Consider the following 57,671-nt stretch of genomic DNA (forward strand, 5'->3'; position numbering starts at 1 on the left):
CATGGCCAGTAGGAAAAAGTATAAAGCCTCCTCGAGCATAGGCCGGATATATGGAAGCTTATTTTAAGACCTACTGACTTAATTTATCTTGTTTCAAGGGACGGATTCATATATGGAACGATTATCTATATTTTAAATTCATTTAATGCGTACAATCCTAAGTGATTATTATTAAATTATAACCTAATAATGAATACGATCATTAAATTTTAAATGACTTAAAAAAGAGGATTATGGTTAGGTGGTATGCGATGGATTTGCCCTCTCCCATTCAAACAAGTCATAAAGAAAAATCTCTGGCGCGCATGGTGTCCGACTCGTCCCATCGTGGGACTCGCTGGATTGTTCGGCTTCATCTGCTCCTGCAGATGCCGCCTCCAAAACTCGGGAAGACATGTTTAAATTCGAGACTCGGACTCAGAAAATAAAAAAGCCTCCCATTGGGAGGCTTTTTTATTTTGGAGGACGAGACCGGATTTGAACCGGTGAAAAACAGTTTTGCAAACTGCCCTATTAGACCACTCTAGCACCCGTCCGCATGAATGATTTTAGATTTTCTATAATATGGATATTTTTTGATAAGTCAATCTAAATACTTAAGAATATTGACCTGCCACTAATGCAGCAGGCCTATATTAAGTATTGAAAATTAACTTGGAAGACGTAATTAAGCTTCGCGAATTACGTATTTGTCCTTACCTTCATCAACCATTTCACGTAGCTGCTTTCCAACTTTGAAGAAAGGTACTTTCTTAGGTGGAACCTTAACAACCTTACCAGTCTTAGGGTTACGCCCTTCATAAGCTTTGTAATTACGATTAGCAAATGAACCAAAACCTCTGATTTCGATTCTTTCGTCGTTAAATAAAGCATTGATCATGTCATCAAAACAAATATTTACAACTGTTTCGGCCTGCTTGTGAGTTACATTGGCCTGCTTTTCAATTGCTGCGATCAAATCTGCTTTTGTCATTTTTATCTCCTCTCTAACGTTACGAGAACTTATTTTACTTCTAAACTTAATTCCACGATATTTAGTTACCTACTTATCGTCCAAGTCTCTAAAAACATTAGATATATTTATAATGCCACAAAATATTTACTGCTACTTAGTGCCTGCTAAAACTTCCACATATTATAACACATTGAAATTACATAAAAACGGACAAAAACACGAGGAAATGTAAGAAATTAACCTAAAATTAAAGAAGTAATAGAAAAATGGCGATTAAGTACTTAGATATTTGAGGGATTTAAGCCAATGAAGGTAATTTATCTAATTCTATTCATGTTTATAACTAGTTCATGTGTTCCACAGGTTGCACGTCCAGACGGATTCTTTGACGATGTGGAATTCTCAGATACATGTGAAGGACTATACTTTCTCCTAAACGAAGGAAATGTCTGTGCTTCTTCATGTAATGACGGTGAAGTTGTTGCTGATGAAGAACAATTAGAAAAAATACTTGTCGATAATGATTTTGAAGAATTTATCCTAGATAATATCGAAATTTCTGAAGGTGTTTGTATTACTCCTCCTGAGGTTATTGAAAGACCAAGTGATTCAATTTTTATCGATGATGACTTTTGTATTTGTAAGAATCAAAAAGTGGCCTCAGTAACAAGTGGACCAGATTGTGCAGCGACATGTCTTGAAAAAGAAGTTACTGTTGCAACGATTTTTGGAAGTGTTACTCCAGGTGCAAAAGTAAAAGATGATGAACAGCTACAGAACCTATTTGGTTTTTGTAATAATGCTTTAGATAATACTCCAGATGGACAAGATGCGAACCCACCATCATGTGAGCTCATAGCTACAGATATTGATGGAAGACGATTTGCAACGAACCTTAAAACTTATCAAGGAACAAACCTCTTTGAAGCGAATTTAGAATCAACTGGTGCGCGTTTTGGGGAAGCTTATACTTTTCATATCGAAGAGACAGGCTCTGGAATTGAAAACGCACAAAGTGATTACGAACAATTTAAATTATTTGAACCAGGTGATGATGATGAGTACGAAGGAAATTTAAAGATTAAACTCGTTTCTCAATACACTTGTATGATCCGTGCAACGGCCACAAGCCCAAATTACGATGCATCACAATCAATTTATCTTGATACAATTAGAAAGCACTTCTATATGCCAATTGACTACCCTACACCTTACTTACCACCAGGTGTGAGTGATACAATCTTTTGTCATGACTATATTAAAGAAGGTCAAACTGATGATGCTCCACAGTTTTCAAGACTTGAGCTTACGCCAGGTCACTTCTCATTATGGGATGTAAATGATGTGCGTTTTATAAAAGATGGTGAGATTAGAACTGTTGATTACTTAATCAAACAGAGAATGATTGACATGGGTGCTAATGTTAGTGGAAATAAAGAATACTTTGCTCCGCTTGAAACATGTGTCGCTCCAAACGTAAGTGTTGAAGATGGTGGCATGCCAGAGGCCTGTACTTCAGCAGACTCAGGCTTAATTTCTTCAGGATTAGCAATGATTCCATTCTTTACTGACAATTCTGGAAATGCAATCTGTCCTGGTGAAGCTGAATATAATTCAAGCACAATTGAATTTAGAGCTATTGGAGAGATCGTTGGTGTCCCAACAGAGGGTCTCTACTTTGCCAAAGGTCCGAGAGAAGTTATCGATCTTGGTGACGGAAATAAACAAGAAGTAAAACCAGCAGACGTTATGTTCATTCGTGAGTCACAACTTAAAAAGATTTGGTTCCACCTAACAAGTAATGGTGTTCACTATAAACCAACAGCAGATACTGTATCGCAGCCAACGTATTTCTATTGGCCAGCAGATGAAGATGCACCATACGTTCAAAAACGTGGATATCAGAAGCTATATCAAGTTATGCACTCAAGTGAGTTAACAAGTAGTGGATACACAACATCTATTCCTACAACGATCAAACCACTTGATAGAAAAATGGCCTGTATACCAATTACCCAACAGTAATCTTAGAAAGCCTTAAAGAAATTTAGAGAACACGTTCGACAAAAATGTCCACCGTTGGACCTAAGTAGTCTTTATATAAGAAATAAAGAATCCCTACTTTTAGACCTGTTGAGATTACAAAGAATAAGAGTCCTTTAACAAAACGAGTGAGGATAAAGTCATCTTTTTTAATGATCTTACGTCTTAGAAAGAAGTTAATAATAATTAAGCCTATAATCGTAAAGAATGCCAGCTTCATAACCTTCTTATCTTGAGTTAATTCAAAAAGGTATAGTAAAGCCTTTTCATCCTTTACCATTCCAATGAGAAAGCTTGTAAGCCTCTCTGAATTGATAAGAAAGCCGGCCATAGGCTTACCTTCAAGAGATGAATGAATCATTTGAGCGATTTCATCACCAGGCATGTATTTGAATTGAGAATTAATCATTTTAATGGCCATACGCATTTGAGCAGGATTTGTTTTAGAAATACCTGTCGTGCCTAGGCCTTGGGGCAAAGCTTTAGAACCATTTGTCGATAGCTCACTGGCCTTTAATTTCTCACTCAAATCTTTTAGATTTGGTGTTTCACCACTTTCGTCTTGGTCACTGTTTTCGATTTGCTTTGAAAGAGTATTAATCGACTCTTGTAGCTCCTCTATTTTATTTTCATTTGATTGGTGATGCTCGCCACGATCGTAGTCCTCACCATAAGCGAAAACCCCATGCGTCCAAAAAAGAACGCATAGGGATAATATAAGAAAATTAAAATTAATTAATGTCTTAAGCTTGTGCATTTACTGTATTTGAACTCTTTCCATCTCTTAGACGATCAAATAATAAAACAACAGGTGCTGCAACGAAAACAGATGAGTAAGTACCAACAACAACACCAAGAGTGATTGCCATAAAGAAATCACGAATAGCGAGACCACCGATAAAGAACATTGTTGCTGATACAAATAGCGTTGTACCAGAAGTTAGAATTGTTCTTGAAAGTGTTTCGTTAATTGCATTGTTGATATGCTCTTTAATATCACGGCCGACAAACTTTGCCTCGTGCTCACGAACACGGTCATAAACAATAACCGTATCGTTTACTGAGTAACCAATAACCGCAAGAATGGCAGCAACAGTTTGAAGTGTGAATTCAGTTCCAGTAAGAGCAAAAACACCTAGGATGATTGAAACATCGTGGAATAGAGCAACAATTGCACCTGGTGAGTATTTAAAGTCAAAGCGAAGACCTACATAGACCATAATCGCTAGAAGTGCCCATAGCATCGCTAGGAAACCTGACTTTCTAAGCTCAGCACCGGCCTTTGGACCAACGATATCAACCTTTCTAATCTCAACACCGTCAGCTGCATACTTAGACGTTAAAGTCTTTGAAACTTTATCTGTTACTTCATTAAGGTTTTCTTCATTTGCCGAAACCTTAAGTAGGTATTCATTTTCAGATGCTTCACCAATTGTCTGCATTGTGATTCCAGAGAATCCTGCATCCTTCATGGACTTTCTTAATTCATTTAGATTTTCAGATTTTTGAAACTTAACTTGAATTTCAGCACCACCACGGAAATCTACCCCATACTTCATTTTAGTTGCAATAAGGAAGACAGATCCGATTACTAATATTGCTGAGATAATTGATGTTATCCCAAACTTTTTTACAAAATTGATATTTGTATTACTTCTAATTATTTCAAACATTAATTACTCCAACCTTAAATACTTAAATCCTGACCTTCAACTTTATTCATATAGAATTCGAAGAAGATTTTAGAAACAAAGTAAGATGTATAAACTGTTGCAAAGATACCGATAAGTAGTGTTACCGCAAAACCTCTAATTGGACCTGTACCAAAGTTTAGTAGACAGATACCTGCAAGTGCAGTTGTGATATTGGCATCAATAATTGTCCAGAATGCAGAGTTAAAACCATTTTCAACGGCTTTATAGAAGCCTACATTCTTACGTATCTCCTCTCGAATACGCTCGTAGATAATGATATTAGCATCAATTGCCATACCAACAGTAAGAGCGATCCCAGCAATACCAGGAAGAGTAAGAGTAGCACCTAGCCCAACTAACATCGCAAGGATAATTAGAACGTTTAGTGCAAGAGTTGTAATAGCAAACATCCCAGAAACTCTGTAGTAAACTAAGATAAATCCAAATACAAGAACACACCCGATGATGGCAGCAAATCTTGCCTTATCAATTGAGTCAGCTCCAAGAGATGGACCAACTGTTCTTTGCTCTAAGAAATCAAGTTGAACAGGAAGAGCACCAGCTCTAAGAACTAAAGCAAGGTCTCTTGCTTCTTTCAGTTGCTCGTTGTAGCTCTTTCCACCAAGTGAAATCGTTGCACGTCCACCAGCAATTTTACCGTTGATACGCGGAGCTGAGTAAACATTTCCATCAAGTGTAATTGCCATTAAACGGCCAACATTTTCTCCCGTAACTTCAGCAAAGATCTTTGCTCCACGAGACTTAAAGTTTAGACCAACTTCTGGTTGATTATTTTGTTGTGGATTAAATTGAACTCTTGCATCTTCAAGGTCTTCACCTGTAAGACGTGGAGTTGCTTCAATAAGATATGGTACAAGTTGTAAAATATCACCCTTAGCATTAGTTACACGCTCAAAAGCAAGAACATGGCCCTTAGGTAGGTCTTGTCTTACTAATTCATTAACCTTTGATACATAAGTTGAGAAACGCTCACCTTTTTTGTACTCAAGCCCTTCTTCTTTTGCCTTTGATACCCAACCCTGGATAGTTGCAGGAGCAATTTCAGAATTTACCATTTTGAACTCAAGCTTAGCTGTTTTACCAATAAGCTCTTTTGCTCTTTCAATATCCTTAACACCAGGAAGTTGAACAACGATACGATCTGTCCCTTGTGAAACGATTTCTGGCTCTGTTACACCAAATTCGTCAATACGGTTACGGATAACCTCAATCGATCTTTTCACTGACTGTTCTTCGATATCAGTTTTAACTTTCTTAGTTAGAGCGATTGAAATCGTACTTCCTGTATCACCTGTGATTCTGATTAAACCATTATAAGTGTCATGAATAACACTTTTTACAGCTTCATTATCAGCAGCTGAATTCAGAAGAATCTCAAGCTTTGGATCAAGAGGATCTGATGCATCGATATCACCTAGCTTGAATCCACTTCCCGTTTCATCTTTAAAGCTAAATTCTACACGACGTGCATAACCCTTTACTTCATCTTTATAAACTTTCTTAAAGTCGATCCCTAGGATCATATAAAGACCACCTTGAAGGTCTAGACCTAGGTTAATCTTGGACTTTACAGGAAAGTTATCTGTTTCTTTAAAATTAAATGCAGTAGGTACTATTGAAATACCTGAAATGATCGCTACGATAAGTAAAAATACGAAGCGATACCACCAGCCTCTTCTCATTAGATTCTCCTAATCCTTGGGTTTTCTTAGATTTTCTCAATATCTGAGTTAAATAAACTACAAAAATTATATGAGAATAACTACTTAAAAACAATATGAAGAATAGATTAATTTCAGAAACTTACGAGTCTTTTGATTTTGGGTTTTCTGCTTCGACTTTATCTTGTGATGCATCAACGACTTCATCCTGCCCAGACTCGAGCTGCGCATCGTTTTGTGTTGATTGATCGGCGACTTTTTCAGTTGCTGCTGAGTTTTGCTCAGCAGCATCATTTACGTGATCCATTAAGTCATCTTTGGCCTTTTGGAACTCTCTTAGTCCTTTTCCTAAACCTTTTGCAAGTTCAGGTAGTTTCTTAGGCCCGATAAAAATCAGGGCAAAAACTAAAACAATGAGTAACTCTCCAGCTCCAAAGCCACCAAACATACTTAACTCTCTTTAAGAATAAGACTATTTGTCTTGTTTATTAGAAAGGATTGCTTCTTCTAATCCACCAAGTTGTGAACGAAGAACCTTAATTTTAACACCTTCTGCAATTTCAAGGTCAACAATCTTTTCAGTCATCCCAACAATTGTACCAAAAATTCCAGACTTTGTGTAAACACGATTACCTTTTTCAAGAGTATCAAGCATTTTCTTTTCTGCTTCGATCTGTTTTTTCTGAGGTCTAAAAACTAGAAAATAAAAAATAGCGACAACAGCAATGATTGGAACAAAGTTCATAGCAGTACTTGGCTGTCCAGCAGCTGCACCTTGTGCATATGCGTTTGAGATAAATAAATCTAACATTAATTTCTCCTAATAGAGTTTTAAATTATTGGCCTGCGGCCCATTTTCGTGAAGTGTATCTGTTATAAAATTCTTTATAATAATCGTCAAACCTATCATCAAGAATCGCTTGTCGTGCATCTTGAGTCATCTTAATCATGAAATAGAGATTATGATAAGTAATAAGGTTCCCAGCTAGGAACTCTCCAGTTGTATAAAGATGACGAATATATGAGCGTGAATAAGTCTTACAAACCTTGCAATCACAACTAGGATCAGCTGGAAGTGTGTCCTCTCTAAAGCGAAGGTTTTTAATATTAAGTGGCCCATCATGTGTTAAGAACTGGCCGTTACGAGCGTTTCTTGTAGGAAGAACGCAATCAAACATATCAATACCAGCGCGAATCCCGTTTAGAATATCAAGAGGCTTACCAACTCCCATTAGGTATCTTGGTTTTTGATCAGGCATCGTGTGAACAAAGTCATTTAGGAAATCCACCATCTCTTCATTCTTTTCTCCAACAGAAAGTCCCCCAAGAGCAAGGCCTGGAAAGTCCATCTCTTCAAGTCGTTGCATACATTCCGTACGCAGGTCTTTATGGAGTCCTCCTTGAACAATTCCAAAAAGTTTTTGATAGTCGCGAAGCTTATAATCAATACAACGCTTGGCCCATCTTAAAGTTAGCTCCATACTTTCACGAAGAGTATCTTTTGTAGCAGGAAGTTTTGGGCATTCATCAAATGCCATAACAATATCTGAGCCTAGGCCCTTTTGAATCTCCATACTTTTTTCTGGAGAGATGAGATGCTTTGACCCATCGATATGTGAAGAGAAAGTCACCCCTTCTTCTGTAATTTTATTGATATCTGAAAGTGAGAATACTTGGAATCCACCTGAGTCAGTAAGGATTGGTTTATCCCAATTCATGAAGCCATGAAGGCCACCACCAACTTTTTCAATGAGCTCATGCCCTGGCCTTAAGTATAAGTGATAAGTATTTCCAAGAATAATTTGTGCATTCATTTCATACAAATCTTCTTGCCACATACACTTAACAGATGCACGAGTTCCAACAGGCATAAAGATAGGTGTTTTAATCTCACCGTGCTCAGTTGTAATTGTTGTTGCGCGGGCCTTACCGCTATATCCTTCAACTTTAATCATATTCAATTACCTCAATATCAACATCGCATCACCATAAGAGAAAAAGCGGTACTTCTCTTTCACAGCAATGTCATATAATTCAAGAGTCTTTTCACGACCGATTAACGCACTAACAAGCATAAGTAGTGTCGATTTTGGTAGATGAAAATTCGTTATTAAACCATCAATACTTTTCACATCCACACCTGGATGAAGAAAAATATCTGTGTCTTTAAGTTCACCAGGAGTATAGTTTTCAACTCCTGCCTGCCATATCGTCTCAAGTGTTCTTAAACTTGTTGTCCCAACAGCAAATCGTTTTTTTGCATTTTTAATCTTTTCAAAATCATTCTTATCAACGCAATAATTTTCACTATGCATTTTATGATCTTCTAGATTATCGACTTTAACAGGAGCAAATGTTCCAAGCCCAACATGTAATGTTACCTTGGCAATATCGTGACCTTCTTCTTTTATTTTTGATAGAAGTTCATCTGTGAAGTGTAGGCCAGCAGTTGGTGCAGCAACACTTCCCAACTCATTAGCAAAAACTGTTTGATAATCTTTCTTATCTTGCTCATCAGACTCTCCTCCTCGAATATAAGGAGGAATTGGAACAAGAGCATGTGCGTTTAAATAATTAATAAGATCATTACCAATGAGAGAAGGTCGAATCAAAAACTCCCCTTCTATATTTCCATTGATTTCAATCTTAAGACCGTCTTCAAAATGATAGATATCACCAGCTTTCTTTTTCCCATTGGCCTTAACAAGAGCGCGATATAGGCCATCTTTATTTGGCTCAACAGTTAGAAAAAAGACCTCAATACTTCCACCAGTTTCTTTCTTACCTTTTAGACGACATGGAAACACCTTACTCTGATTTAATACAAGAGTTGTCTCCTGCGGTAGAAAATTAACTAACTCATTAAAAGTGTGATGAGAAACTGTATCAGTCTGACAGTTATAGACGAGAAGACGCGAATGATGACGTCCCTCAACTGGCCTAGTCGCAATTAGCTCCTTAGGCAAATCGTAGTCATATGCAGACAGTTGCAAATCTTCTTTATTTATAGGCTTATCCATAGGGCGGATAGTAGCGTGAAATTAGGTAATCGTCATCATGTAAGTTTTTCAAATTACAACTTTCTTATGTTCAATATTAGAGAAAACTGCAAAAACTTACAAAAATTAAAAGAGAGGGAATCTTGAAGCACAAATTATTTAAAATCGCTGCACTTTCATTAGTTATTTCAACAAATGCTATGGCCATGAATAAAGTAATCTACGGCCAGGATAATCGCGTTAGTATTGAAGAATCTGACAAAGGATTTCTTGTTGATAGTGTTGCAGCAATGGTACCAAGTTATATTTTTGCGAGATCAGAATCAGGTGAAGTTCTGGACTCGATTTTTAAGAGTTTTCCTACTCTAAAATCTCATAGAGGTTACCCAACGTGTTCAGATATGAAATTCAGATCTGAACCAACAATATCTAGCTGTACTGGTTTTTTAATTGGTGAAAACCTTCTTATGACAGCAGGTCACTGCATGATTAAGGGCGGGACTCAAGTAGCAGACACAGTATCAGATAGCTGTAAGAAAAATAAATGGGTCTTTAACTACAAGGCAACTTCTGTAAACTCAGATGGGAAATTAGTCATTGAAAAGAATGAAGTATATGGATGTAAGAGAGTTGTTGCAGCATCTTACACTGGTCTTCTAGACTATGCAGTCGTTGAACTGGATCGTCGCGCAGCAGATAAGAAGCCACTAAAGCTAAATCTTAAATCAACTGCAGTAAAAGAAGGTACTGATATTTATGTTGCTGGCCACCCTACTGGACTACCACTTAAGGTATCTGGTGATGCAAAAATTGTAACAAATAAACCATATCGAAATGATGTCACAACAGATCTTGATACATTTGCAGGAAATTCAGGTTCTCCTGTTCTAAATTCGAAAGATGAAGTTGTAGGAATTCTTGTTGCAGGTGAAATCGACTATGTTTTTGACTACGATAAAATGTGTTACCGCGTAAATAAGTGTGAAGGACAAGGTAAGAAATGTGACCGTATGTCTTATCCATCAAAAGGCGCAATGGGTGAAACTGTAACGAAAATCGCAGCAGCAAACCACGACTATGTTTTAAAGAAAGTTTTAGGTCCACTTTTCATAAACCAAAATGGACTTATCAGTGAAGAAGAAGATGAAGAAGAAATCGTTGAAGAAGTTGAAGAGATCTTAAATGCAGGATTCTAAAACAAAGAAAGTCCAAAATGGACGTATCAGTAAAGAAGAAATTAATAAGCTTGAGCTTATTGATTTTGATGGAAAGATCCACTTAATTGATACGGAAGAGAAGTCGCAACAAGCGCAAGAGAGTTTTCAAAAACATTTAGAAGATAATTCAATTACAGGCCTTGATACAGAATCAAGGCCTTCTTTTAAAAAGAGCGATAATTTTCAAATCAGTCTTGTTCAGGTTTCTTTTGAAGATGAGTGCTATCTTTTTCGCCTTAATCTAATTCAATGCCCAGATTACTTAAGAGAGTATCTCGAAAATCCTGATATTATTAAGACAGGTGTTGCCATTAAAGATGACTGTCGTGATTTAAAGAAACACTTTCAGATAACGGCTAAAGGCGTGATTGATGTTCAGGATCTGGCCAAGAAAGCTGGGTATGTCACACTTGGGCTGAGGTCACTAACGGGACTTCTAATGAATCGCAAGATCTCCAAGGCAGCAAAGCTTACTAACTGGGAAAATCCAAAGTTGACGCCACCACAGATACGTTATGCGGCCACTGATGCTTGGATTTCACTAAAGCTTTATCAGGCCCTAAAGTTGAAAGAATCGTAAACTTTATTCATTAAATCCCAACATTCTTTATCAAAAATATGCTTATGGATATGAAGTATTTAAAGTATATTTTTGCAATTCTTCTCACATTGGCGGCCATTGACGTCTTAGGGGCCCCAAGCAATCAACCCGGTCCTTATCAATTTAATAGTTTTGAAATGGATAACCCTTACGAAGAGGCGGCCAAGGATGACGATAAGAAAATCAGAAGGCCATCATCTGAAGAAGAGTATAAATTTAAGTATGAATTAGAGCAGAGACCGAAGTGGCAGGACATAGAAGAGCACTGCGGGGACCGTTGTATCTATCCTGACTCAAGAGGAAACTAATTTCAACAACTTAGATTAGGAAAAAAATTTCCTAAATCATATTTTTGAACATTGTTCTATAATTTTTGTAGAACAAATTATGTTTAAATACGCCATTTTACCTATATTTATACTCTTTTTTACCTCTTGTTCAGGAGGGGTTGATGGAGCGTCTGGAATCTCAGTGACTCCAGTAACACAAGAAGCACCAACTGGTGCTGCAATTGTCAGCACAGTCATTACAGGGGGCCTTCCACAAGATGCCCCTCAAGTAACTTGGACTAACCCAGCATCTTTTAGTCATATCGAATACGCAATAGGAACAACAGCTGGTGGAGCTGAACTTGTGCCATGGAAAAATATCGCCACAGCAGCATCACATACAGAAGTCTCTCTAACTGGCCTAACTGAATGCACTCCTTATTATCCATCTGTTAAAGCAGTTGGCACTACAGCAGTTGAATCAGCAACAGTTACAACACCTAGCTTTTATTGGGATAATACTGCCCCCACTTCTCTTGGCGTTCCCGATGTTTCAGCAGATGATGCAACAGTTAGTTCATCAACGACAACTACCTGGAGCGCTGCAGTTGATAATTGCCAAATCGATCATTACGAAATTGCTATTGGAACAAACCCAGGTCTTACAAATGTCCAAGGCTGGATCGATATCGGAAATGTTACAAGTTATAAATTACGTGACGGTGTGGACGGAGCAAGCTTTACACTAACAGAGGGCTCTAATTACTATATTACATTAACTGCTTATGATGGTGCTGGTTTTAGCATAAGTCAGGACTCTGTAGCTTTTCAGGTTTTTAATCCAGCAACTTCTCTTCCAAATATGGTTGTTAGACTGGATGCTAATGACTTATCTTCTATGCTAGATAACACTGGAAAGAATGCGGCCAATGGAGCTTTTAACGGATTTGTTCAGGATTGGCTTGATACATCTGGCTCAGCTAATGTTCATGATTTCTATACAGGCAATGCATCCCCTTCATTTGATAATCTTGATAACCACGTTGTCTTTAATGGTAGTACTCAAAACCTATCTGTTGCAAACCATGCTGACCTAAATACGGCCACGACAAATCAACGAAATATCACCGCTTCTTTTGAGACTTCGGCCGATACAAATACGTTCCAAGTTATCTATGAAGAAGGTGGCTCATCACGAGGAATGAATATTTATATTAGTGGCAATAATCTCTATTGTGGGTTCTGGAATTTGACTGACGATGGCGATGGTATCCAACCATTTACCTTTGTCTCAGCGCCAATCTCAACAAATACCATCTACCACGTAACTTGGGTCTTTGATTACACAAATTACACTGGGCCAGCGGGGCCTGACGGCGACCTTACTTGCTATGTCAACGGAAGTTCAATAGGATCAACAACCTCAACGTCACTTCTCTACGCCCATTCAGGGACAATATCCCTTGGGTCTTACTCAGGTGATACATACGATCACAATGGCACTCTCAGTGGTGACGGAGGCTATTTAAACGCTGATATTATGGAGCTTATGCTCTTTAATGATCCACCTGATGCCACTACTGTGAACACTATTCATACATACCTTGAAGATAAGTGGAACTAATCTAGCGAGATTAGTAATCATCTGCTATAAATCCCTCATGAATTTAAGTGTTTTTGATATTTACTCAGTTGGAATTGGGCCAAGTAGCTCACATACAGTTGGACCAATGAAGGCCGCTAAGGACTTTATGGATCGTCTCATGGAACATGGACTCTATGAGCAAACTCAACTTGTATCAACAGCACTCTATGGCTCTTTAGCTCTTACAGGTAAAGGCCATGGAACAGATACGGCAATCATTCTAGGCTTAAGTGGACACACTCCAGAAGAAATTTGTCCAGATCGTGTCGATGGAATCCTTGAACGCGCTAATAAGGCACATAAACTAGAATTTTATGAAGATCATAAGCACGCCAAAATTGTCGACTTTAATCCTCGTGAGCATATCTTATTTCATCGCAGTCAAACACTAGATTTTCATTCGAACGGAATGTGCTTTCAAGCAATTGATGAAAATGGAAAAGAGCTTTTTAAGAAAATTTATTACTCAATCGGTGGTGGATTTATAATCGCTGAGGGTGAAAATAATAAAGGCGACATATTCTCACAACACGAAAGCAAAGTTAAATATCCATTCACTTATGGAGATGAATTACTATCTCAAGCAAAGAAGAATAATCTTACGATTTGCGAACTCATTAAGGCCAATGAAAAAAGCTGGCGCACTGAAGATGAAATCAATACAGGAATGCTTGCTATTTGGGATGCAATGAATAGTTGTATTAAAAGGGGCCTAAAAGCAGAAGGCCAACTTCCAGGCGGTCTAAAGGTAAACAAAAGAGCAAAGAAGCTCCATGCAGCTCTACTGAAGAAAGACTGCCAGAAAAACCTTGATCCTCTTACTATTATGGACTGGGTAAACCTATTTGCAATCTCAGTTAACGAAGAAAATGCATCAGGCGGAAAAGTTGTGACAGCTCCAACAAATGGTGCAGCAGGAATTATCCCGGCCGTTGTGAAGTATTATTTAAAGTTTGTTAAAGACGCTACAATTGATAAGGTTATCGACTTCTTACTCGTTGCAGGAGCAATCGGCGTTCTCTACAAGAAGAATGCATCTATTTCTGGTGCTGAAGTGGGTTGCCAAGGTGAAGTTGGCGTTGCTTGCTCAATGGCAGCAGCAGGTCTTGCCCAAGTTCTTGGTGGAACTAACGAACAGATAGAAAACGCAGCAGAGATAGCAATGGAGCATAACCTAGGGCTAACTTGTGATCCAATTGGTGGCCTTGTGCAAATCCCATGTATTGAAAGAAATGCAATGGGTGCAGTAAAAGCAATAAATGCTGCAAGAATGGCAATGCGCGGAGACGGAAGTCACTACGTTAGCCTCGATAAAGTTATCAAAACCATGAAAGATACAGGTGCTGATATGCAAACCAAGTATAAAGAAACTAGTCGTGGTGGTTTAGCTGTTAATGTCACTGAATGTTAAATCAGTTACTTAGACACGTTACTTATTTCATACGTTAATTCAAAGGCTTTCAATTTCCTTCTAGCTATCATAGAAAAACATATTTTATAGAACAATTGATTAGAGAAAGTTAGGGAGAGAATATGAAGAAGCTGCTACTTATGTGCGCGATGACGATGTGTTTTGTGTCATGTTCAAAAGTTAAAGATAAAATCAAACAAATTGAAAATAACCTTGAGACAACGGCCCAAGGAGCACGCTCTGGTATGGCATCTGGTGCTAGAGATAACCAGATGGAAAAAGTAAGAGACCCTAAAATTGATATTGCTGGAAAGATCACAGCAGCAGCAAAATTTTATAAAGCACTAGAATTCAACTCTTGGAACCCAGGAACATCATATGATGATAGCTTTTCAAGAAGAGAGATGCTTCTTGATGCTTCAAAAGAATTTATTAGAAATTTAACAGATATCTACTCACAAGTTGAAGATAAGATTGAAGATGGAAAGCTTACCCCTATACATCTAGATTGGAGCAAACCTAAGAAATTCGAAAAATACAATTATGACAAGGCCTTTTATGCAATGGCCGTAGCAATGCATGAGAAACACTTCTTACAAGAAAAGAATGCAAGTAAGAACAAATTCACTGCAGTTTCATTCTACGATATTTTAAAGTCAACTTTAAAAAGAGAATATGCGGGAGCAAACCTAACAGAAGCTGAAAGAGAGCTTATGACATACTCAAATCGTAAAATGATTATCGCACTTCTTAATGCAAGAATTGATATGATCTTAGCACTTGCAATTAAAGACTCAATGGATAGCTCTGATGTAAAGATAATGTCAGCAGGCCTATACCTAATGACAGGAAAGCTTGGAAAGCTTGCCTTCCCATCGATTCTTGAAAAATCGACACTGACAAACAAGCAGAAAACAAATGAAAAATACGAAGAGGCCCTGTCAACGTATGACTTCATGTTAGAGATCGGTGAGAGACCAGAAATTGACAAGCGTGTAAAAAATATTCTTGATAACGTTATTCTTCCAGAGCTTACTTATGAGCAAGAAAGTGATGGCGAGGTTCAAAAGTATCATGGATACCTAGAACAATTTCAAAAGATGTAATATAGCTATATATAAATATGAAAGAAGGCCTCATTTAAGAGGCCTTTTTTATTTCTTAAAATGATCTAAAAACTCTTGCGGCGCCTTACTTAATTTACGGGTTTCATAATCAAAGAATACAATTCCATTCTTAGCAAAGGCAATGGTTTTACTTCCACAGCTAAACTTATATAAGAGATCATATCCGTACTCATTGATATCTTCGACATACATTTCCACCTCGAGGAGATCACCGTAAAAAGCCTCACCACGATACATATAGGCAGCATCGGCCTGGATAAGAGACTTCCCAAAGCAATCAAGTTCTGTATGTCCAATAGACTTTAGGAAACGTAGACGACCTTCGTGACAAAGAGTTGCCACTGCATCATTTCCCATATGGTTACCATAGTTGATGAAATTAACAGTTAATTCAATTTGAGTTCTATAGTCTGGTTCCCTATTTGGAACACTTAATTTGATTCTTGTCATACAAGTATTAAATGACAGAAGTTCTAATTCTTCAAGTGTTGCTTTAAAAGATCTCGCATGGCAACCTTGCACTTTCCTGTAGAATTATAAGTAAGAATATCAACAACCTCTGTCTTAATCGCTTCTGTATCTTTTGATATTACATTAGAATCCATAATTGCAGCAATTGAACGTCCATTACATTCCTTGGCAGCTTTAACTACGGCGTCATTAAAATCAAAACCATCAATCTTATAATTTTTATTATTTAATAGATATCCTAATATCTTTTTCGAATTATTAGCAATTGCATGAATCAAGAGAGAATTATCAGGACATTCTTTATAATCAAATACCTGACAGACTTTTTTATCATACTTTGATTCACTAACGCTGATAATGTCTTTTAGTACTTCTAAACGGTCATATTTAATAATATTTTTATATATAAACTTATCATTTAACCATTCTAATTTTGAATCTTCTCTCATGCCAGTTTTATAATATGAAACAAACTCGGATTTATCCTTGTTTTTAATTAGAGTTAAGGCCTTTGGTGATTCCTGCAAGTGATAAAGTCTCATTATTCCATAAGCAGACTCATTTTCATGGGAGATTTGAAAAACAAAAAATAAAATAACAACATGTATTGTTGCTAAAGTTCCTATAAACTTTAAATTCTGAAACAATTGATCTCTGAAGTTAAGTTTAATTAATCTTGTAATTTCGTGTTCATTTTCAGTCTTATCCCCAATCAATATTCTTCTAACAAACATCAAGTCAAAAAAGAGAACAAAGAGAAAGATTGAAAAATCAGGGGCCTTACTATTATCAAAGATCGATTCAAGAATAGTTACAACTAGTAAAAGATTTGCACCAACAAGAGTTATTATCAAAAGAAATGAGGGGATATTAATTAACAATATTCTTATATCACCTTTTGTTTTAAAAATTGCGACCTTATCAATAAAGTTCACTGTAGGTAGTATTGAATACAGAAACGGAATTTGAGCCAAAGCTAAAGCATAAAACAGAATACGTTCTGTTAAAGAATAGCCGATAAAAATATCGTCAAAGATATAGCTCGCTAGATACAGAAGACTTATAGAAGTATAAGGATTTCCTAAAAGTTTTTGAGCAATATTAATTACAACTTTTTCTTTGTAACTCAGAGGAAGCGCAAAGCTATAGAAATCGACTCCCTGGGGGCCTTTCCAAAAAAAGAATCTCGACTTTGACTTATTTAAATAAAGGCAGAAACCTAAAAGACTTATGAAATATGTTGGTAATGCATAAATATCGAAGAATAGATTTACGCCATAGATGACAAATGCCAGTAAGACAGCACACAGTGTTTTAATGAGAAATAATTTCTTATTTTCAGCAAAGTGAGAAAGGATAATTCTTTTTACAATACTAGGCTGCTTCATCACAAAGCTCCATATCTTGAATCATCACAACACGATTACTATTAAAAGTAGTGTCTTCAGGAATATTTGTTGCCATCAAAACACTTCTACCGCGTTTACACTCTTTTGCTAGTTCTTCACCTAGTAACTTCCTAGCAGCTCTATCTAGGACAGCAGTAATTTCATCCATTAAAATAAACTCAACTTCAGAGCTTATCGCTGCAATAAATTGTATTCTGGCCTTCATACCAGTAGAAAGTTCATAAACATACTTATCTCGATCTAGGCCAAATTTAATCAATAACTCTTCTTCTCTTTGAGAGTTATAATTTGGATACAAGATCTTATAATTATCAAGAATGTATCCAACACGAGAATTCTCATCAAAAGTGAGATCATGTGAGTTTAAAAATAAAGACTTAAATAACTCATGCCTTTTATTATTATATGGTGACAGCCCTAAAACACTAACATATCCGTCTAGAGGATGGCGAAGACCAAGAAGTAAGTTAACAAGAGTACTCTTACCTGAACCGTTCTTTCCAAGAAGAATAACAAATTCTCCTTTATTGATTTGAAGATTTAGATTTTTGAAAATAACTTCACCACTGGGATAAGTATAAGCAAGGTTTCTGATATCGAGGATACAATTTGAACTCATAAGAACTGCCTTAATGAATATATGATTAACTTTAAACAGCAATCATAACAGCAGTATAAAAATATCCAAAAATCAGAGTCTTATGTGTCGACTAAATAAAGACTGGTGCAATTATTTGAGGCGGCCCTAACCTATCAATTCATCAATATAAGAAATGACATCATCAAGGTTCTTCTTAATTCCCTTGTAAGAGAGAGTATCGTCAGTCATTGAGACAATGGCCTCTTTTAAGAGTTTAAGTTCTCTTGCAGGAATCTGCGCAACATCAAGAAAGTATGTTCGAATTGTAAATAAGCAAATATTCTCTTCTGCTAGACCTACCATATGCTGGCGTTCAATTCTCATATAGAGCTTGTGATTGCCGTCATTTTTAAAGCTTCGGCCATACCATAACTCATCAGAAACACCCTTAGGAGATTCAGGATGATGGTTTAGTCTCGTATCAGTTGAGAGTCCCCATGCAAACCTCTTAAATGGCCCTCGCTCGATTAGCGAGCGGGAAAGCCTTGTTGCATTCTTAGCAATTTGGCCAAAGTCTGCAACAGGTATGTGGATATGATTGAAGTCTTGAGAGATCTTCTCTCTAGGGTCCCAGTGATTTGGAAAGCATAGAGAAATAGCAATGGCCTTCTCACCTTTCATAAGAGCGAAGTCTTCCTGTGTATTAAGTGTCATCTGCGCAATAGAAGAATAGTCTTTACTTGCGCATTGATTTAAAAAGTTTTGATAAACACTTTCGTTACTTAAAAATTCTTCATCTAAGCAAAGATACTTATCTTTATTCTCATTAAAACAAATACTTTTTTGCTCAATATAATCATTAAAGTTTTGGTCTTTTAAAAAGACATCGCTATCAAGTGGAGAAAGGCCAGGAGAGACTTCATACTTACCTTTTCTTAAAGGAAATAGCTCCTCTTTAAATTCGAGTGGTTTTACTGGCGCATACATTACTTTATAGCCCTAATACTTTTTGTAAACGATCACCAATTTGAGGATGAGTTAACTGGCCAGAAAACTCTTTGGCCCAATCAACATGCCCTTTTGTATAAACATGTACTGGTGCAGCAGTGTGCCCACTTGTTGCCCAAACAACATTCTGCTCACTTGCGATGGCCTTAGCAATTAGTGATGTTCTGATATTTTTAAGATCATAATAATAATGATCATGATATCCTCTAAACTTAGGCACCTCACCTTTGTATAATTTTAAATTCTTTCTCCTGCGTTTTTCTTCAATTGCCTTAGCTAAGATTTCGCTACACTTACTAACACTTAAACGAACTGAAGTTGTCTCTTCAATAAGATCACATAGCGTTGAAGAAGTTTGCTGTGACTTTTCTAAATCTAAGAAGTCATCCCAAAGCTTAATTAAATTTGTCTTTTGAGAATATAGAAGATCTAAGACTCGATATGGGCCATAGTTGATAGATGTTTTAAACTTACGGTCTTTAAAAACTGAACCAGACAATTCAATCTCATCCTCTATTTTTCCAATATTATAACCAAATCCAAATCCACCTGTTTCATGATCCGCTGTAATAACTAAAAGTGTATCAGGGTCCTTACTAACCCAATCACTGATCCAATTAACAGTTTCATTAAATGAAAGCATCTCATGGAGCATACTTCCAGCATCATTTTGGTGACCGGCCCAATCAATTTGGCCACCTTCAATCATAAGAAAGAAGCCATCATCATTTTTAGAAAGAGTTTCAACAGCACTCTTTGACATCTCAAGAAGAGTTGGAATCTCACGTGACTCATCTTCTTTTTTATCACGAAACCATAAAGCTTCTGGCATATTGTGATTCGTGAAAAGACCTAAGACTTTCTTAGTTGGATCGATATTAGTAAGCTCACTTCTTTTATGAATTACTTGAAAGCCTTTATCTTTTGCCTCTTGTAATAGATTGCGATCATCTTTTCGTTTAGACTTAAGTGTGAAATGACCTTCTATTGCACTCTTCGTTCCCTTAGGTACAAAGCGGTTGGCCCCACCAGAAAACATAAGATCAGGAGCAACTTCAATCATACTTTGAGCAATTCTATCTTCAGACCATCGATTTGCAACATGAGCAGCAAAAGAGGCCGGTGTCGCATGAGTAAGTCTTGTATCTGATACCAGTCCAGTTTTGAGTCCTTTCTTTTGTGCCTTTTCTAAAATAGTTTTTGCAATCTCTCCTTCTTTATCCAATCCAATCATTTCAGACCTTGAAGGTGTACCAGTTGCTAATTGTGTAGCAGAACAAGCAGAGTCTACAACAATGCTCCCATACGGCTGAGTTGCAGAAACACCTAATTGATTAGTGTTCATATTTGCAAAGGCATAACGAACATTCTTCATCTTCGGATTTGAATTATATTTTAAGTAGTAATTTAATAATGAGATCTGACCTGGCCCCATTCCATCACCTATCATTAAAATAAGATTTTTTGGCCCTTTATTTGATGAGCTATTCATACAACTAGAAAGCAATAAAAGTGCACTTAAAAAGAAAGTAGAAGATATAGACCTATTAATCATTTATTATCCTTTAATATTTCGTTGAATATATTATTTTTTGCGTAATTGAGTAGTTCATCACATTCTAACACGTAATTTGTCCAAGCATGGAAACCTGATGAAAATTCCTTAAAGCTTACTTGTACACCTTCACGCATAAGTTTCTCATAAAACATAATACTATCGTCATAGAGAACATCATACTTTGCGACATAGATATTTGTCCTTGGAAGTAGAGATAAATCATCTGAGTAGAGAGGGAAAATATCAGGATCTTGAAGATGAATATCGCGATCAGAAATTGCATAATCAAGTAACTTTAAAAGCATTGATTTCGATAGGCCTGACTCCTCACCACTTTCAAAGCGATGTGCAGAGTCCGAGTCAAAATCACTTTGATAATGACCGGTAATAAGATGAATCTCTTTAATATCTAATTGATCGCTACGTTTTGCATTTTCAAGAGCACAAAGTGTAACGAGATTTGCACCGGCAGAAGTTCCAGTTAAGATAAACCTTTTAACTCCGCGTTTTTTTAAGTCTAATAGTAGCTTCAAGGACCAATCCACAATCTCTGGGATCGTCACTTCTGGACAAAGAGGATAATCAGGACACAGGATTGTTCTTCCAGATTCATTATAGAGGGCCTGACAAAATTGGGCCCCAGTTAACTCATCACCTGTTACATATCCACCAGAATGAAAGTGTAAAATACACTCTTGTTCGATTTTACTCTTATCTTTTGTCCATACAAGTATGCGTCGATCATCAAAAGAAAACTCGTCTTCTACATATTGAGTGTTCTCTTTTTCTACAATGGCCATAGCGCGACGTAATTCTTCGAGAGTAATTTTTGAAAATCGCTTTATTCCAGCATCAAAGAAAGCTTGCATAGATGCAAGTCTCTTTGTTGTTAGAAAGTCACGTATTGTTTCATTCATAGTTAAATCTTATTAAGTTCATAATAGTAAAGCCTGCTAAGTATATAAATAAACGCCTGATAATTAAAGATACTTCAGCTCATATTTTCCGACTAAAACAGTATGAATTTATTTCAACAGAAATTTCATAATAATCTGTTATTACACCGCAATAATTAACCTAAACAGATTCAACAGAGGTGATAAATATGAAACGAATTTTAGCTGCAACTTTTATCTTTATACTTACTTCAAACCCTGCATATGGTGCACAAGGTGAACAAGAAAAGAAAGAAATGAAAGATAAACAATCGAAATCACAAAAATCAAAAGTAGACAAAAAGAAAACAAGTGATCGCGATCCTGCAAGTATAAGTGGAAAAGAAGTGAGTTTAACGGAGAAGCATTACTTAATATATGAATAATTTTTTAGTAACAAAAACTAGGAACTGGAGACTATGAGCATTAAACAGAAAAATACATTCAACCCTAAGGCCATTATCTATGCTGGTATTGGTGCAATTATTATTCTTCTGATCATAGCTGGCGTTAGTCGTGTTCAAGGTGCTGTTGTAAGTCAAGATAGTGGTGCAGTAGAAGATGTCACATTTTCTGAAGAAAATAAGAATATGTCTAAAGAAAAGGATTATGCAGACCAAAAAAGCATGCCTCAGGAAGACTCAAAGCGTACCCCTGCTTCATATGATGAAAAAGAACAGAAGATAGAAAGAAATATGGAGTATCACGATAAAGAGTACTTATATGATAGAAAATATAAGTAGTGCAAAATTAGATTGTGCACAACTTAAATTCATGATAATGTCTCCTTAGGATATAAACTAAGGAGACCATTATGAGTATTTATGATTACAAAGCAATCGATATCAAAGGGAATGAGCGCTCTTTAAGTGAATTTAAAGGAAAGAGTTTACTTATTGTAAACACTGCAAGTAAGTGTGGTTTTACTCCTCAATATGAAGGTCTTCAAAAGATCTATGATAAATACAAAGACAAATTAGAAGTCTTAGCATTTCCTTGTAATCAATTTGGAAAGCAAGAACCTGGTAATTCTGAAGACATTCAGTCTTTTTGTGATTTAACTTTTAAAACATCATTTCCACTTTTTGAAAAAGTTGAGGTCAATGGTGAAAATACTCATCCACTATTCCAATATTTAAAATCAGAACTTCCAGGCCTTCTAGGTAGCAAGAAGATCAAATGGAATTTTACAAAATTTCTTATCGACAGCGAAGGCAATCCAGTAAAAAGATATGCTCCTATTGATAAACCTGAGAGCATTGAAAATGATATAAAAAAGAGTTTTAAATAATGAGTGATGAAATTCTCTACATTGAAAACCAAGTTTGCTTTAGCCTATATCGATTAAGCAAATTGATAACAAGTCAGTACAGGCCTTATCTTGAAGAGATAAACCTTACTTATCCTCAATATCTTGTCATGCTTGTTCTATGGGAAGATGAAAGAGTTAATATGTCTGAGCTGGGAGATAAGTTATCACTTGATACCGGAACACTCTCCCCTCTTGTCAAGAGGCTTATTGAAAAGAAACTTGTTGAGAAGAAAAGATGTGAGGAAGACGAGAGAATTGTCTATATAACAACAACGACACAGGGAAAGAAGTTAAAGAAAAAGGCAAAATCAATACCTCAAAAGCTACTTTGTTCAAAAGAAATAGATATTAGTGAAATACAAAAGCTAAAAGCTGAAGCAGATAAAGTATATAACCTATGGAGCACACATGAATAATGAAGAAATTTTAAAAGCACTTAATTGGCGATACGCTACAAAGGTCTTTGATAAAGACAAGAAGATATCAGACGAAGATTTACACGTATTAAATGAATCCTTGAGACTCGCTGCGAGCTCGTTCGGTCTACAACCATGGAAGTTCATACTTGTTAATGACAAAGAGACACGTGAGAAACTAAGAGAATATTCTTGGGGACAAGCTCAAGTTACAGATGCTTCTCATTATGTAGTACTTGCATATATGACAGAACTTAATGAAGAGTATATTGAAAAATTTGTTCAATCAATTGCTGATCAAAGAAAAGTTGAGCGCGAAGGACTACAAGGTTACTACGATGTAATGAAAGCGGCACTTATTGACGGGCCACGATCAAAGACTATTTCAGAATGGGCACAGAGACAGACTTATATCGCAATGGGACAACTACTTATGACAGCTGCGATACAAGGCATTGATACTTGTGCAATTGAAGGAATCGTACCTGAAGAATATGATAAAATTTTAGGTCTAGAAGGAACTAAGTACAAAACTCTAGGTACAGTGGCACTTGGTTACCGCTCTGATGAAGATAAGTACAAAGACCTTGAAAAGGTTCGATTTAGTTTTGATGAAGTATTCAAAGTTATCTAATTGGTAAAGGCGGCCTTTGGTCGCCTTTTTATTAATTATAAGTTAAACTTCATTTATGATTTTTATTCCATTTATTATTTTCTTTGCTCTATTATTTGGTTATTTCTTCTATAAGCATTATTCACAAAAACTTGCTCGTAATTTGGCATTAAAGAAGTTATCTGAAAAAAAACCTGCCTGGAAAGAATTCTTAAGAGATGAAACGAAGTTATTTTCTCAATTATCACAACAGGAACAAGAAAGACTCCTAGACTCTATTCTTATTTTCTATAGTGAAAAAAAATGGTCAACAGAGCTAAGTGAAAATGAATGTTTAAAAACTTCATATTATGCATGCCTACCAATCTTTAAAAGAAAAACTAATTACTATCCAAATATTAAAGAGATAAATTCAATGTGGAGCTTTCAAGAATGGCTTTCTCAAAACGAGAAACAATTCGAAATCGACTTTGGAAAGATGGCCTTAAAAGAATTGCGAGGAAATTTCTCCTACTATTCTGAGCTATTTTTTGAATCTCCAAACGAGCTACAAACTGATCATCCAGCAGTTTACGATAAGCTACTTAAGTTTTATCAAGTGGAAGTTTAATAGAAGTCTGAATCATCATCGCTATATGGATGGACTTGTTTGTAATTGCTTCCTTGTTCAATATGGGCCTTTATATTTTGAAGATTCCACTTAAAAGTATTTGTCACACTTCTTTTTGTAATAAAACGAAATATCTGCTTCCACATAAAGTAATTGAAACTTGATGTTTCTTTCTCTAATTCATCGCGCTCTATATAGCCAGATCGAAATGTCAGAGAAGTTTTATTTTCGCCAAGCTTCTTATAGATTTGCTCCACAAGAAACTCTCCCTTTTCGTTATAGTTGAAAATATCCATGAATTCGTTGAAGTTATAGGCCCTGATTTGCTTATAATACTGATCCTTATTCTTTTCTATTTTGGTCGTTGTTTCGTCCCAGAAAGTCCCTTTTTCATCTGCACGTCTAAAACATCGCCTAGTAAAACCGATATCACTTTGTTTAAGATTGGCATTCCAAGGGCATTCACTAATTGGGCAGCTGACTATCTTATAAAAGTAGGTTGACCACTTTCTTGCATTCTCATTTTTTGAATTATATGCCCATACATCATCAATAGATGCGTCAATCACAACAGTAAACTCTGCATAATCGCTTGGCCTTGTATACTCAGAGGCAGCGATACTGAACGATAAGATAATGAGGAGAATATACTTTATCATTTGCATAACGTATCTCGACACGACGCACACGACAAGAGACTATATAAATTTACCATTGCCATCTAATTCATAAATGATTAATATATCTTGGCAAATCAAGTGATTTCAATCTGCCTAGGTGGTGAAATTGGTAAACACGCACGGTTGAGGGCCGTGTGCCGCAAGGCTTGCTGGTTCAAGTCCAGTTCTAGGCACCATTCATTCAAATCCCATAATTATTTTCGAAGTATAGAGCTTTTTAATTAAAAGCAAGCCGTAGGCGTGCTGGTTTATCGCCAGGATGGCGTGTATGCCGACGAAGGCAGGAGCCGAAAGTCGGCCAAGTCCATCGCGTACCTGCAAACTAACCGAAAGTCGGCCAAGTCCATCGCGTACCTACCAGTTAGCTACCAACGACCTGTAAACTACCCACTAAATACCTACCAAAAACCCGACAACTTACCGAAATAATTAAAATCTGTTCCGATATTATACGGCCCTGTAATCACTTCAATAAAACATAAATTATCGACAACCAATGTTAAATTGTTAATCAAACAAACAAATAAAACTTAGGGAGATTAGAGATGAATAAGATTAAAATGACCTCATTAGCATTGCTCTTAGTTTCGTCAACAACAGCAACTGCCGGAATTACAGACTTCTTTTCAACTAAAGATAAGGTTATCAAAGGCTCAGCACAACACTTCTATGATGACTCACGCTCAGACGCTCTAACAGAATTCGTACAAGATATTCATAGTGAATATGGGCTATTTATTGCTCGTTTTAAGGAGCATAGTGAAACATATATCGGTGCTCATAACAAAGATAAGATGAAGCGCTTTGGAACAGATGTAACAGCATATAGTGACCTAACGTTTTCTAAGCACGGTGATTCATATCGTTTATATTATACGACATATGCTACTGGAAGACCTGTCATCATCAAGTTAGATAAGACTCACAATGATCAAATTGATGGCCTATTTGAAGACATGACCAAGAAAGCTGATCATGTGAAAATTGAAGGTACAAGAAGCTTTTCAAGAGGTGGAATCTCACTAACAGCAAAGAACCTTAAAGATGTTAAAAGCATCACGCTATCTTGTAAGGAAGAAATACACTCAGATAACAGCGGTGGAAATCGTTGTCTAACAAAGACTGGCGGTATCGACTTTGGAAACAAGGAAACAAAAGTTGAAATCAAAGGTGCAAGAAGAAATACAGAAGTTCCAAAGAAGAACTTGAAAACTTGGGCGCAAGATTACTGGAATAACAAAATATAAAAAGCATGAAGGCCCTTAGTTAAGGGCCTTTTTTTATTTCTGAAATACAACCTCATAAAATTCTGTAACAACATCTTCATCGTCTAAATCAACAATACCCCAATCATTTAAATATGGTGTAAAGAAGTCACGATGGGCCTTTTTCCAGTGCTCCACTGACAGATCCCCTTCTCCTTCGGCCTCAGCTATCTTCTTAGATATATCACTGAACTTATTAATTTCAATAGCAATAGTCTTAACAATACAGCGAGGATTATTCTTAGAATCTAGTATTATCCAGAAATTATCAACTTCAGGTAAAGGATCTCCTGCTAGCTCATAGTCCTTAACAAGACCACTTCCGGCACTTTTCTTACCTGATAAATACAAAGCAAGAAGCTCATCTGCAATTTCAGCATTACCTGCAATTGATATCTCAATATGGGGATGATCTAACTTCTCATCGAGTGTTTCTTCATATAAGTCCCAAAATTCCTCTGGAGTTAAGCTGCTCATCTTTAAATTCCTTTCTAAATCCTTATTCAATTCTTTATCATTATATAAAAAGAAAAAGGTGCTCTAGGGCACCTTCTTTTATTTAAGCATACATTCAAGTTCGATCGTATATTTAATTCTAAATACTACGCTTGGATGTACCCATATCTTCAAGATAGAATTTTAGGCGTTTTTCAATTTCTTCAAGAGCAGCAAGACGGATTTCCATTGCTGTTTGGCATGAACGTGTTGATCTAATGGCCTTGATACTTTCCTTAGATGGAATGGCCATAACTGGACGTCTCTCTTCTTTTACCTTTGCTACCTCAGCTTCAAATTCATTAACGAGTTCAGAAAGTGGCTTCACTTCTTTTGAAGCACTCTGCTCTTGCTTCACATCATCGCCAATTGGAAAATGCTTAGAAGCAGGAAACATCACTAAGACGTCATTATTAGGTGTTGAATTTGAATCTGTAAGTTTCATTAATTTATAATCCTCGGTAAATTAAGCATAGTGCTTATTAATAAGTCACTATATATAAAGCATAACTCAGGCCAAGATATTTTGGGATGCCCCATGTAATATTGGTAGGTTGTTAAAAATGAACGTCAACTTTTTGGTCAATAGTGCTTTAGATAGACAATTATAAATGAATAATTCCAAACACTTAAGCGTTTTTTATTTAGTTAAAATAGTGATCAATCTCTAGGGCGAAAGAACTTCCTCTAATTTTACCTAAATAAGGAGCATGGTAAAATTAAAGAGTGAAAAGAGTCAATTGTATGCAATGCAAACATTACTATAGTACTTGGGACAAATACGCCCCTCGTGGATGCCGAAAATTCGACATGAAATCCACTACTATGCCTTCAATACTCGTAAAACAAGAAAGCGGTAACGACTGCCAATTCTATGAACAAAAAGACCATTTTAAAAATCGTGGAAAAAAAGGAAAGTTAGATAATTTGAATGACCCTAAACTATGGTAATTCTTTATTTTGCTCAAAGTAACTTGGGCCAGCTTCTTTAATCATTCCACCGCCAAGACAGACCTCTTCCCCATCCATTTGAGTATAGAAAACAATCGACTGTCTCTGAGCAATTGCGCGTTGAGGCTCATCGAACTCAACTTTTACAAAATCATCAGCGACCTCAGTGATTGTACAGGCTTGATCTTTTTGACGGTAGCGAATCTTGGCCTTAACTCTTTGGCCAACGCTTGGAGCGAAGTCTTTATCAACCCAAGAAAGCTCTGTTGCAGTTAAGTAATCAGCATATAAAGCACCGTGCTTTTCACCACGCTCAACTAATACAACATTTCTTTGAGTGTCTTTACCAACGACAAACCAAGGCTCACCAGGTCCACCAAGGCCTAATCCCTTTCTTTGTCCAATTGTGTAAAATGCTGATCCAGAGTGGCGCCCAACTTTCGTTCCATCAAGAAGCTCGAAGTCACCTTCTTTGATTTGAATATAATTTGAAAGGAAGTTCTTGAAGTTACGCTCACCAATGAAGCAGATCCCTGTTGAATCCTTCTTATCATGAGTTATGAGGTCATATTTCTTAGCAATTTCACGAACCTGTGGCTTTTCAATATTTCCAACAGGAAAGAGAACCTTATCAAGAACATCTGACTTGATAGTATAAAGAAAATAAGTCTGATCCTTATTATTATCTAGGCCCTTAATTAAGCGTGATTGGCCGTCAATTTTCTTCGTTTGACAGTAGTGGCCAGTTGCAAGATAGTCTGCACCTAGCTCCATTGCTTTATTGAAGAAGACCTTAAATTTAATTTCACGATTACAAAGGATATCTGGATTAGGAGTGTAACCTTGTTCATATTCTTCGAGAAAATTTGCGAATACATTATCACGATACTCTTTTACAAAATCGACTGAGTAATATGGAATATCTAATTTTTCACAAACCTTGATAACATCTTCAAATTCTAGAGATGCCTTACAATTCCCATTTTCGTCCTGCTCTTCCCAGTTTTTCATGAACATGCCAATAACGTTGTAGCCTTGCTCTTTAAGCAAAGCTGCACACACTGAAGAGTCAACGCCTCCAGACATACCAACGATTACTGTTTTTCCATTTCCGATACTTGTCATGTGCCTCTTTTAGCACATTTAGCGCCTAGAGGTCTAGTGCCCATGAAGCAATGGCCATGGCAATATTGGTAGTTGAGTGATGTAAAGTCTTTATATTTATTGAGGAGACATGATCGGCCCTCGAATGGATGCGGTTTCCATTGAAATCACTCTCCCAATTTTGAGTGTAGACAACACTTGGGATCTCCATTTTTTGAAATGAGACATTATCACCATTAAGGAAATTCTTTGAATGAGTTTGAAAGGTTACACGAAAAGTTCCCTCAGAAGAGGCGGCATAAAAACTTTGTGCGATAGACTTTTCAAGATTATGTAGACTTGAAGAAGGTGTAGAATAATAGAGTTTCATATTGCCAAGCTTCTCTTCCTTATCAAGAGTTTTTGTATCGTATCCAAGCATTAATAATTCAACATATGAATAAACTCTTATTCCTTTTTCTAAGGTAAGATTCTTTGCATAATCGTACGAGCCAAGAAATCCAAGTTCTCCAAAATCAAAGAAGACTACCCTTACTGTTTTCTCTAGTTCTAATTCAGATAGAATATCAATAAGAGCAAGAGCGGCCACAACACCAGAAGCATTATTGTCAGCTCCAGGCTGTACACCCCCCTCAATCATTTCTAATTTCTTCTTATTATATGCAGCGGTATCGAAGTGAGCACCCACGACAATGACTTCATTAGGCTTTTTTATGCCCTTCTTCTCCCATACAATATTATGGCCATTTGTTGATTTTAATTTATCAAGATGGGCCTCACGTTCTTTAGTAAACCTCTCCCACTTTACAAGCTGAGATTTTGTTAACTTCCCCTTTGTTGCATCAAGATCACTCTGATACATCTTCTTGGCATATTCGATATCTGGAACAAATTTTATACTCTTAACGCTAGTATTCTTTTTACGAACATTATTATTAATGTAGTCTAGAATAAACTTCTGTGCTTTTTTATTTCCCTCAGTTCCCACGTAGCGATTAGGTCTTGTTTGCTTAACAAAGCTTGTAAGAATGTTTTCGATATAATCTTCTTTAAATTTAGATACAGAATAATATAGCTTTCTTGCACGCTCTGGTGAGCGTTTTGACTTATTAAGCTTATAGCTTTGTGAATAACTATTTGATGTAATGATAAAAATAATCGATAAAATAAAATACTTCATTAAAACCCTATTTCTCTTTTCTTTGGTAGTGCCTGAGTTTCCTCAAGCTCTTCTTTTTCTCTTTTTGAAAGTGGTAACATATAGAATTGGCCATCAACAAAATGACCGCTTTGATAAACTTTGGCATGGCCGATGGCCTTTGCAGAAGGAGCATCTTTTAAGAAGAACATAATCGTATCTCCTCTAAATACAATGCCATTCTTTTTATCTTCTAAATCAAAGAAGATATTTCCATTGTTTAAAAGATATAAAGTCCCTTTGAATGTATTTCCATTTGATAGGAGACTTCCATAACATTCTAAAGGCTTTGCTGTATCGACAACATTGAAATTTTCAAAATGATGACAGATTATTCTTTCAAACTCTAATTCTTTATTCTTAGCAATAAAAATATGTCCTCTAGACATACTGATAACGACAATTTGTGAGTCGGGAACTCGGGGATTTCCCTCTTTTGTTTTATAATGAGTCTGGCCGAGATGATATCTGAAGTGAGCATCGTGTGCGCCAACAACATTATCATTTGAATGATCATAGATATTACTTTCCCTAATAAACTTAGGGGCCACGTAACGAGGATATAAATCACATAGCTCATCTGACTGGTATGTCTGTGCACGAGCTTTTTTCTTGGCCTTAAGTTTTTCGCGAGTAAACGAATTAGCACTTACCAGTGCTCCAATTCGATCTACTTCTGAAGTATTAAGATCAGCAATAGGCAGAAGTAATCTTGAAAGACTCTCTTGAGATAGATTACTTAAGAGATGGCAATCATTTTCATTTGGATCATTTGGTCGCACAAGTCCAAATTGCCCATGATTTGCAATGACCTTGCAGTAATGGCCAGTAGCAATCTTAGTTGCTTTTAGGGCCTCAAGCTTTGAATTTAGAATATCAAAAATCAATGTCGCGCGATCGAGACTTGGATTTTGCCAAATCCCAGCAAATCGTGATTTTAACATCAATGAGATGACTCGATCTTCAAATTCAGAACTAGCATTTGTTACATAGAAAGGAATCCCAATTAAGCGACAAATATCCTTTATCTGCTCTTGAGGTGCACAAAACCAATCCTTAAAAATATGATTAATTCTTCTGACCCATTTAATCTTTTCAAAACGACGAAGTCCTTCTTTCATTTCTTCATCATCAGCTAGTTCATCAGGAATGCGCCCTTCGGGAGTAAGTTTCGTTTTAAAATTAGTAACGAAGTCTTCATCTTCCTGCGTCACACGCTCAAAGAATGAGATATTAACACCGATACAATCGTATCCTTGTTTCTTTAATAATAAGGCCGTGACAGCAGAATCGATTCCACCATCCATACCGATGATAACTCTTTCACGTTTGGATTTTTGCATACTTATATTATATGTGATTTTGAAAATTTATGTAGTGTGGATGTATTTTCAAGGCATCATTCCAAACCAAAAAGCTCATATATTTCATTGACATAACTCAGCGCAAAAACGGATAATATTTCTCTAAGGGATACAACAACACACAAGGAATTAAAAAAGTAGTTATGAGCACTAATAACAAATCAAGGAAGAATAAAAAGCTTAAGTTTATTGATATTTTCTCAGGTGCCGGTGGCTTTAGCTGCGGACTAGAAATGGCCGGACTCGAATGTGTACTTGGAATTGACTTCAATAAACACGCAATGGATACATTTGCCCTAAATCACAAGAAGGCCTATCCATATTGTGGTGATATATCAAAACTTACAAACAAGAGAATTAAAGAAATTCTAGGTGATACTGATGTAAACCTAGTTGTTGGTGGCCCTCCTTGCCAAGGTTTTTCAACTGTTGGCCCAGGAAATCCTGATGATATTCGTAATAAACTTTTTTTAGAATTCGTAAGAATTGTGAAGTTGGCCAAACCAGAATTTATTGTTATTGAAAACGTAACTGGTCTTCTGGCAAAGAAAAACGAAATGACTTTACAGGCAATCTTTAGAAGATTTAATCGTCTCGGCTATAATCTCGACGTAAAAGTTCTAAGCTCTCAGCATTACGGAGTCCCAGAAAAGCGTCGTCGTACAATTTTCATAGGATCTCGAATTAATGAAAAGGTTGAGTTTCCAAAAATTACACATGACACAGTTGTTGCAAAAACATATCGTCCACCAGTTACAGTAGGAGAGGCCTTAAGTGACCTTACCGATAAAAATGGTAAAATTCATAATCATGATCTAGACAGTGCAAAAATAAAGTCAAAATTAGATTTAAAAAGAATTAAGAGAATTCCTGAAGGAAAAGGAATTCGTTATGAAAAAGATGAGAAAGCATATTTAACACCAGCAACGAAACTGGGAGTTGATTGGAAGAATATGCGCGAAGGTCGCTTTAGACAAACGAAGTATCAAAGACTTGATTCAAAAAGTGTTTCTCCAACGATAATGACTCATCGTCATAGCTACTATCATCCAACTGAACACCGCTACCTAACACAAAGAGAAGCTGCAAAAATTCAAAGCTTCCCTAATCACTTTGTTTTTAGTGGCCCAATCTCTGCTCAGTGGAGACAAATTGGAAATGCTGTTCCACCTCTTATGGGTAAGGCCATTGGTACTGCCATTAAGAAAATGCATAAGGCCCACCTAAAGGCCAAGCATGACGGTAAAGTAAATAAGAAGACAAAAGTTAAAAGTATCATTAATGATGTTCGAGGAGGAGCATTTGTTTACCGCTAAGAACATCCTATTTAGTACTCTACTTCTTGTCATCGTATCCTGTGGAAGCTTTCAAAGAAGTAGTGAAAAATATCATGACATTGCCGAGAGCTCTAAATGTCATACTAAGAGAGCTGCAATTGATCTAGGCTCAGGTTCCACAAAACTTGTGGTAGGTCTCGTTAATACTTGTAAAGGACTTGTTGAAGGAATTCTTTTTGAAGCACAAAGAGCAGTTCCTCTTAAAGAGGCCCTACAAGCATCAAAAGAAAATGAAATCACTCCTTCAATGATTCAAAAACTAAGTGCAGTTTTTGAAGAGTTTAAATACATGGCCGATCATCAGGGTGCAAGTGACATCAAGGCAGTAGCAACATCTGCATTTCGAACGGCCGATAATGGTGAAGAAGCAGCTGAGATAATTACCGATAACAGTGGCATACCTCTTACAATTATCTCTCAAAAAGATGAAGCTCGTTTTGCATATTATGCGGCCTTATCAAAAACTAAAACAATGAAACTTTCTAAGAAGTCTCCAGTTGCTGTTTGGGATATTGGTGGCGGAAGCATGCAAATAACAAAGCCACTTGCAGATGGAAGTACAAAGGTTGCCCTTTTAAAAGTCGCTTCTGTTCCATTTAAAAATCTTGTTTTAAAAGAGTTATATCCAGATGGTACGAAAACACCTAATCCACTAACAGAGGAAAGAGCACTTCGCTCAATGGATCTAGCACGATTTATTTCAAAACAAGAATTTAGTCGTTTTGGTAATTTAAAAGGATATCAAGTCATTGGTGTTGGTGGTGTTCATTACTATAGTATTGGTGGACAATTTAAAAAGACGAATCGAATTTATAACCAATCGACTCTCCTATCAAAACTACTTGAAAGATCAAAGCTCAGTGATAAAGAAATCGACAGTAAATACGCTGTAACAGATGTGACAAATCTCGCACTTGTTCTTGGCTTCATGCAAACACTAAAAGTCGATCAAGTTAGGCCACTAAAGATCAATATGGCCCACGGACTTCTCATTAATAAAGATTTTTGGAATTAACCAAACTTACCGTCTGGTCGCTTTGTTACAAGTGGCCAGAAAAACTTTATAAGATAAATGATAAAGCCTAATGTCCAAAACCCACTAGCATAATGCAGTGAAGTCTCATAAAACTCATTCCATATAATCGGCACAAATACTCGTATCAATGCCCCAATTATAACGAAGACAAAAGAGATAATTATATACTTATCTGCCTTAATAATTCGCCCTGTATGACCAAGAGAAACACGAGTCATCATTCCAATAGCAACACTACCTAAACCGAAGGCCAATAGCATATGCAGTGGTGCTTGAGAGAATCCAATGGAGCCATTAAAGAATCCAATTAGCTCCATAACTAGTCCGAAAACAAGTGCAAATGAGCCAATATATAAGACTGCAATCATTGGCTCTTTCATACCGATAAGAGGCTTCCAGTATAGAACTCGTAAAGTATTAAATATAATACAAATTAGATAGACAATAATTATCGCCGAAGGACTTAAAAAGAGAGAAAGAGGCAATGCTAATATAATTAATGTTAAGATAGAAAAACGTTGTACGAATTTTGGAACATTAATTTTCAAATCTAAATCTTTAAAACGAGACTTTGTAAAAAATGGAATGACCCGACCAAGAATTAATAAAATTAACAATCGAATAATGGCACTAGCAGAGTTCTTTGAAATGTCTTGGAGACTTAAGCTATCACTCATATATCCATAGGTGTGAAGAATAGATAGTATCCATAAGGTGCTAAGTAGAGGAATAAAAATATAGACTTGTTTATTCTTTCTTAGTTTTAAGAAAAGAAGAATAATTGAAGCAGGATAAAAGATATTGAGCAATATAATAGACCAATTATGACTAATATTTAGGAAATAAGAAAATCTCTCCATCAACCATAAGGCGACAAGAAAGATTAAAAAACATCCACGATATGGAGTTGTTTGCGTCCAATGTGAGCTTGCTGTAAAAAGAAAGCCAATAATAAGTGCAGAAGTGAACCCAAATAACATTTCATGGCCATGCCAGAATAATGGATCAAAGTTAACTAGACCAAGATCAGTTCCCTTAACAAAAGCACTAACCCAAAATGTTACATTAATAATAGCAATAATGGCCGCTAAAAGAAAAAATGGCCTAAAACTTATATTAAATACTGGAAGAGTATTTTTCATAAGTTCATATTATCATCTTAAATCAATGCAGAGAAGCCTGAGAAAGATCATAGAAAATACCTCGAGCAGAGATTAAATTTTCTGGTGTATCAAATTCCACAAGTTTTCCATCTTTAAATACTAAGATTCGATCACATTCTTTAATTGTATCAAGCCTGTGAGCAATGAAAAAAGAAGTTTTCCCATCCATTACGTTATGAATTCCATCATGAAGAATCTTTTCAAAGTATGGGTCCACGTGTGCTGTTGCTTCATCAAGGATAAGAATGCTAGGGTTTTGCAGGCAAACTCGAGTAAGCGAAATAACCTGTTTCTCACCTGCCGATAAGTTTGAGCCTCCATCTTTAATGACACTATCAAGAGTTAAATTTGAATAGCTCATAACCTTACTCATTCCAGTCTTATCACATATTGATAAAATATCCTTATCTGTAAGATCAGGATTAACTGAAAGGTTTTCACGAAGACTTCCATCAAAGATAATCACATCTTGAGAAACAATTCCAATTTGATCGCGATAATTATCGATATCAAGCTCTTTTAGGTTTTGCCCATCAATTAGAACATCACCTTTTTGATAGTCATACAGACGAGATAAAACTGCCACAGCAGTGGTTTTACCAGAGCCTGTTGGGCCGACAATTCCAATTTTTTCACCCTTTGTGATTTTAAATGATACATCATTTAGAGCATTGGAAATATCATTATATCCCATAGTGACGTGAGAGAATTCAATCTCTCCAATAACTTTATGTCGCCTCTCATCTCGTTGATCAAAGACTTCTTTTTCTGTTTGGACTTCAATAAAATTAGCGACACGATTTGTACTAGTGAATGCTGTAATAATATTGGCAACTTCCCTAAACAAAGACAGAACAGGCCAAAAGAATCTTTCACAATAACGCAAGAAGGCCACAAATAATGCAAGCGTTAGTGTTCCATCAACGACTGCACTCCCCCCTAACCAAACTAAGATTAACAGTGGAAGCCCGCAAAGAAACGAAAGCATTGGCATAGTAAAAGCATAGAAAGAATTGGCACCAAGCTGGACTGTTTGTTGATCATCAACTGCTGATTTAAAATTTGCATAAGACCAATCTTCAACACCAAAAGATCGAATAACGTGAATCCCATCAATATATTCAGAAAGTTTTGAATTGATATGTGATGAGTGCTTACTAATAGAGCGATTTAGTGCTCCTGTTTTATTTCTTGTTAATAGAAGAAAGGCCATCGCTGGCAACATCCCTATAATTACATATACACCAAGCTTAAAGTCAGTTAAAAGCATCGCCGTAGCAGAAGAGACAATCATAAGAACAGAAGTAACGATACGCCCTAATGAGCTAGTAAAGAATTTTTCAATCCCTTCTACATCGTGAGTCATACGAGTTACGATTCGCCCTTGTGGCCAAGAATCAAAAAACTTAAGGGGTAAGTGAGATAGCTTTTCAAATAATCTCTCTCTAATCTTTAAAATAACAAGACTAGTTTGAGTGATTAGATATCTTCTTCCACCAAATTGTAAAAGGATACTGATAAATTCTAAGGCCAGAATATATATGGCCCATTCTTTAGCTAATTTCCAATTTTCTTTTGCAAGCCCCTCACCGACAAGAACACCCATGGCATGACCTGAAACCATCGACAATACAGTAAATGAAGTCAGAAGAGTTATAGCAAATGCAATTTGTATACGATGACCTTTTGCATACTTAAAAAGAAATACAGAAGTCTTAAAGGCCGAATGACCTTGTTTCTTATAATTTGATTCTTCCTGATCATCTTGTGCAAGAAATTGTTTCGCCTTACTCATCACTCACCTCACGATCAAGATTAATCACTTTTTCACAATATTTTAAAGTCGACTCACGATGGGCAACCCAAACTAATGTGGAATTCGGTAGGAACTTATCAATATTTGATAAAATCTTCTCTTCAGTAACGGTATCAACGGCCGATAAACAATCGTCGAGAAGGAGAATCTCAGGCTTACGTACAAGACCTCTTGCTAGAGTAAGACGCTGTTTTTGTCCACCTGACAAATTGACTCCCCACTCTCCTAATTGAGTATCAAGCCCATCATCAAAGTTTTCAACGTCATTTTTTAGTCCTGCAACTTCGAGTACTTCCCAAAGAATCTCATCTGATAAGTCCTGATCCATCAAAATATTATTTCTAATAGAATCAGCAAAGAGAAATGATTTTTGGTGAACCATTGTTATATGAGACCTAAGAAACTTATGACTATATTCTTTAAAAGGTTTTCCAAAGAAATACACTTGTCCACTAAAGTCTCTTTCTAATCCACTTAGAATATTTAAGAGAGTTGTTTTACCAGTACCAATCTGGCCAATAATCCCAATACGCATCCCTTTTTTAACTTCGAGATTGATATCAGTAAGAATAGGTGTACTTTTCTCATAGCTAAAATTTAGATTCTTTATCGAAAAGACCTCTTCACCAGAAATCTCCTCACCTTCTTTTTCAGCAAGTAGGTAATCTTCTTTTAAATGAGTATAAATTTCAGCAAGTCTTTTTAGAGAAGTGAATGACTTTCTCCAATCTGAAATAATATAACCAAGTTCAGCAAGTGGATCTTGTAAGAGATAAACTAATCCTTGTATGGCAACAAACTCACCAACAGTAATCGTTCCATCCATTAAAAGAGTTATACCGTAAGTGAAAAGAATTATATAAGTGGCCATTGAGGCTGAGCCAGATGACGGAATATAAAGCATTGATGTGTGATTAGCGAGTAGTCTCATTTTTCGATACTTTTGAGCACCAGCATATAATCTCTTAAACCAAAAAGATGCCGTATTTCCTAATTTCTGTAATCTTACAGTGGAGATTGCCTTAGAAGTTTCATCGTTAAAGTATGAAAGATAGTCTTGAGCAACATCATATCGCTTCATTTCCATTGAAGAAATATAGCGAACAAAAATTGGAACAATTAACAATGCTAAGAATGAAATAATTGTAATTTTCACATTAATGAGAAATAGTGAAATGATTGTAAATAGGCCTAGGAATAAAACATCTGCAATACCAACAATTGTGAAGCCAAAAACAAAGCGAGCTTGTCCAACATCGCTATTTGCAGCACTCATTAAAATTCCTTTCGGGTATTTATTTACAAGAGTATCCATTGAAAAGTATTGTGCATTTTGCCAAATATCATCTTTTAAAAAACCACCAGCATGATGAGTTTGTCGACCTAAAAAGATACGCCACCCTACACGGCCAAAATATAGCATGATGCGTGACAGTGCCACTGCGCTAAAGATGAAGAAGAATTTATGTTTCAGGTCGTTACCATAAATAAATGAATCAATCGTCCAGGCAGGCATAGTCTTATGTGTTAAGAAGTCTACAACGTCGCCCATGGCCCTTGAATAAAATACCTGACAAATGTTGCAGACAATTATTGAGATAACACCTAGGAGATAGATTGATTTTTTTCGATTAAGGTAATTCAGCCAAATTTTATAATGCGTACTCATTGCAAAGATTATATGATTTTAATATGAGGTTTACTATTGTTTTATTTTTAATATTTTCTATCAATCAAATTGCTTTTGCTGAGCTTGAAGAATTTGACTCTGGGCCAGGAAATGCAAAGATTTTTCGCATTACTGCATTAGAGGAATATGTGAAGAAAATTCGCTCAGAAATCTCTGACCTTAAAACCGGCATGGATGATAAGATGAAAAAAGAGATTGAGTCACTGAAGAAAGAAATTGAGCAATTAAAGAAAAAAGAAACAAATTTAGATGGAATTGCCATTATAGAAGATCGACTAAATAAACTAGAACTAAAGCATAATGAAGATACAAAGAAAATGCAGGCAGACTTTAGAAATCTCCAACAAAATATCGATCAATCATTACTAGATTTATCAAATAAGATTCTCAACCGCATTCAAGTTTTTGAAAAGTATCTGCAAAAGCCGGCTAATTAGAACAATACTTAAAACCTGTATCTTTTCCTCCAAGAAGACCTAAGAAGCCAGATGTTTTCTTGGCGATAGTTGGTTGAGTTAAGTAAATTCCTGCTAAACGTTTTTCGTTTGAAATATATGATGAGCCCTTACTTAGATCTTTTTCTAAACAAAGTTCACTTCTAAGGTTTTTTAAATCTATTCCACTTAAGGCAACAACCTCAGCACTAAACCAATCAGCAAAGATCTCATCTAATTGATCACGTTGTTTTCCTGGAAGTGGGTATAGTGAACGATTACAAGTTGGATTAGCTAAGAGATTCTGGGCAACTTCCTTCTTAATAATATTATTTTGCACAAGAAAGGCCAATTGCGAGTCATCACGTTTTTTAGCACCAACACTCGAAGTATTCCTTAAGCAACTTTGTATACTAGTAAATGGATTCTTATTCTTATAAAAACCTGAAAAGCGACAGCTATCAAATGAGTGCGCTATCTCATGGGCCATAAGACTAACAAGGCTTGCCTGATACTTAGGATAAGCAAAATTTAGTCCATCTAAACCAACATTAATTTGGTTTGAATTTGGATCATAAGCAAAACCCCACTCAAGAAAGTCACGAGGGGCCTTTTCAACCTTTGTACCGATAACTTTTTCAGGGGTAAATATGCTAATCTTCTCGATGCGCTCTTTGATTTCTTTAAAAGCTTCATCTTTACCTATGAGAAGTTTTAAAACATTTATGGCATCACGTTTTGCTATGTCAAATGACTTCTTAAGCAATGATTTCTTCTCTTTTGTATATAGATTAGAAAAGACTTCACTCATTTCAGAATCCACAAGTTTTTGAATAACCTTTGGCCTTTCACTAAATGTCCCAGAAGATAGGACGATATTATCAACATAGTAAAGACGCCATTGTCTTGCGACATTAACAGGATCATTAACATCAAGCTTTCGGCGTTTAATCCAACTTGTCACAACGGGACTTTTTTTAGCAATGAGATTACTTAGCGCTTCATCTGCTACCGCGGCAACTTCTTTAGCATTTGCCATATCGGCCTTAAACTTTGCTATTTCATTGTAGATGGAGTCATCTTTAGAAAAAGAGACGCTCTTGCAATATGACTTCACAGCATCGTTAGCGTAAGTTGTAGGGATTATACAAAAAGTAAAAAGGGCCATAAAAAAGTTTTTCATAACTTAATTATAACCCCTATAGAATTAAATATATATTAGAACTATTTTCCTGAAACCACTTCTTGGTCAAAGTGATTCGACTTCATTCCACAATCAACAAGAACACCAGTGGCATTGATACCGCTTGAAGCATTTGAAAGTAAGAAGGCAACTGTATTGGCAACTTCTTGAGTTTTTAAGGCCTGCTTTCTCATGGTAAGCTTTTCAGCAAAGATATAATTATCAATATAGCCAGGGATTCCCGCTGAAGCCGATGTTTTTAAAGGCCCTGAGCAAACACTATTAAAGCGAACTTGTGAGAACTCACTAAAGCTCTTTGCAAGATATGAGCACGTTGTCTCAAGCATCGACTTAATTGGCCCCATATAACCATATGAAGTGGCCTTCGTATCCGAGATTGAAATCGTTACAACAGAAGCTTCGTGTTCAAATAGCGCTGCCAATTCATTTGATAATTGTACAAGTGAAAATGAAGAGATCTGTGTCGCCTGAGCAAAGTCTTCCCAAGATGTTTCATGAAAAGGCCTAGGGTTTGCAAGATTTGCAAAGGCAATTGAATGAAGCATACCATCGAGTTTAACTTCATCATTTTTTAGATTAATTGCTAATTCTTTAATTTGCTCTTCTTTTGTCACATCAACGATATAGCTTTTAGACTCAGGAAATAGCTTCTTTAGCTTTGCTTGATGCTCTTCACTTTGAACAGTAAAGACACAATTTCCACCATTTTCTATGATTGTCTTTGCACTAAAGTATGCAACAGACTTCTTATTAGCAACACCAGTTATTAGAAATAATTTATTTTCAAAATTTAAAAAACTCATTTAAACCTTTGCACATGTAAATTCAATAGCAAGAACGGTCTTACCATTTACTTTAGTTCTTCCTTTAAAGAAATAACCATTAGCAAGTTGATCTAGAAGCTCAACTTCCATAATAAGCTCATCTCCTGGACGAACCATATTCTTAAACTTAGCATTTGAGACTTTCGCAACAACTCCAAGGCCACTTTCACTTCCTGATGCCATTAAGCATGCACCACTTTGAAAGATTGCTTCTTGAAGAAGAACACCAGGCATAACAGGATTTCCTGGGAAGTGACCTTTAAAGAAGTCCTCTTCACCAGTTACTTGATAGCTTGTAATTATCTTATCAACTTCACCTTCTTGGCGTTCAATGATCTTATCAACAAATAAGAATGGCTCCCTTTGTGGGATAAGTTCTTTTACATCAATATTCATTATAGGCCACCTGTTACTTCAAGTGATGCACCTGTGATATAGGCGGCTTCTTTTGATGCTAGAAATTGCACAGCGTGAGCAACTTCTTCAACCTTACCAAATCTCTTTAAAGGAACTTGTTTCTTATATTCTTTCACTTGCTCAGCTGGAAGATCAGCAATTAATTCAGTTTCAATGAAACCTGGGCAAACGTTATTAATTGTAATTCCACGCTTACCAACTTCTTTAGAAATCGACTTACTCATGGCAACTTGGCCAGCTTTTGAAGCAGCATAATTTGCTTGTCCAGGAAGTCCTAGGCTTCCACCAACAGAGCTCATGTTAATAATTCTTCCATATCTTTTTGATAGGAAATGATTAACTGCTCTTTTAGTCATTAGGAAAGTTCCCGTTAGATTGATATCAAGAACTCTTGCCCAATCCTCATCTGGCATAATAGGTGAAAGATTATCCTTTCTGATTCCAGAGTTATTAACAAGAATATGGATTTGTTCGAATTGCTCATTCATACGATTCCAAAACTCTTCAACAGCACTAGCATCTGAAACATCAAAGGCTTCCAGATAGAGGTTTTCACCTAACTCACCTAGTTCTGCCTTAAAAGCATTGGCAGCATCGTGGTTTCCAGCATAGGTAGCAACAACACGAGCACCGCTTTTTAAAAAAGATTCCGTAATCCCGCGTCCAATTCCGCGCGTTCCACCTGTAACAATTGCAACTTGATCATTAAAATCAAACATATTTATTCCTTTTAAAATTTTATTCTTCTGTATTATCTAAGTAAGTATTTAAGTCATGTCCTACGATAATACCGTAGTTAGCAGCACCTAGCCAACCTGACATAATGATTCCAACAGAGCCTGCATGAAAGAGACCTTTCACCTGATTTGGAAGCTCTTTTGATACACCAAGCCCTTCAAACTTTGTTCCAAATGAAGAACCAAAGTGATGATGAGTGTATTTTTCAACTGTTTTTGGAGTTGATACATTCACATGCTCAACCTTATCCTTAAACCCAGGAACAAGAGTCTCCATCGTATCAAGAGCATTATTCTTTAAGTATTCCTTACGCTCTTTATACTCTTCTTCGCTCAGGTTCATCCAGTCTTCATAACGAGCATTGATACTCGAAACAACAGCATATTTTTGTTTCATATGCTTTCTCATATCTGGATAGTAGATTGAAAAAGTTTGAGAGTGCGCCTTCGGTGAAAGAAGTAAGTCAGTATCAAAATGATCAGAGCGTGAATAGAAAATGAGCTCACCAATATTTGGAATTGACTCACCTTCTTTAAGTCCCATAAATACCTGGCAAGAAGAAGAATTTACTCTTACGGCCTTGGCATCTTTAGCAAATTCTTGAGAATATTTTGCATTAGGAGTCATTTTAAAGATTGTATTATAAAGTGCAGAGTTGGAGATAACTGATCGAGATAGAACCTTTTCGTCTCCAACACGGATTCCCTTGGCCTGATTATCTTCAACAAGAATCTCATCAACCTTAGTATGAAGTTTAATATCAACGCCATTAGAAAGAAGCTCATCTTTCATCATACCAATGAGTTTATCCGTTCCACCTCTAAAGATATAGGCACCCTTATTCATGAAGTTAGAAAAAACGATTCCAAAAGTGATGGCCTCATCCTCAAGAGTTGATCCATTAGCATAGGCAATTGGCTCTAGTAAGAAACGAACTACATCGTTTCTCCCTGGAAAATACTTCTCAAATAATTGCCCATTAGTCATGGCCTCATCATCATAGAAGTTCATGGCACGTAATTCATCAAAGAAGCCCACAACATGCTCGCGAGAGAGATTAAATTTCTCAACTAAGATGTTGATATAATCTTCTTTTGTAAAATCAGTGTCGATTTCAAATTGCGGATTAATAAAGCGAATCTTATCAACTCGCTCAATACAATTTGCAATATCTTTTGACCAATAACGACGACAAGTTTTGATCATCCCAGCAGGAAAACCATGAAGAGAAATATCAAAGATATGTCTTTCACCTTCATTTGTTGGGCGTCTAAACCATGTAGCAAAGCCACCTAGTTTATTATGTGCCTCAAGAAGAAGAACACTTCTTCCATCTTTTGCTAATTTATTTGCTGCCGTCATTCCCGCTAGCCCTGAGCCTACGATAATAACGTCATAAAACTTAGTAATCGGATCTTTTTTCTTAAGTAATGCCATTTTTCTCTATACTTTCTTTTTTGTTATAATTTTTTCTTTAAAACCATTGTTGTTAGTTTATTTGTCTTCTTATTCACAACATAAACAATAAATGCAACGACGCGATTATCATTAATTCTTGGAGCGTGGACAAATGGAGAAGTTGTTGCATCTGCGACTTCATAGCGAACACCATTCATCTCAATCACATCACCTTCACCAATAACTTTTGACCACTGGCCATCGACATAAGAAAAAATCGCAGCATTGTTCTTTTTGTCGTATCCACGAATTAAAATATCACCAAGATTATTCATTGATGGAGAGAAAGCATCATACTTTGTAATTTCATCACCAATAGTAAGAACTGATTTTAAGATACCTTTATTAGAAGCATATAATTGCGTTCCATTTTCAGTTTCTGTCCATACAGCAACATCACCATTGTGGTTTACTGTATAAGTATTCATGATCTTTGTAATTTTTGAAGAAGGTTGACCATCCTTATCTTGCATAACGATTTGCTTTGCACCCTTTTTCATATTGTATAGGTAGAGACGATCTGGTTGATTCTCTGCAATTCCTCTTCCCATTCTAATTTTAGTTAATACGTAATTCCCGCTTGTTTGAGGCGTAAATACGTATCCAATATCCTTAGAGAAACTTGAGAAAAGATCATTTTCTCCATCTAAGTTGCGCATAACAATTCTTGCTCTTTTACCACCAAATGATTGACGATAAACAAGTACATCCTCTTCATTCATGGCAACGCCAGAAAGACCTGTGAATTGTCCTTCGAAGTTCTCATGCTCAAGACGCTTACCCGTTCTTAAATTAAATGTATAAATTCCAAGGTGCTCTGAACCGTTATTTGGAGCAAAAACAATATGCTTATCACCAGTATTTCCATCATCAAATAAGTAGAAATCACTTACTGCTTCATTTTGTGGAACGAGATAGCGCTTCATATTGTCACCATTGTCGCCACAAATAAAAGCGTAACCAGAAATTCCACCAGCAGCTCCTCCCATTGAGAAACATACTTCACCAGTATTCATCATACGAAGTGATGTACTGATCCAAAAAGTTTGCTGAGGTAGGTTATAATTATATTCACCTGAACTAGCTAAAAGTTCATAATTTGCTTGTGCACTCAGTAAAGTTAGAGATGCTATGGCCAATTTAAATAATTTTCTCATATCTTTCCCCTTCACGAACTGTTGTAGTCGTTGGATATGTGTGTTGTAAGAGGCGATATCATACCTAAACGGCCACATTTCGGCTAGGAATTGACGGGAATTTTTTGGGCCAAACAGTTAAAAATAGGATAGATTTATGAAATGTCGATACTATGTAACTTAAAAAATATAAATCTCGCCTTTGGGCAGAAAGTCATTTTCAATAACGCACAATTCTATATTGAGCACGGTGATAAAATCGGACTCATTGGCCTAAATGGAATGGGTAAGTCTTCTCTATTAAAAATTATAAATGAAGAGATCGCGCCAGATACATCGACTCCCCCATTTACCTTTGAGAAGGCCACGGCTTCACAAGGTCCAACGATGGAATTCAGTGTCTTTAAAGTCGACCAAAATTTCACTCTTCCAAATGAAGACATCACTATTGAAGACTATTTTTACTTTCAGTATCGCGACTTTGAAGTTCTAAATAATAAACTTGCTTCACTTGATCTTTCAACAGAGAAAGGACTTGCAGAGCAGAACAAAATTATGGAAGAGCTTGAACACAAGAAGTATTGGGATCTCAAAAATAATTACGAAAGTTATATCAAGGCCTTTGGCCTTACAGATCTTTCAATGAAAGTTAAAGGTCTCTCAGGTGGAGAGCAAAAGAAAGTTCAACTTAGCCTGGGCCTAACAGCAAGAGAGAACCTCATTCTTTGGGATGAGCCTACAAACCACTTAGACTTTGAAACAATTGAACAATTTGAAGATGAGATCATGAAGTCCAATAAAACTCACGTGATCATCTCCCACGACCGCTACCTTCTCTCAAAAGTTACTACAAAAATCTTTAATATCCACTCTGGAGTGGTTTCTCCTTTTAAAGGAACATATGCAGAGTATCTTGAATATACAAAGACTCAAGAAGAGCTACGTCTTAACTCTCTAACAAAGCTTAAGAACTCACTCAGACGAGAGACCGCTTGGATGCGACAAGGAGTAAAGGCCCGTCGAACTCGCTCAAAAAAACGTGTTGAAGACTTCAATGATCTTTCAAAGCAAGTTCAAAAACTAAAAGATCAGGCCCGCTCAAAGCTTGATCTAGCAATGAATGATAGTAATCGAAAAACAAAGCAGCTTGTACAATTCAAAGATGTGGATTTTGGTTACGATAATAAAGAAGTGCTATTTAAAGGGGTAAACCTTTCAATCTTTAAAGGCGACAAGGTCGGAGTCCTAGGTGAAAACGGGGTTGGAAAATCAACTCTCATGAAATTAGTTGCCGAAAAACTTAACCCGAGCGCAGGAAATATAAAAAGAGCAGATGATCTAAAGGTTTGTCTCTTTTCTCAGAAGCGAGATGAATTTGATCTTTCAAAATCACCTTATGATCTTCTTGGTGAAGGCGAAGACTTCATTCACTTTAAAAGTGGCCGCTCAATACACGTTGCAACCTACTTTCAAAACTTCCTCTTTGATCGCGGCGAACTTCATAGGCCTCTTTCAAGCTTTTCAGGTGGGGAGCTTAACAGGCTCCAGCTTGCCCTTAATCTTAAGATTGAAGCAGATATTTGGATTTTTGATGAACCGACAAATGACCTTGATATCGAATCGATAGAGATCTTAGAGCAAAAACTCGCCGAATTCCAAGGAACAGTCATCATCATCTCTCACGATAGGTCGTTCTTAGAAAATATTACCAATCGCGTTTGGCTCATTGAAGACAAGACCGTCACAAAATTCTCAAGTGGATTCACATTTGTTCGTCCATATCTTGAAGCAAGACAAATGGAGCGGGACCTAGAAAAACAATCGCAAGAAACATCTTCAAATAAAGAAGAAATAGCCGCACCTTCTATTAAGGAGACTCCAAAGCTTAACGACGTTCAAGTTGAAAAAATTGAAGAAGAAATTATGGAGCTTGAAGGACAGATTGAAAAGATTGACGAGCTACTTTCAAAGTTTGACTATTCCAATATGGATGAAGAAAAAAACCAACTCATTGCAGGATTAAACCAGAAGAAGTCCGACCTTAATGCCAAGATTGAAGCTTGCTTTGAAAAGCTCTCGTAATAAGAGGCTTAATAAAAAAAGAACCTATATATGCACTTTTTCATATAATTCGCTCTAATAATCTCAAAAGCATCTAAACATTTACGAGCTCTGCACTTCAAACATATTTACTAGCTTTATTATCTCATCTTTCGAATAATTATTAGATAAGAAATCGTTTATAACCACAGGAATCTTTGAGCTTTTACCTTTTTTGTTTAAAGAACTATCCCAAATATGATTAAATCCTCTTCTATGTTCATCATTAATTTTATAAATTGGTTTTAAGCTAATAAACAAATCATTTATCTTTTTAAAGTATCCAGTATTAAAAAATGGAACACTATCGACACTGCTATAATAATTAGAGCCATAAAAAATTTCAAAACGTCCATTGTCTGGATTAAAATTGATAAATATAGCAATACTATCTAATAACTCTTCTAATGGGATATTATATTTATTAATGATTGCTATAAAAAAAGTTTTAAATGTAATCCAGTAGTAGATTGCAGCTTTATCTGTTTCTGCTAATTCCTCGTTTATTAGAATTAAAGCCTGTAAATCTATAATAATCATATATTTCTTAACTTCTCTTGGTGTAAACATACAAATCCAGTCATGCTCCCCATCTTCAAGAAAAGGATATAGCCCATTACAGTTTTTAACAAAATGCTGAAAAATAATAGAAAAATTAATAGAAGGGTGTGTTTCTATGATAAAAGTTCTAGTCTGTATCTTTTTCAAGTTCATTTGAGACAAATTATCACTAAACTTTCTTATTCTATTTTCATACACTTCTCGATCATCATTGTCATTGTAACCAAAAACAAAAATATATTTCCCCCTACTCTCCACTAACATATCGATTAAATGCCACTGATCTATATAGCTAAGGCCACTTCGCTCTATATCATCTAACCAAATAATATGTTTACACTTACATATGCGATCATGAAAATAGTAAATTTTATTTTTTAATTTTTGTGAAAACTTAAAATAACTCAAAAACCGATCACTTATAAAGAAGAAAAGACCTAAAGACAGGAATATAGTAAAAAATAGTTCAAAGCGAATATGAGATAAAGAAAAACTATCATTAAAAAAGTTATTTGAAATAATATTATATAGTGGTATTAAAAGAAACTTCAGAGACTGGTATAATAGCACAATAAATATCGACGAAAGAAAAAGTAAAAAGAATTTCATCCTAAGAGAAATTAGCTTTAGTAATAGAGAATTTAAATATCGTACGCTACTGATATTTCGATATTGCAAGCTAGTTGATGAATCAACAATTCCTCCGTTATATTCTGTTAAAAAGTATTTTAAGAGAAATGACTTACCTGTACCATGCTTCCCAAGTAAAAAGATAAACTTTACTTCTTCTTTATTTGTAATTGTATATAATAACTTTTCAAATATTTGAATATATGCATCTGACAAAACGGGTACAGTTTTTGAATTAATAAGATCCCCCTAAAAATGAGTATTAAATGAGTTTTTTAATGTCTAATGATATTCAAAACACAGCCTTTTTATTAGCCAGGAGACGAACCGGTGTGCATAAACGCACACCTCTCGACAATACTTTCTAGCTGAAGAGTAAATGGCCAAGCACCGCATACAATAGACAGGTCTTGGCCAGTCAATTATGCGGATGCTTCATTAATAGCATTTGAAATAATTTTTGTAAGCTTTAATAGATCCTCAAGTTTCACATTGTGAAAGAGAGAAATTCTAAATTGGTTCTTACCAAGTTTACGATAAGAGTTGATTCCATTTGCAATGTTTTGATCTTCTAGAACTTTTACAAGTGCATTGGCATCGTACTTCTCATCAAGGTTGATCGTTGCAACAGATGTTGAGCGATACTTCTCATCTTGAACAAATGCTTCAAGGAAGCTTTCCTCTTTTGCCCATCCGTAAATTAACTCAGCTTTTTTATTTGCATGCTCAACGGCATACTTTTGTCCACCTTGTGAGTTCATAAGCTTTACTTGCTCATTAAGGAAGAAAAGAGTTGAAATACTTGGTGTATTATAAGTTTGATTCTTTACTGAATTATCAATCGCTGTCTTCCAATTCATAATCCCTGGAATATAGCGATCACTTGAATTAATTTCTTCAGCACGCTTTAGTGCCTTTGGCGACATGATGGCCACAAATAATCCACCTTCTGAAGCGAAAACTTTTTGAGGTGAAAAGAAGTAGCAGTCAATCTTTGATAAATCTAAAGGAATTTGACCTGCTCCACTAGTTGCATCAACGGCCACAAGAGTATCTTCACTAACTGTTGGGATTGTTGTTGTTTGCACACCAGTTGAAGTTTCATTAAGTGTAAAACAAACCATGTCGGCGTCAGCGTGATCCTGAGGCTCACACCCTTGTCCATATTCACTTGCAATCTCTTCGGCCTCAATCCAAGGAATTAAGTTATGTGACTTATACCACTTATTTGAAAACTCTCCACATGTGTAGTGAACACTTTTCTTTCTAACTAGACCAAGTCCAATCATATCAAAGAGAAAAGTTGCTCCACCGTTACCCATAACGATTTCATAACCTTCCGGTAGATTATAAAAACTTCTAAGTCCATCTTGAATTTCTTTAACAAGATTTTTCACAGCTGGTTTTCTATGTGATGTTCCAAGAAGTTCAGCTTTTGTATCAGCAAGCTTTTGGATAAATTCTGTTGGAATAAGAGATGGCCCGACACCAAAGCGTGGGTCACTTGGTACTAGTTCTGATGGTACTTTATAATTTTCGAACATATTAAATTCCTTTTCTAATAGTCATTACGGCAATTTTAATTAAATTCACACCATTTGCAAACAATAACATATTGCCAAATAATAAATTCTTCTTAACAATTGTGTCATGAAAAAGTTGACCTTAACAGTTGCATGCTTTGTCTTTTTCATGACAAGTCTCGTAACAAATCAAACAAATGCACAAATATACAATATACCTGGTGAGTTCTCTCTAGGTATAGGAAATATGACAAAGTACGTTGGAAAGGTTCAAAAGGACCTTGACGGTGGACGAAATTATTTTGATTTCAATCCATATCTTCGCGCCAATTACCGCTCAGACTTTTATTGGGATAAGAAGTTAATCCTTGAAATAGGCTTAACAATTCCACAAGAAGGAGCTGATGATGCAGTTACAGTAACAAATTTTTGGCTTCAAGCATTAATTGAACATGAGATTAGTGACTTTAGATTGCAGGCCGGTGCTGGACTCTTCTTCACTTATACGAAAATGGATGGTGAAGTTCAAACGCTTGGTAATGGAATTTCGACTCAACAATATAATACACCTTCAGATGTCCAAACGGCGGTTAATAATATTCTCGTGATAGGAAGTGACTATCTGTTAAATAAGGACATTTTTATCAATGGCCAAATTAGTGCCTTTAATATTGAAGACGGTGATGAGCGTGCATTTAGCTATGGGCTCTCAATTAATTACACACTAGGTAATAAGAAATGAAAATACTTTTAAGCTTTATCTTAGCTTTTTCGGCCCAGGCCTTTACTATCAATGCCAATATACCTATTCGCTTTGCAGATCCTGAAATTAGAGTTCACGTTGCAGACAATGCTTGCTCAAATATCACAGACAGCGCCGATGAAATTATGGATATGGTAGAAATAGCAGCAAGTAATTACTGGAATAAAATTTCAACAAGTAGCCTTCATTTAAAAGGTGGCAATATTCAAACTGTTGATAGCGCTTATACGACAAATGGAATCTGTAATGCTGGATCAGCTGGCTGCTCAACTCAAGTACCAGATACAAATAGAGATATCCTTATTGTCTGTAACGGCAATACTGATGTTTTCACTTCAGTTGGAATTCTGGCAGTAACCCTTCCAAATAATCTAAGTGGTGCAACAATTGTTGGCTCAGTTATTGGAATCAATGACATTGCTGGAACTAAGTATAATGACCAGACACGTGCCCAAAAAATAGCTCTCTTTGCTCATGAAATCGGTCACGCTTTTGGTCTAGGTCATTCAAAGCTTGAGGACTCACTCATGTATTTTAGAAACCTAACAGGGCGAGAAACTATTGGAGAAGACGACTGGGACGGAGCGACTTACCTCTACCCTAAAGAGCAGATTCCAATGTGCGGAACCATAGAGCAGATCGATAAACAGATCGATGACAAGCTTGAGGGCACAAACTTGTCTGAACACTCTGCTGCAAAGCCTTCCGGTGGTTTTTTCATAGGTGCTATCATGTTATTATTGAGTTTAATAATAACAAGATTTACGAATCAAGAAAAAATTTGTTAAGAAGTTAAATTTTTTTCTAAAGATTCAAACAGTAAGTGCCGATAATCACATTATGGAATCAAAGTCAGGAAAATTTATTTTAGGTATTCTTATCATTTTTCTATTTAAAGTCGCAATTGCTGACAATATGAGAGATACCAAACCACATGAAGTTAAGATCTCTGTTCTTAAGTAAGCGCTAATTTCGTAAAGTGCTCACCTCTTTTGATATAGTTCAGATACTGATCAAATGAAGGAAAGGCCGGCGAAAAGAGAATTACTTTTGCTTCAAATCCAGCTTTAAACACATCATCCAAATTCTCATAATACTCACAATCAATTTCACGGCATTCATTACTTAAAATCTTTCCAGACTCACCAAAAAAGTAAATCTTTCTTATCTCATTCTTGAATTCATCTAAGCGAGAAAGCTGATTATCACCTTCGCCTCTTAATTGACCACCAATGATAAGATCCACATTACCTAAGTTTTCAACTCCTTTAAGTGCAATACAAGTAGAATCCCAATTAGTGGATTTTGCATCATTAAAAAAGTATTGATCAGATTCATGTTTAATTAATTGCAAGCGATACTCAACACCATGGAAGCTCTCACAAGCACCTTTAAAAGCATCAATATTACCTGTAAAAGCATCCCACAAGAGGTAGACGAAGTAAGTATTGATAATATTGTGTTCACCAAATATTTTAAGTTTTGAGACATCGATATAAGAAGATAATTCAGAGATAATCTTTTTCATATCAAGATCTAGTGCATGGCCATTTCTCATCTCATATGGAATTGCCACAGGAAGGCCACTTGGATAATAGGCCACTCCACCATTTTGCATATTCTTAAAGATTTCATACTTATCAAGTCCATATTCCTCGATACTATGATAGCGCTCGCCATGACTAAAAGTGAGATTTAAAAGTCCGGCCACATCACATTGAAATTCCTCAATGAGATTTAACTGAAAGCTTGAAAGCTCTAGGATAATTCCCTGGGCCTGCTCTCTTTCACCACTCATTCGCTCGTAGATATAATCACAAAAAGGCACACCAATATTGCCACCTATGAAGTAATCCCCTGTCGTATCATACTTTGCACACTCTGCAAGAAAGCTAACAACAGTGGTTTTTCCATTAGTTCCAGTAACGCCCAGAATTGGAGCATCAGCAAATTTATAAGCAAGTTCAATTTCACACCAAATAGGACATGTAACACCATCAAAGATATCAATATCCTTAGAGATTCCTGGAGATAGAATAATCAAATCCATCTCTTTTAATAGCGCATTTGAATTTTCTTGCTCCACCTTGCCCAGAATACTTCTTGTCTCTTCATATCTTGGCCAAGTCTCAACCTCACCTTGATTAACTAAATAAACGTCCTTTTCAAGAAATGTCAGAAGGCGAAGGGCCGAGCGACCTGAAACACCGAGTCCTACAACTGCAATTTTATTATATGGATTAAGAGATTCATTAATAATCATAGAAAAGTCCCGTTTTAAATGGTGGTTAGTCATGCTATAAATAACGTGATGAATTACCAGCAGCAATTTACTTCTATTATAAACATTCTACGGCCATATAGTGAAATATGGCAAAGAGAAGTTATTGATCAATTCCGTGCTGGAAAACTAGATCAAGTCTATCCTAAAGAGCTCATTGCACCACTACGAGAAATAACAGCTCAAGAACAATTCAAAGTTGATTGCAAAAGAATTTATGACTCACTTCCAGAATCAGACTTAAAAGATCTCTTTAATTCATTAAAGAGCTTAGAAGAAGTTGAGGTCATTGATAAAGAGATGACGGCCGGAATTGAGAAGCTTCCAAGCTGGGCCTTTCACAAAGTTAAGGGAAAGAAGCAATACGAGATTCTAACTATTGCAAACTTCCTCACGAACTTACAAAAAAATAAAGAGATCAAATTTAAACATGTTGTTGATATCGGCGGAGGAGTAGGCCACCTTAGTAGAACTCTAGCCTACTACTTTGGTATGGATATGATCAGTCTTGATATAAATCCAGAGTTTCAAGAGATAGGGAAAAAGAGACTTGAAAAATTCCCTAAGCCGCAAGGTCACAAGAATGTCCAATTTATCAATCATGACTTTTCAATCGATTTAGCAGATGAAAAGAATGAAGAAATCTTTTGCGATAATTCATTTTCACTAGGCCTTCATACTTGCGGGCCACTTGCTGTTAAACATATGCAGGTTGCAGCGAAACATCAAAGCAGTGGAATGCTAAATTTCGGTTGCTGCTATAATAAGCTTACACCTAAAAGTGATATTAACCTCTCAAACTTTGCCAAAGAAAATAATCCACTTGAGTTTGGACGCGATAGCTGCACTCTTGCGACCAGAGGTCATCAAAGTATGACCTATGAAGATTTTGAGCAAAAAAGAAAAGTTAAATACTATCGCTACTGCTTACAATTTTATATTGATGACATCTACGGACAAGACAAAGAAGTTATGCCTATTGGTGATGCACATAAAAGGCTTTATCTTGGTGACTTTGCAACCTATGCAAAATCAAAGTGCCACGAAAATAATATACCAATAAATTTTTCAGATGAAGAATTTGAAGAGTATTTAAAAAAGCATGAAGATATTCTAGAGACACTATTCCTTTGCGATATTATTCGCTGGCAATTTGGACGAGCACTTGAGCTATACATCCTTATTGATCGTGTTATGATGTTACAAGAGATGAATAAAGAGGCCAAGCTTATGAGCTTCTTTGATGAAGAAGAATCACCTCGCAACATGGGAATCTGGTATTATGACAAAGAATAAGAAGTTCGCTCTTATAACAGGTGCCACAACTGGGATGGGTGAGGCCTTTGCTAATTACTTTGCAAGTGCTGGAATCAATCTCTACCTTCACGGCAGAAATAGTGAAAAACTAAGTGCAAACGCAAAGACCTATCAAGATAAGTATCACGTTGAATGCAAGGTTATAGTTAAAGACCTCATAGAAGATGATGCCAGCTCGTTTTTAATTAAAGAAGTAACAACTCCAATTAATTACCTCGTCAATAATGCAGGTTTTGGAGTAGCTGGTAAATATCAAGATACTGATATTGAAAAACAAATTGCCATGCAAAGAGTTCACGTTGAAGTGCCTATGAGACTGACACATCACTTCTTAAAACAAGATGATCAATTACAGATTATAAACGTGGCCTCTCTTTATGCTTTCTTCCCTGTTCCTAGACAATGCATTTACGCTGCTTCAAAAAGCATGATTCACTCTTTTTCCCTTGCTCTTTATCGCGATCTCATTGGAACGAATAAAACTGTTATCTCTGTTTGCCCAGGACTCGTTTATACTCAATTTCGAATTAATCAAGGTAAACAAGAGAAAAAACACTTCTCAGGTATTTGGCCAAAACAGGTTGTTGAGGAAACATTGAATGCTCTTTCTAAACAATCGCCATTTATTATTCCTGGCAGATTCAATAGAATTTTCAAAACACTTTTAACGACGCTCCCCACAAAAGTGTCATTACGCATAATTGAGAGAGTTAACACAGGGCGCGGATACTAAATACTTTCTTACAATACCTGTCAGATCTAGTCAGAATTAAAAATGCACCTTAAAATGCCTTCACACAACACACACGATTATTCAAATAATTAATTTTATGAGGGACATAAATGCAAACTACCACAATCAATATTGATGAAATCAAATTAAATTCTCAGTACCTTAGAACAGAGACAGATGTAGAAACATTAAAGAATAGTATCGAAAGTATTGGACTAATTAATCCTCTCACAATTAATAAAGAAAACGAATTACTTGCAGGAGCAAGAAGATATACAGCTTTAAAAGAGCTAGGAATCACTGATATTCCAGTTCACGTTGTTGATAGAAAGAGCCTAGAGCAAGAACTTATCTCAATTGATGAAAACCTTGTTAGAAAGCCACTTGATAAACTTGAGTTTGAGAAGTGTCTTAATCGTGGTCGCGAAATCTATGAAGAATTAAATCCAACTGCTACAAAAATTGAAGTTGATAAAATCGCAACAACGACTGAAGAGAAGAAACTTGAAAAAGCTCAAGAAGAGCAAGATATGGACTCTTTTGCAGCTGTTACTGCCCAAAAAACAGGACTTTCTAAAAGCGTTATTAAAGGTGCAATCAAAAGAGACGCACTTGCTTCAGAACATGTTAAGAAGGCCCGTCGTCTTGGCCACTTAAATGCTAGCCAAACAAATGAGATCATTAAGCTTGATAAAGAAACACAAGAGAAGATCCTTCCAATGATTGCTGACAAAACAGTAAAGGAAGCAAAGCAAATTATCACAGCTGCAAAACGTGGTGGAATTGAAGAAGCAAATCAAGAAATTGAGACAATGATTCCACTTCCAAAAGAATATGCACATCTAAGAAACCTCTCTAAGAGACTAAATAAAAATCTAACGAGAATTCTTCTAGAAGAGCTAACTTATGAAGGTAAAGAAGCAGACTCAATCATGAAAGAGATGAGAAAACTGCAAGAAAACCTGAACCACTTTTTTAAAATGGGAACGACAGGTAGCATGACAAGCACTGAGTCAATTGATGATGATGAGCATTCAGAGTCAACTCCAGTAGCCTTAGAAGAAGGCGCACAAGAATTCACACCAGAATACACTCTTTAATAAACGTTTACCTCTGGTCAATGTCATCTTTTTTAGACAAAATAGACCAGAGGTAAATTTATGAAAAAACAAAACTCAAATCTCATTTTTATTTCCTGGATTGTTGCCATGATAGCAACAGTAGGAAGCTTATTCTTTAGTGTTATTATGGAGTTCACTCCTTGTTCACTTTGTTGGTACCAAAGAGTGGCCATGTATCCCCTTGCTATAATTTTTCTCTTTGGCGTCTACGATGAAGAACACTATTGCATGAAAACAAGTATTCCTTTCACTGTCATTGGATGGGCCATTGCCGTTTATCACAATCTTCTTCAATGGGAAATTATACCAGAAAGTGCCTCACCTTGTTTAAGTGGAGTACCATGTTCAGCAAAATGGATAAATTGGTTTGGATTTATTTCCATTCCATTTCTATCACTTATGGCATTTACAATTTTACTAATAACTCTAGTAATATATTACAAAAATAAAAAATCAATGAGGACAACAAATGAATAAGAATTACAAAATCATCAGTGTTGTGATTGCTCTTATTGCAATCTTTGCTATCGCAACAACAGTTTACAAAAAACAACAAAGTAAGAAGCTTGGTATGCAAGCTAATGAAAATTATAAACTCTTTGTTCCAGACTATGCCCCATCAATGGGACCTGAAGATGCTCCTGTTACAATCGTAGAGTTTCTTGATCCAGAGTGTGAATCATGTCGCGCATTTTATCCATATGTTAAAAATGTTATGGCAAAGTACGAAGGACAAGTAAGACTTGTAGTTCGTTATGCGGCCTTTCACAAGAATTCAAGTTATGCCATTGCAATTCTAGAGGCAACGAGAAAGCAAGACAAATACTGGGAAACTCTTGGTGTCTTATTTAAAAGTCAACCAGCTTGGGGAAATCATCACAACCCAAGACCAGATCTCATTTGGAATTATCTTCCAACAATTGAGGGACTAGACATTGAAAAAGTAAAAGAAGATATGCACGATCCAAAATTCATGGAGATTGTAAAAAAAGACATGGAAGATGGAAAGAAACTTGGAGTACGTGGTACCCCTACTTTCTTTATCAATGGGAAACCATTAAAGAATTTCAGTTACAACCAACTTGAACTACAAGTCAAGGAAGAGCTTGAAAAATAATGCATACCTTTGCTAACTCCCACTTTCTCAAAATCATAGAAGACAGTGGGAGTGCATCTCCTCAGAGAGGATGGCATCCAGTCCACCTAACTAAAAATGACAACACTCTTATCTCATATGTAAAAGATCATAGTTACGGTGAGTATATATTTGATTGGGCCTGGGCCGACCTTTATTACAGAATGGGCCTTGAATATTACCCCAAACTCATTCATGCTATTCCTTTCACACCTGTTAATAATAGTAAATTCACAAAAGATCTTGATTCAGATCTTTTAAAAGAATCATTTGAGTTTTATCAAAACTCTCCTTTTTCAAGTGAGCACTATTATTTTACTGACAAGGAATACACACAATTAGAGGATTTAGGTTTCTTTAAACAACTCACGACTCAATATCACTTCATAAATGAATATGACTCTTTTGAAGATTATCTTTCAAAACTAAGAAAGAATAAAAGAAAGAATATAAAGAAAGAAAGACGAACTTGTGATGCATACGAGCTTAAAATAGAGAAAGTAGACGCAAGAGATCTACAAATAGAAGAACTTAAGCAGATCTATGGAATCTATTTAACAACCATCGATAAGAAGTCAGCTTACCCCTATTTAACGTTAGAGTTCTTTATTGGACTTAAAGAATTAGATAATTGCTTCTTCC

General features: G+C 36.1%; 59 protein-coding genes and 2 tRNA genes (1 of these 61 running past the window's edge). 28 read left to right on the top strand and 33 right to left on the bottom strand.

Going from position 1 to position 57,671, the window contains the following annotated elements:
• Positions 1-459 precede the first annotated feature (459 nt).
• Together DAY19_RS14495 and DAY19_RS14500 are read right to left on the bottom strand one after the other, a co-directional pair.
• Positions 460-536, bottom strand: a tRNA-Cys gene (locus tag DAY19_RS14495).
• Between the two features lie 131 nt (positions 537-667).
• Positions 668-973, bottom strand: coding sequence for an HU family DNA-binding protein (locus DAY19_RS14500; RefSeq protein WP_115363754.1), 306 nt, complete (start codon positions 971-973; stop codon positions 668-670).
• A gap of 315 nt (positions 974-1,288) precedes the next feature.
• On the opposite strand from DAY19_RS14500, the gene DAY19_RS14505 reads away from it, so the two are divergent.
• Complete coding sequence (locus DAY19_RS14505) at positions 1,289-2,980, top strand: hypothetical protein (protein ID WP_133296988.1); 1,692 nt, start codon at positions 1,289-1,291, stop codon at positions 2,978-2,980.
• Positions 2,981-3,002: 22 nt separating this feature from the next.
• Here the strand turns inward: DAY19_RS14505 and DAY19_RS14510 are convergent, their stop codons facing one another.
• The 7 genes from DAY19_RS14510 to queA form a co-directional block, all read right to left on the bottom strand.
• Positions 3,003-3,755, bottom strand: coding sequence for a hypothetical protein (locus DAY19_RS14510; RefSeq protein WP_115363758.1), 753 nt, complete (start codon positions 3,753-3,755; stop codon positions 3,003-3,005).
• Entirely contained in the window at positions 3,742-4,671 is a 930-nt protein-coding gene (gene secF, locus DAY19_RS14515) for a protein translocase subunit SecF (protein ID WP_115363760.1), read from the bottom strand. Before secF ends, DAY19_RS14510 begins: the two co-directional genes overlap by 14 nt.
• A 14-nt stretch (positions 4,672-4,685) precedes the next feature.
• Positions 4,686-6,395, bottom strand: a complete 1,710-nt coding sequence (secD, locus tag DAY19_RS14520; protein WP_115363762.1) for a protein translocase subunit SecD — start codon at positions 6,393-6,395, stop codon at positions 4,686-4,688.
• A gap of 121 nt (positions 6,396-6,516) precedes the next feature.
• Complete coding sequence (locus tag DAY19_RS15475) at positions 6,517-6,822, bottom strand: Sec-independent protein translocase subunit TatA/TatB (protein ID WP_115363764.1); 306 nt, start codon at positions 6,820-6,822, stop codon at positions 6,517-6,519.
• Positions 6,823-6,846: 24 nt separating this feature from the next.
• Positions 6,847-7,185 (bottom strand): preprotein translocase subunit YajC, encoded by a 339-nt coding sequence (yajC, locus tag DAY19_RS14530; RefSeq protein ID WP_115363766.1) that lies wholly within the window; start codon positions 7,183-7,185, stop codon positions 6,847-6,849.
• Positions 7,186-7,210: 25 nt separating this feature from the next.
• Complete coding sequence (tgt, locus tag DAY19_RS14535) at positions 7,211-8,329, bottom strand: tRNA guanosine(34) transglycosylase Tgt (RefSeq protein WP_115363768.1); 1,119 nt, start codon at positions 8,327-8,329, stop codon at positions 7,211-7,213.
• A gap of 6 nt (positions 8,330-8,335) precedes the next feature.
• Positions 8,336-9,394, bottom strand: coding sequence for a tRNA preQ1(34) S-adenosylmethionine ribosyltransferase-isomerase QueA (gene queA, locus DAY19_RS14540; RefSeq protein ID WP_199506674.1), 1,059 nt, complete (start codon positions 9,392-9,394; stop codon positions 8,336-8,338).
• A 122-nt stretch (positions 9,395-9,516) separates the two neighbouring features.
• Between queA and DAY19_RS14545 the strand changes: the two genes are divergently transcribed.
• The 6 genes from DAY19_RS14545 to DAY19_RS14570 all read left to right on the top strand — a co-directional run bounded on the left by DAY19_RS14545 (position 9,517) and on the right by DAY19_RS14570 (position 15,622).
• Positions 9,517-10,569, top strand: a complete 1,053-nt coding sequence (locus DAY19_RS14545; RefSeq protein ID WP_115363770.1) for a trypsin-like serine peptidase — start codon at positions 9,517-9,519, stop codon at positions 10,567-10,569.
• Positions 10,556-11,170 (top strand): 3'-5' exonuclease, encoded by a 615-nt coding sequence (locus DAY19_RS14550; RefSeq protein ID WP_115363772.1) that lies wholly within the window; start codon positions 10,556-10,558, stop codon positions 11,168-11,170. Before DAY19_RS14545 ends, DAY19_RS14550 begins: the two co-directional genes overlap by 14 nt.
• Positions 11,171-11,214: 44 nt before the next feature.
• Positions 11,215-11,499 (top strand): hypothetical protein, encoded by a 285-nt coding sequence (locus DAY19_RS14555; protein WP_133296989.1) that lies wholly within the window; start codon positions 11,215-11,217, stop codon positions 11,497-11,499.
• Between the two features lie 79 nt (positions 11,500-11,578).
• Entirely contained in the window at positions 11,579-13,084 is a 1,506-nt protein-coding gene (locus DAY19_RS14560) for a fibronectin type III domain-containing protein (RefSeq protein WP_133296990.1), read from the top strand.
• A 37-nt stretch (positions 13,085-13,121) separates the two neighbouring features.
• Entirely contained in the window at positions 13,122-14,516 is a 1,395-nt protein-coding gene (locus DAY19_RS14565) for an L-serine ammonia-lyase (RefSeq protein ID WP_115363778.1), read from the top strand.
• Positions 14,517-14,638: 122 nt separating this feature from the next.
• The gene (locus DAY19_RS14570; protein ID WP_115363780.1) at positions 14,639-15,622 is read left to right on the top strand and encodes a hypothetical protein; all 984 of its coding nucleotides are present in this window, start codon (positions 14,639-14,641) and stop codon (positions 15,620-15,622) included.
• A gap of 48 nt (positions 15,623-15,670) precedes the next feature.
• On the opposite strand, the gene DAY19_RS14575 is transcribed toward DAY19_RS14570, so the two are convergent.
• The 6 genes from DAY19_RS14575 to DAY19_RS14600 form a co-directional block, all read right to left on the bottom strand.
• The gene (locus DAY19_RS14575) at positions 15,671-16,165 is read right to left on the bottom strand and encodes a thioesterase family protein (protein WP_115363782.1); all 495 of its coding nucleotides are present in this window, start codon (positions 16,163-16,165) and stop codon (positions 15,671-15,673) included.
• The gene (locus DAY19_RS14580) at positions 16,117-17,502 is read right to left on the bottom strand and encodes a hypothetical protein (protein ID WP_115363784.1); all 1,386 of its coding nucleotides are present in this window, start codon (positions 17,500-17,502) and stop codon (positions 16,117-16,119) included. The genes DAY19_RS14575 and DAY19_RS14580 overlap by 49 nt, the downstream gene beginning before the upstream one ends.
• On the bottom strand, positions 17,489-18,142 hold the full coding sequence (locus DAY19_RS14585) for an ATP-binding cassette domain-containing protein (protein ID WP_115363786.1): 654 nt from the start codon (positions 18,140-18,142) through the stop codon (positions 17,489-17,491). The genes DAY19_RS14580 and DAY19_RS14585 overlap by 14 nt, the downstream gene beginning before the upstream one ends.
• Before the next feature lie 126 nt (positions 18,143-18,268).
• Positions 18,269-19,090: a heme-dependent oxidative N-demethylase subunit alpha family protein gene (locus DAY19_RS14590; RefSeq protein WP_115363788.1), complete on the bottom strand. Its 822-nt coding sequence runs from the start codon at positions 19,088-19,090 to the stop codon at positions 18,269-18,271.
• 4 nt (positions 19,091-19,094) lie between these two features.
• Complete coding sequence (locus tag DAY19_RS14595; RefSeq protein WP_115363790.1) at positions 19,095-20,666, bottom strand: alkaline phosphatase; 1,572 nt, start codon at positions 20,664-20,666, stop codon at positions 19,095-19,097.
• On the bottom strand, positions 20,663-21,586 hold the full coding sequence (locus DAY19_RS14600; RefSeq protein WP_115363792.1) for an alpha/beta hydrolase fold domain-containing protein: 924 nt from the start codon (positions 21,584-21,586) through the stop codon (positions 20,663-20,665). The genes DAY19_RS14595 and DAY19_RS14600 overlap by 4 nt, the downstream gene beginning before the upstream one ends.
• Positions 21,587-21,774: 188 nt before the next feature.
• On the opposite strand from DAY19_RS14600, the gene DAY19_RS14605 reads away from it, so the two are divergent.
• The 6 genes from DAY19_RS14605 (at position 21,775) to DAY19_RS14630 (ending at position 24,555) form a co-directional block, all read left to right on the top strand.
• Complete coding sequence (locus tag DAY19_RS14605; protein WP_115363794.1) at positions 21,775-21,990, top strand: hypothetical protein; 216 nt, start codon at positions 21,775-21,777, stop codon at positions 21,988-21,990.
• Positions 21,991-22,023: 33 nt separating this feature from the next.
• Positions 22,024-22,347, top strand: coding sequence for a hypothetical protein (locus tag DAY19_RS14610; protein WP_115363796.1), 324 nt, complete (start codon positions 22,024-22,026; stop codon positions 22,345-22,347).
• A gap of 71 nt (positions 22,348-22,418) precedes the next feature.
• Positions 22,419-22,895 carry a glutathione peroxidase gene (locus DAY19_RS14615; protein ID WP_115363798.1) on the top strand — a complete coding sequence of 159 codons (477 nt, stop codon included), beginning with the start codon at positions 22,419-22,421 and terminating at the stop codon, positions 22,893-22,895.
• The gene (locus DAY19_RS14620; protein WP_115363800.1) at positions 22,895-23,332 is read left to right on the top strand and encodes a MarR family winged helix-turn-helix transcriptional regulator; all 438 of its coding nucleotides are present in this window, start codon (positions 22,895-22,897) and stop codon (positions 23,330-23,332) included. Before DAY19_RS14615 ends, DAY19_RS14620 begins: the two co-directional genes overlap by 1 nt.
• The gene (locus DAY19_RS14625) at positions 23,325-23,966 is read left to right on the top strand and encodes an NAD(P)H-dependent oxidoreductase (protein WP_115363802.1); all 642 of its coding nucleotides are present in this window, start codon (positions 23,325-23,327) and stop codon (positions 23,964-23,966) included. The genes DAY19_RS14620 and DAY19_RS14625 overlap by 8 nt, the downstream gene beginning before the upstream one ends.
• A 55-nt stretch (positions 23,967-24,021) precedes the next feature.
• Complete coding sequence (locus DAY19_RS14630; RefSeq protein ID WP_115363804.1) at positions 24,022-24,555, top strand: zinc-dependent peptidase; 534 nt, start codon at positions 24,022-24,024, stop codon at positions 24,553-24,555.
• Here DAY19_RS14630 and DAY19_RS14635 read toward each other — a convergent pair.
• Positions 24,552-25,214, bottom strand: a complete 663-nt coding sequence (locus DAY19_RS14635; protein ID WP_133296991.1) for a hypothetical protein — start codon at positions 25,212-25,214, stop codon at positions 24,552-24,554. The genes DAY19_RS14630 and DAY19_RS14635 overlap by 4 nt on opposite strands.
• Positions 25,215-25,326: 112 nt before the next feature.
• On the opposite strand from DAY19_RS14635, the gene DAY19_RS14640 reads away from it, so the two are divergent.
• Together DAY19_RS14640 and DAY19_RS14645 are read left to right on the top strand one after the other, a co-directional pair.
• Positions 25,327-25,411, top strand: a tRNA-Leu gene (locus DAY19_RS14640).
• Between the two features lie 369 nt (positions 25,412-25,780).
• Positions 25,781-26,482 (top strand): hypothetical protein, encoded by a 702-nt coding sequence (locus tag DAY19_RS14645; RefSeq protein ID WP_115363808.1) that lies wholly within the window; start codon positions 25,781-25,783, stop codon positions 26,480-26,482.
• A 33-nt stretch (positions 26,483-26,515) separates the two neighbouring features.
• On the opposite strand, the gene DAY19_RS14650 is transcribed toward DAY19_RS14645, so the two are convergent.
• The 5 genes from DAY19_RS14650 to DAY19_RS14675 all read right to left on the bottom strand — a co-directional run bounded on the left by DAY19_RS14650 (position 26,516) and on the right by DAY19_RS14675 (position 31,591).
• On the bottom strand, positions 26,516-26,977 hold the full coding sequence (locus DAY19_RS14650) for an ASCH domain-containing protein (protein ID WP_115363810.1): 462 nt from the start codon (positions 26,975-26,977) through the stop codon (positions 26,516-26,518).
• A gap of 118 nt (positions 26,978-27,095) precedes the next feature.
• Positions 27,096-27,440, bottom strand: a complete 345-nt coding sequence (locus DAY19_RS14655) for a hypothetical protein (RefSeq protein ID WP_115363812.1) — start codon at positions 27,438-27,440, stop codon at positions 27,096-27,098.
• A gap of 497 nt (positions 27,441-27,937) precedes the next feature.
• Positions 27,938-29,071, bottom strand: coding sequence for a tRNA 2-thiouridine(34) synthase MnmA (mnmA, locus tag DAY19_RS14665; RefSeq protein ID WP_133296992.1), 1,134 nt, complete (start codon positions 29,069-29,071; stop codon positions 27,938-27,940).
• 25 nt (positions 29,072-29,096) lie between these two features.
• A complete protein-coding gene (locus DAY19_RS14670; RefSeq protein ID WP_115363816.1) occupies positions 29,097-30,230 on the bottom strand; it encodes a M28 family peptidase in 1,134 nt (377 codons plus the stop codon).
• Positions 30,230-31,591, bottom strand: coding sequence for an adenine nucleotide alpha hydrolase family protein (locus DAY19_RS14675; RefSeq protein ID WP_115363818.1), 1,362 nt, complete (start codon positions 31,589-31,591; stop codon positions 30,230-30,232). Before DAY19_RS14675 ends, DAY19_RS14670 begins: the two co-directional genes overlap by 1 nt.
• Before the next feature lie 164 nt (positions 31,592-31,755).
• Between DAY19_RS14675 and DAY19_RS14680 the strand changes: the two genes are divergently transcribed.
• The gene (locus tag DAY19_RS14680; protein WP_115363821.1) at positions 31,756-32,928 is read left to right on the top strand and encodes a DNA cytosine methyltransferase; all 1,173 of its coding nucleotides are present in this window, start codon (positions 31,756-31,758) and stop codon (positions 32,926-32,928) included.
• Positions 32,915-33,964, top strand: a complete 1,050-nt coding sequence (locus DAY19_RS14685; RefSeq protein WP_158536926.1) for a Ppx/GppA phosphatase family protein — start codon at positions 32,915-32,917, stop codon at positions 33,962-33,964. The genes DAY19_RS14680 and DAY19_RS14685 overlap by 14 nt, the downstream gene beginning before the upstream one ends.
• Here the strand turns inward: DAY19_RS14685 and DAY19_RS14690 are convergent.
• Genes DAY19_RS14690 through DAY19_RS14700 form a run of 3 tightly spaced genes read right to left on the bottom strand, consistent with a single transcriptional unit; the run spans position 33,961 to position 38,633 of the window.
• The gene (locus DAY19_RS14690) at positions 33,961-35,127 is read right to left on the bottom strand and encodes an NnrS family protein (protein WP_115363824.1); all 1,167 of its coding nucleotides are present in this window, start codon (positions 35,125-35,127) and stop codon (positions 33,961-33,963) included. The two genes, DAY19_RS14685 and DAY19_RS14690, sit on opposite strands and share 4 nt — an antisense overlap.
• A gap of 22 nt (positions 35,128-35,149) precedes the next feature.
• Positions 35,150-36,943, bottom strand: a complete 1,794-nt coding sequence (locus DAY19_RS14695; protein ID WP_115363826.1) for an ABC transporter ATP-binding protein — start codon at positions 36,941-36,943, stop codon at positions 35,150-35,152.
• On the bottom strand, positions 36,936-38,633 hold the full coding sequence (locus DAY19_RS14700) for an ABC transporter ATP-binding protein (RefSeq protein WP_115363828.1): 1,698 nt from the start codon (positions 38,631-38,633) through the stop codon (positions 36,936-36,938). The genes DAY19_RS14695 and DAY19_RS14700 overlap by 8 nt, the downstream gene beginning before the upstream one ends.
• Positions 38,634-38,656: 23 nt before the next feature.
• Between DAY19_RS14700 and DAY19_RS14705 the strand changes: the two genes are divergently transcribed.
• Positions 38,657-39,091 (top strand): coiled-coil domain-containing protein, encoded by a 435-nt coding sequence (locus DAY19_RS14705; protein WP_133296993.1) that lies wholly within the window; start codon positions 38,657-38,659, stop codon positions 39,089-39,091.
• On the opposite strand, the gene DAY19_RS14710 is transcribed toward DAY19_RS14705, so the two are convergent.
• From DAY19_RS14710 to DAY19_RS14735, 6 genes are read right to left on the bottom strand one after another with little or no spacing between them, the layout of a single operon-like run.
• Positions 39,084-40,271 carry a hypothetical protein gene (locus DAY19_RS14710; RefSeq protein WP_115363832.1) on the bottom strand — a complete coding sequence of 396 codons (1,188 nt, stop codon included), beginning with the start codon at positions 40,269-40,271 and terminating at the stop codon, positions 39,084-39,086. The genes DAY19_RS14705 and DAY19_RS14710 overlap by 8 nt on opposite strands.
• Before the next feature lie 41 nt (positions 40,272-40,312).
• Positions 40,313-41,095, bottom strand: coding sequence for an enoyl-ACP reductase FabI (locus DAY19_RS14715; protein WP_115363834.1), 783 nt, complete (start codon positions 41,093-41,095; stop codon positions 40,313-40,315).
• Positions 41,096-41,512: a 3-hydroxyacyl-ACP dehydratase FabZ gene (gene fabZ / locus DAY19_RS14720; RefSeq protein ID WP_115363836.1), complete on the bottom strand. Its 417-nt coding sequence runs from the start codon at positions 41,510-41,512 to the stop codon at positions 41,096-41,098.
• A complete protein-coding gene (locus tag DAY19_RS14725) occupies positions 41,512-42,252 on the bottom strand; it encodes an SDR family oxidoreductase (protein WP_115363839.1) in 741 nt (246 codons plus the stop codon). The genes fabZ and DAY19_RS14725 overlap by 1 nt, the downstream gene beginning before the upstream one ends.
• A 19-nt stretch (positions 42,253-42,271) precedes the next feature.
• Complete coding sequence (locus tag DAY19_RS14730) at positions 42,272-43,708, bottom strand: phytoene desaturase family protein (protein ID WP_115363841.1); 1,437 nt, start codon at positions 43,706-43,708, stop codon at positions 42,272-42,274.
• A gap of 23 nt (positions 43,709-43,731) precedes the next feature.
• Positions 43,732-44,886 carry a hypothetical protein gene (locus DAY19_RS14735; RefSeq protein ID WP_115363843.1) on the bottom strand — a complete coding sequence of 385 codons (1,155 nt, stop codon included), beginning with the start codon at positions 44,884-44,886 and terminating at the stop codon, positions 43,732-43,734.
• A 141-nt stretch (positions 44,887-45,027) separates the two neighbouring features.
• On the opposite strand from DAY19_RS14735, the gene DAY19_RS14740 reads away from it, so the two are divergent.
• Positions 45,028-46,947 carry an ABC-F family ATP-binding cassette domain-containing protein gene (locus DAY19_RS14740; protein ID WP_115363845.1) on the top strand — a complete coding sequence of 640 codons (1,920 nt, stop codon included), beginning with the start codon at positions 45,028-45,030 and terminating at the stop codon, positions 46,945-46,947.
• 81 nt (positions 46,948-47,028) lie between these two features.
• On the opposite strand, the gene DAY19_RS14745 is transcribed toward DAY19_RS14740, so the two are convergent.
• Together DAY19_RS14745 and DAY19_RS14750 are read right to left on the bottom strand one after the other, a co-directional pair.
• On the bottom strand, positions 47,029-48,372 hold the full coding sequence (locus tag DAY19_RS14745; RefSeq protein WP_115363847.1) for a hypothetical protein: 1,344 nt from the start codon (positions 48,370-48,372) through the stop codon (positions 47,029-47,031).
• Between the two features lie 206 nt (positions 48,373-48,578).
• Positions 48,579-49,700, bottom strand: a complete 1,122-nt coding sequence (locus DAY19_RS14750) for an aminotransferase class V-fold PLP-dependent enzyme (RefSeq protein WP_115363849.1) — start codon at positions 49,698-49,700, stop codon at positions 48,579-48,581.
• Between the two features lie 106 nt (positions 49,701-49,806).
• Between DAY19_RS14750 and DAY19_RS14755 the strand changes: the two genes are divergently transcribed.
• The 3 genes from DAY19_RS14755 to DAY19_RS15480 are packed head-to-tail and all read left to right on the top strand — an operon-like array spanning position 49,807 to position 51,405.
• Entirely contained in the window at positions 49,807-50,421 is a 615-nt protein-coding gene (locus DAY19_RS14755) for a hypothetical protein (RefSeq protein ID WP_133296994.1), read from the top strand.
• Positions 50,418-51,230 carry a matrixin family metalloprotease gene (locus DAY19_RS14760; RefSeq protein ID WP_115363852.1) on the top strand — a complete coding sequence of 271 codons (813 nt, stop codon included), beginning with the start codon at positions 50,418-50,420 and terminating at the stop codon, positions 51,228-51,230. Before DAY19_RS14755 ends, DAY19_RS14760 begins: the two co-directional genes overlap by 4 nt.
• A 52-nt stretch (positions 51,231-51,282) precedes the next feature.
• The gene (locus DAY19_RS15480; protein ID WP_255509259.1) at positions 51,283-51,405 is read left to right on the top strand and encodes a hypothetical protein; all 123 of its coding nucleotides are present in this window, start codon (positions 51,283-51,285) and stop codon (positions 51,403-51,405) included.
• Here the strand turns inward: DAY19_RS15480 and murD are convergent.
• Positions 51,398-52,705, bottom strand: coding sequence for a UDP-N-acetylmuramoyl-L-alanine--D-glutamate ligase (murD, locus tag DAY19_RS14765; protein ID WP_158536927.1), 1,308 nt, complete (start codon positions 52,703-52,705; stop codon positions 51,398-51,400). The genes DAY19_RS15480 and murD overlap by 8 nt on opposite strands.
• 48 nt (positions 52,706-52,753) lie before the next feature.
• Here murD and DAY19_RS14770 point away from each other — a divergent pair, with 48 nt between their 5' ends.
• The 6 genes from DAY19_RS14770 to DAY19_RS14795 form a co-directional block, all read left to right on the top strand.
• Positions 52,754-54,019, top strand: coding sequence for a methyltransferase (locus DAY19_RS14770; RefSeq protein ID WP_158536928.1), 1,266 nt, complete (start codon positions 52,754-52,756; stop codon positions 54,017-54,019).
• Positions 53,967-54,773 carry an SDR family NAD(P)-dependent oxidoreductase gene (locus tag DAY19_RS14775; protein ID WP_115363858.1) on the top strand — a complete coding sequence of 269 codons (807 nt, stop codon included), beginning with the start codon at positions 53,967-53,969 and terminating at the stop codon, positions 54,771-54,773. Before DAY19_RS14770 ends, DAY19_RS14775 begins: the two co-directional genes overlap by 53 nt.
• A 110-nt stretch (positions 54,774-54,883) precedes the next feature.
• Positions 54,884-55,873 carry a ParB/RepB/Spo0J family partition protein gene (locus DAY19_RS14780; RefSeq protein WP_115363860.1) on the top strand — a complete coding sequence of 330 codons (990 nt, stop codon included), beginning with the start codon at positions 54,884-54,886 and terminating at the stop codon, positions 55,871-55,873.
• A 60-nt stretch (positions 55,874-55,933) separates the two neighbouring features.
• Entirely contained in the window at positions 55,934-56,371 is a 438-nt protein-coding gene (locus DAY19_RS14785) for a disulfide oxidoreductase (protein ID WP_115363862.1), read from the top strand.
• Positions 56,364-57,011 carry a DsbA family protein gene (locus tag DAY19_RS14790; RefSeq protein WP_233500286.1) on the top strand — a complete coding sequence of 216 codons (648 nt, stop codon included), beginning with the start codon at positions 56,364-56,366 and terminating at the stop codon, positions 57,009-57,011. The genes DAY19_RS14785 and DAY19_RS14790 overlap by 8 nt, the downstream gene beginning before the upstream one ends.
• Positions 57,011-57,671 carry the 5' portion of a peptidogalycan biosysnthesis protein gene (locus tag DAY19_RS14795; protein WP_115363864.1) on the top strand. The gene runs 374 nt beyond the window's last position, so the window shows 661 of its 1,035 coding nt (coding positions 1-661); its start codon is at positions 57,011-57,013; its stop codon lies off the right edge, out of view. The genes DAY19_RS14790 and DAY19_RS14795 overlap by 1 nt, the downstream gene beginning before the upstream one ends.

Source organism: Halobacteriovorax vibrionivorans, assembly GCF_003346865.1.
In the GTDB taxonomy this organism is placed as follows: Bacteria; Bdellovibrionota; Bacteriovoracia; order Bacteriovoracales; family Bacteriovoracaceae; genus Halobacteriovorax_A; species Halobacteriovorax_A vibrionivorans.

Coding starts and splice junctions, on each gene's coding strand:
- DAY19_RS14500 (WP_115363754.1), bottom strand. CDS start 973: ATGACAAAAGCAGATTTGATCGCAGCAATTGAAAAGCAGGCCAATGTA.
- DAY19_RS14505 (WP_133296988.1), top strand. CDS start 1,289: ATGTTTATAACTAGTTCATGTGTTCCACAGGTTGCACGTCCAGACGGA.
- DAY19_RS14510 (WP_115363758.1), bottom strand. CDS start 3,755: ATGCACAAGCTTAAGACATTAATTAATTTTAATTTTCTTATATTATCC.
- secF (WP_115363760.1), bottom strand. CDS start 4,671: ATGTTTGAAATAATTAGAAGTAATACAAATATCAATTTTGTAAAAAAG.
- secD (WP_115363762.1), bottom strand. CDS start 6,395: ATGAGAAGAGGCTGGTGGTATCGCTTCGTATTTTTACTTATCGTAGCG.
- DAY19_RS15475 (WP_115363764.1), bottom strand. CDS start 6,822: ATGTTTGGTGGCTTTGGAGCTGGAGAGTTACTCATTGTTTTAGTTTTT.
- yajC (WP_115363766.1), bottom strand. CDS start 7,185: ATGTTAGATTTATTTATCTCAAACGCATATGCACAAGGTGCAGCTGCT.
- tgt (WP_115363768.1), bottom strand. CDS start 8,329: ATGATTAAAGTTGAAGGATATAGCGGTAAGGCCCGCGCAACAACAATT.
- queA (WP_199506674.1), bottom strand. CDS start 9,394: ATGGATAAGCCTATAAATAAAGAAGATTTGCAACTGTCTGCATATGAC.
- DAY19_RS14550 (WP_115363772.1), top strand. CDS start 10,556: ATGCAGGATTCTAAAACAAAGAAAGTCCAAAATGGACGTATCAGTAAA.
- DAY19_RS14555 (WP_133296989.1), top strand. CDS start 11,215: ATGGATATGAAGTATTTAAAGTATATTTTTGCAATTCTTCTCACATTG.
- DAY19_RS14560 (WP_133296990.1), top strand. CDS start 11,579: ATGTTTAAATACGCCATTTTACCTATATTTATACTCTTTTTTACCTCT.
- DAY19_RS14565 (WP_115363778.1), top strand. CDS start 13,122: ATGAATTTAAGTGTTTTTGATATTTACTCAGTTGGAATTGGGCCAAGT.
- DAY19_RS14570 (WP_115363780.1), top strand. CDS start 14,639: ATGAAGAAGCTGCTACTTATGTGCGCGATGACGATGTGTTTTGTGTCA.
- DAY19_RS14580 (WP_115363784.1), bottom strand. CDS start 17,502: ATGAAGCAGCCTAGTATTGTAAAAAGAATTATCCTTTCTCACTTTGCT.
- DAY19_RS14585 (WP_115363786.1), bottom strand. CDS start 18,142: ATGAGTTCAAATTGTATCCTCGATATCAGAAACCTTGCTTATACTTAT.
- DAY19_RS14590 (WP_115363788.1), bottom strand. CDS start 19,090: ATGTATGCGCCAGTAAAACCACTCGAATTTAAAGAGGAGCTATTTCCT.
- DAY19_RS14595 (WP_115363790.1), bottom strand. CDS start 20,666: ATGATTAATAGGTCTATATCTTCTACTTTCTTTTTAAGTGCACTTTTA.
- DAY19_RS14600 (WP_115363792.1), bottom strand. CDS start 21,586: ATGAATGAAACAATACGTGACTTTCTAACAACAAAGAGACTTGCATCT.
- DAY19_RS14605 (WP_115363794.1), top strand. CDS start 21,775: ATGAAACGAATTTTAGCTGCAACTTTTATCTTTATACTTACTTCAAAC.
- DAY19_RS14610 (WP_115363796.1), top strand. CDS start 22,024: ATGAGCATTAAACAGAAAAATACATTCAACCCTAAGGCCATTATCTAT.
- DAY19_RS14615 (WP_115363798.1), top strand. CDS start 22,419: ATGAGTATTTATGATTACAAAGCAATCGATATCAAAGGGAATGAGCGC.
- DAY19_RS14620 (WP_115363800.1), top strand. CDS start 22,895: ATGAGTGATGAAATTCTCTACATTGAAAACCAAGTTTGCTTTAGCCTA.
- DAY19_RS14625 (WP_115363802.1), top strand. CDS start 23,325: ATGAATAATGAAGAAATTTTAAAAGCACTTAATTGGCGATACGCTACA.
- DAY19_RS14630 (WP_115363804.1), top strand. CDS start 24,022: ATGATTTTTATTCCATTTATTATTTTCTTTGCTCTATTATTTGGTTAT.
- DAY19_RS14635 (WP_133296991.1), bottom strand. CDS start 25,214: ATGATAAAGTATATTCTCCTCATTATCTTATCGTTCAGTATCGCTGCC.
- DAY19_RS14645 (WP_115363808.1), top strand. CDS start 25,781: ATGAATAAGATTAAAATGACCTCATTAGCATTGCTCTTAGTTTCGTCA.
- DAY19_RS14650 (WP_115363810.1), bottom strand. CDS start 26,977: ATGAGCAGCTTAACTCCAGAGGAATTTTGGGACTTATATGAAGAAACA.
- DAY19_RS14655 (WP_115363812.1), bottom strand. CDS start 27,440: ATGAAACTTACAGATTCAAATTCAACACCTAATAATGACGTCTTAGTG.
- mnmA (WP_133296992.1), bottom strand. CDS start 29,071: ATGACAAGTATCGGAAATGGAAAAACAGTAATCGTTGGTATGTCTGGA.
- DAY19_RS14670 (WP_115363816.1), bottom strand. CDS start 30,230: ATGAAGTATTTTATTTTATCGATTATTTTTATCATTACATCAAATAGT.
- DAY19_RS14675 (WP_115363818.1), bottom strand. CDS start 31,591: ATGCAAAAATCCAAACGTGAAAGAGTTATCATCGGTATGGATGGTGGA.
- DAY19_RS14680 (WP_115363821.1), top strand. CDS start 31,756: ATGAGCACTAATAACAAATCAAGGAAGAATAAAAAGCTTAAGTTTATT.
- DAY19_RS14690 (WP_115363824.1), bottom strand. CDS start 35,127: ATGAAAAATACTCTTCCAGTATTTAATATAAGTTTTAGGCCATTTTTT.
- DAY19_RS14695 (WP_115363826.1), bottom strand. CDS start 36,943: ATGAGTAAGGCGAAACAATTTCTTGCACAAGATGATCAGGAAGAATCA.
- DAY19_RS14700 (WP_115363828.1), bottom strand. CDS start 38,633: ATGAGTACGCATTATAAAATTTGGCTGAATTACCTTAATCGAAAAAAA.
- DAY19_RS14705 (WP_133296993.1), top strand. CDS start 38,657: ATGAGGTTTACTATTGTTTTATTTTTAATATTTTCTATCAATCAAATT.
- DAY19_RS14710 (WP_115363832.1), bottom strand. CDS start 40,271: ATGAAAAACTTTTTTATGGCCCTTTTTACTTTTTGTATAATCCCTACA.
- DAY19_RS14715 (WP_115363834.1), bottom strand. CDS start 41,095: ATGAGTTTTTTAAATTTTGAAAATAAATTATTTCTAATAACTGGTGTT.
- fabZ (WP_115363836.1), bottom strand. CDS start 41,512: ATGAATATTGATGTAAAAGAACTTATCCCACAAAGGGAGCCATTCTTA.
- DAY19_RS14725 (WP_115363839.1), bottom strand. CDS start 42,252: ATGTTTGATTTTAATGATCAAGTTGCAATTGTTACAGGTGGAACGCGC.
- DAY19_RS14730 (WP_115363841.1), bottom strand. CDS start 43,708: ATGGCATTACTTAAGAAAAAAGATCCGATTACTAAGTTTTATGACGTT.
- DAY19_RS14735 (WP_115363843.1), bottom strand. CDS start 44,886: ATGAGAAAATTATTTAAATTGGCCATAGCATCTCTAACTTTACTGAGT.
- DAY19_RS14740 (WP_115363845.1), top strand. CDS start 45,028: ATGTCGATACTATGTAACTTAAAAAATATAAATCTCGCCTTTGGGCAG.
- DAY19_RS14750 (WP_115363849.1), bottom strand. CDS start 49,700: ATGTTCGAAAATTATAAAGTACCATCAGAACTAGTACCAAGTGACCCA.
- DAY19_RS14755 (WP_133296994.1), top strand. CDS start 49,807: ATGAAAAAGTTGACCTTAACAGTTGCATGCTTTGTCTTTTTCATGACA.
- DAY19_RS14760 (WP_115363852.1), top strand. CDS start 50,418: ATGAAAATACTTTTAAGCTTTATCTTAGCTTTTTCGGCCCAGGCCTTT.
- DAY19_RS15480 (WP_255509259.1), top strand. CDS start 51,283: ATGGAATCAAAGTCAGGAAAATTTATTTTAGGTATTCTTATCATTTTT.
- murD (WP_158536927.1), bottom strand. CDS start 52,705: ATGATTATTAATGAATCTCTTAATCCATATAATAAAATTGCAGTTGTA.
- DAY19_RS14770 (WP_158536928.1), top strand. CDS start 52,754: ATGAATTACCAGCAGCAATTTACTTCTATTATAAACATTCTACGGCCA.
- DAY19_RS14775 (WP_115363858.1), top strand. CDS start 53,967: ATGAAGAAGAATCACCTCGCAACATGGGAATCTGGTATTATGACAAAG.
- DAY19_RS14780 (WP_115363860.1), top strand. CDS start 54,884: ATGCAAACTACCACAATCAATATTGATGAAATCAAATTAAATTCTCAG.
- DAY19_RS14785 (WP_115363862.1), top strand. CDS start 55,934: ATGAAAAAACAAAACTCAAATCTCATTTTTATTTCCTGGATTGTTGCC.
- DAY19_RS14790 (WP_233500286.1), top strand. CDS start 56,364: ATGAATAAGAATTACAAAATCATCAGTGTTGTGATTGCTCTTATTGCA.